Here is a 57,671-nt window from a genome sequence, read left to right as displayed (position 1 = left end):
AGCAAAAACTAAAAAAATGCCCAGATTGGTGAAGTAGCCATCATATAAAACGATTCAAAAAATTGAACATGTCTGGATCACTACCGTCAGATTTTGTTAATTCTATGTTTAATTTCCATACATATCCAATTTATTTACGGGAATAATACTTATATTCTTTGCGGAGTTTTTAAGGAGTTGATACGGATGGAAGTAAACGAAAAAACCTCCATGCTTGAAGAAGTACAAAGCGCATTTCAATCTAGTTCAGATTTTAAATATAAAAAATATTCAATCGAGGAAGTAACTCTACATTTATGTTATTTAAACACTTTGATCGATTCAGAAGTTATTCAAACACATATACTAGAACGGATTTTTTCAAAAAATAATTCAGATCGAATTATAACAACTATTTTAGAAACTGAAGATGCGTATACACTTGATGAATGTATTCAGTTTATTCTTTCTGGAAACGTTATTGTTTTTAATGATAATAATAAAAGTATAGCGAAGTCATATTCTGCACTTTCTGATAATAGCGATCGTTCAATATCAGAATCAATTTCTGAAACAGTAATATTAGGTCCCCATGACAGTTTTGTTGAGAGTCTTCAAACCAACTCAACTTTAATTCGAAAAAGATTACGTACGAAAGAATTAATCATCAAAAATATAACAATTGGTAAAAAATATCCTGTGACGCTTTCCATTTTTTATTTAAACGATATAACGCCAAAATCAATGATTGAAACAATTGAACAGAAAATAAAAAAGCTAGAGACAAGTGGAAAAGTTGAACCTGTACGAATGATCGAAGCTGTACATATTCAAAATATGATAGAAGAGTATCCCTCTTCTCCATTTCCACAAGTGATGTTCACTGAAAGACCTGATCGTACAGTTCGTCATTTATTAACAGGAAGACCTGCAATTATGCTCGATAACGACCCAAGTGCCATATTATTTCCTTATGATATTTATGGTTATTTTCGTAGTGCAGACGATTTTAATTTCCGATGGCTATTCGGGATATTTTTTTATCTTTTAAGAATATTCGCATTTTGGATCGCAGTAACAGTACCTTCAATTTATATTGCAGTTATAACTTATCATTCGAATATTTTACCTAGTTCTATTTTTTATACTTTAAAACTATCAATTGAAAATGTACCACTTCCACCTATCGTCGAAGCTTTTTCAATGATTATCATTTTAGAGTTATTAAAGGAAGCAGCTATAAGACTTCCGGGTCCTATTGGGGCAACGATCGGTACAGTTGGTGCGATTGTCATAGGGACGTCTATAGTACAAACAAATTTAATTTCAAATTCTATGGTTGTTGTAATTTCAGTTACTGCCGTTGCCTCATTCGCACTACCATCAAAAGAAATGTCTATTGCCTCAAGAGTAATGGGCATACCTCTTTTAATCCTTGCATCAATTTTTGGATTTATTGGTATTAGCCTTGGCTTTTTTATGATGCTTGCTCATCTATCAAAAATTAGAGCATTTAGTTATCGATATGTAGAGAATCCAGGTTTCTCCGAATTTGTTTTACTAAAACAAGGAAGGGAAAAGCAACATGATCAATAATAAACACCTATTTTATTTAATTATATTTACACAATTCGGCGTTGCCATTACTAACCTTCCAAATGCAATTTATAAAAAAGCAGGGCACGATGGCTGGATTTCGGCACTTATTGGTGGGTTAATCGTTCAAATTATACTATTTCTTTATTATAGTTTGTATAAGAAATTTCCAAATAAAAGTTTTACAGACTATACAAAAATAATAACGAATCCATTCATTGGAACTTGTATTAATATTAGCTATTTCATCTATTTTTTGTATGTTGTGATCGTAGTATCTCTTAAATTTTCTGATATTATCAACATTTGGATTTTTCCAAAAAGCCCTGCTTGGCTTATTCTCATTTTATTTTTATTTACAGCCTATATTGTCGCGAAAAATGACATCTTAACAATCGCTAGAACGTATGTACTTTGCACATTTATCTTTCTGATATTTATTTTATTTCTACTAGTTTCTTATACAAATACTCATATAGGTAGAATATTACCAATTGGTCAAGCTCCAATTACAAAGATCAGCTCCGGTGCATATTCATCCTTTACTGAAATGTTAGGCTTTGAAATCTTTTTATTTTTACCGCCATTTTTTCAAGATACAAAAAAGAAATTATTCACTTTATCTTTAGCAAATTTTTTTACGACAATAATGTATACCTTTATTATTTTCACGTCCTATATCAGATTAAGCAATAAAGAAAATAGTTACATCATTGACCCCATACTTTATATATTTAAAACTTATCAGTCAAAAATGATCGAAGCTCTAGATACTTTGTTTTTAAGCTTATGGATCATTGTAATTTGTGCAACAGTAATTAGCTATATTTTTATCATTAGTGAAGATGTACATAAGCGTCTATCTTTAATCGTAAAAAATAGAAAAAGCATATTATTTTTCATCATATTAATCATATTTGCTTTTTATCCATTAGTTTCTTCACTAGTAATCAGAAGAGAAACAATTGCGAATTTAGCCAGTTATTTAGATCCCATTTTTATTATCATCATTCCATTTCTACTATTCTTAATTAATAAAGTTAGGGGGCTAATAAACTGATGAGTAAATTTTTTAAAGTTATTTGTTTATGTTCCATTCTTTTATTAGCTACAGGTTGTTGGGATAGTAGAACAATTACTGATAAGACATTAGTTAATGGAATTAGTTTTGATTTAGATCAAGATAAAAAAATTGAGGTCAATGCACTAATACTTGATATTATCGGCAAGGGGGCTGGCGTATTCGATTTCCAGAGTGAAACTGTTGATTCTAAAGGCTTCTCAGTGTCTGATGCTTCAATGCATTTACAATCATTTTTACCAGGAGATATAACGACATCAAAAACTAAAATTATCTTATTAGGTGAAGAGTTCTCGAAAACAAAAATTTCTCATATTTTAAGTACTTTTAGACGGAGACCGTTTTCAAATCTAAATGTAGCTGTCGTAATAACAAATAAACAGGCTGCAAAAAACGTTTTAAAATTAAAAACGGTCGGAACTAAACCGTTATCGGTTATATTGAATCAAACTATAAAGAATGCCGAATTCACTTCAATCGCTCAACAAATACAGCTTTTTAATATTTTTACATATACTTCTGAAGAAGGTATAGACTTTACTTTACCAGTAGTAGATGTAACACCAACCGAACGCGTAGAAGTTACTGGCGCAGGTTTAATGCATAATGGTAGCTATACCGGACATTTCATTTCTTCTGAACAGTCACCGCTTCTTCTAATGATGATGGGGCAATACGGCTCTACCGGTAATTTTATTACAAAGCTTCCTAAAAAATATGAACCGCCTTACAATATACTTGGTTATAATATTATTCGACCTAAAAATACATTAACAGTTTCGACATCCAAAGATAAAATAGAAGTCAATTTAAAAGTTAAAGTTAATGTATCTATAGATGGATTATCTTCAATTAAATTATTAGGCGAGGATGAAATGTGGTCAATTCTTCGTAAAGATCTAAATAAAAGGGCTCAAGAAGTGATTAAAGAAATTCAACTTGCTAATAGTGATGTACTAGGGATTGGTCGATATTTAAAAGAACATCACCCAGAAAAATGGCGAAAACTTAATTGGGAAAAAGAATATCCAACAATTAAAATCAAACCTAAAGTGTTCGTAACTATATTAAATACAGGTTCAGTTGGTAAAGAAACTCAGTTTGAAGAGTAATAAAATAAAAGAAAACTCGCCGATTGGCGAGCCTTTAGGCGAAGACAGAGGTGTAGTTGCATTTATACTTAATTCCTAAAATTGGCAACTATTCGATTTTACTTCTCCGCTGCCAATTTATACACTCTTAATGTGTAAAAAAGATCGTGTAGTCAGTTCCAAATCCTGCCTACACGATCTTTTTTATATACTATTTTTAAACTGTTTTTTTAATTTCTCATAAAATTCTCTTGCTAATGGTGACAAACTTTTCGATTGTAAATGAATCAGCCAAAAGTCAAGGTCGAAAGTAGCCTCTTCCTTTAGCGGAATTATTTTAATGTCTCCATTTAAAACCATCGGTCGATTTCGGATTGAAAATTCATGTAAATACAAAATCGCTTGGCTCTCTTTTACTAACTCATAAAGCAAACTACTTCTATTTGTTTGAAGAACAATATTTTTTGAATTCATTTTTGAAATTTTTTGTAGTGATTTATAGTCTGAGGTTTTATACATAACTATTTTGGTATTTTTCAATTTACTTGGAGATACAGAATCATAAGTATAAAATGGTGATTTCTTTCCGACTGCAATACAAATATGTCCTCTATGTAAATGCTCATATTCAATAAATCTTTCTTTTTTTAACTCTTCTTTTGTAGCAGGAATAAGTGCAAAATCATAATCTTGATTACTGAAATTTTGAATAATACTGGCAGGATTTTCTTCAACAACTTCAAATGTAACTTCATATGGTTCTTCATTAAACATTACCATTGTTTCTTGAAGCAAATATGTAAAAGTAGGAGCAGTTATTATTTTCAAATGCGTTTCACTTCTATTTTTAATATCAAAAATTTCTTTATTAAGCTCTTTAATTGTGCTCAATAAAGTAATTGCCTTTGAAATAACGATTCTCCCTTCAAAAGTTGGCGTAACCCCTTGTTTTGATCGGTTAAAAATTTTAATTCCTAGCTCATTTTCTAACTGAGTAATGGATTGGCTCATGCCAGAAGGTGAGATAAATAATTTTTCAGCAGCCTTCGTAATTGACTTTTCCTTTGCTGCATAAACGATATGTTCCATTTGTTCGAAATTCATGATTCACCACTCTCTTTTGTATGACCAGATATCATTATTATGACTCCGATTGCGCCTCTCGTTTTTGCATTTTTAATTTTATCAATTAATGCATTCGTTCCACGCTTAATGAATGCAATATTTCCATTTAGGTCTTTGCCGTTAAAATCAGCTGTTGTTAACAACGTCGAGCTTTCTCCTCCGCTGCCGATTTATACTTTCTTAATATGTAAAAAAGATCGTGTAGTCAGTTCCAAATCCTGCCTCCACGATCATTTTTATATACTATTATTAAACTGTTTTTTTAATTTCTCAATAAACTCTTTTGCCAATGATGATAAACTTTTCGATTGTAAATGAATCAGCCAAAAGTCAAGGTCGAAAGTAGCTTCTTCCTTTAGCGGAATTATTTTAATGTCTCCATTTAAAACCATCGGTCGATTTCGGATCGAAAATTCATGTAAATACAAAATCGCTTGGCTCTCTTTTACTAACTCATAAAGCAAACTACTTCTATTTGTTTGAAGAACAACATTTTTTGAATTCATTTTTGAAATTTTTTGTAGTGATTTATAGTCTGAGGTTTTATACATAACTATTTTTGCATCTACTAATTCACTAGGTGTTACCGATTCATTCGAATAAAAAGGTGATTTCTTACCGACTGCTATACATATATGCCCTGTATGTAAATGTTCATATTCTATGAACTTTTCTTTTTTTAATTCTTCCTTTGTAGCTGGCATTAGTGCGAAATCATAATCTTGCTTAATAAAAGTTTGAATAATATTAACAGGATTTTCCTCAACCACTTCAAATGTAACTTCATTTTCCTCATTTAACCTCACCATTGTTTCTTGTAGCATATATGTAAAAGTTGGCGCAGTTAGAATTTTCAAATGTGTATTACTTCTATTTTTTATATCATCAATTTCTCGATTAAGTTCTTTAATCGTACTTAATAATGTCATTGCCTTTGCTATAACGATTTTCCCTTCAAAAGTTGGTGATACCCCTTGTTTTGATCGATTAAAAATTTTTATTCCAAGCTCATTTTCTAATTGAGTAATGGATTGACTCATTCCAGAAGGAGAGATAAATAATTTTTCTGCAGCTTTCGTGATTGACATTTCCTTTGCTGCATAAACTATATGTTCCATTTGATCGAAATTCATTTTACAACTTCTCCTTAAGAAAACTAAATCTACTACTTTTTTATGTTTTTAATTTTATATTAACGATATAAAAAAAATCAATTATTTCTTATTATTAACTTATTTAGCATCTACATGCGTATTAATAAATTTGTAGTAATAGTAACTCTAAATTTTAAAATTTTTAACAATTTTATTAAAATTAAAAAATAAGACAAGAATAGATTAAATCATATCCTTGTCTTTAACTATTTTTAAGGGAAAGTTTTTAATTTAAAAAAAGATGATCTAATCATTTACTTTCAAAAAGGGTGTTAAATCAATCTTCTTAATTTCAAAAACACCCTTTTTGACTCTGTTACTTAAGAGTAAGTTGTACTGCTTGTTATTTCATATTTTATAGCTTAATAGACATGATACTTGTCCATTCACCATAGATTTTTTGTGATCCAACCATTTTGTAAGAACGGATTTTGTAATAGTAAGTTTTACCTTTACTTAATCCTTTGTTCGTGTAATTAGTTGTTGTCACGCTAGTTAGGTGAGAATATGATCCTGTTTTTGAAGTTGATTTAACAATTTCATATCCTGTTGTACCTGATACTTTTGACCAAGTTAGTTTAACAGAATCTTTTCCAGCTTTCGTTAATTTCGCATTTGATGGTTTTGCAGGAATTGCTACCCATTTCGCGTAAATTGTTGTGTTTGCTGTAACGCGATCCTTCGCAAAGTTCCAAGCTACATTACCTGCAGCATCTTTGTACCATCCAATGAATGCATAGCCTTTTCTTGTCGGTGATTTCGGTTGGCTAATTGTTGCATTGTAAATTGCTGTTTTAGAAGTAACTGAACTTCCTCCGTTACTGTTAAATTTAACTGTATACGTGTTAATGTTCCATTTTGCATAAAGTGTGATGTTGCTAGTTAATGTTACAGAGTTTCCTACTGGCGTTTTTAATGTAGCATCTTTATACCATCCAGCAAATGTGTAGCCTGTTTTTGTTGGTTTTGGTAAATTAACGACGCTATTGTAATTCGCAGTTTGAGCAGGAACTGTAGAACCACCGTTGCTTACATAACTTAGTTTATAAGAATTGATTTTCCACTTCGCAAATAACGTAGTGTCGTTTGTCACTTTATCTTTTGCAAAGTTCCAAGCTACATTACCTGCAGCATCCTCGTACCATCCAACGAATGTGTAACCCGTTCTAGTTGTTGTCGGTGCAGTGATACCAGTGTTATAATTTGCAGCTTTGTCAGCTACTTGACTGCCACCATTACTATTAAAGTGAACCGTATAAGTGTTAACATTCCACTTAGCATATAGAACCGTGTCACCAGATACTTTGTCTGTTGCAAAGTTCCAAGGTGTTTTACCTTCAGCATCTTTATACCAGCCAACAAATGTGTAGCCTGTTCTTGTTGGTTGTTTTGTTTCATCAAGTAATGAATTGTATTCAGCTTTTACTGAAACAACAAGTCCAGCATCTTGCGTGTCATAGATGACAGTGTATTTTGCTGGTTTCCATGTTCCGTAAAGTGTTTTTGCAGAGTAAATTGAATTTGTGAAATCCCAAGGGATTGTACGATCTGCATCAGCATACCAAGTCAACTCATAACCATGAACAGTTGGTGCTGTTATTCTGCGTGCTACAATTTGATCTTTTGTTCCATCTTTTACTTCAGTTGGTGCATCACCTGTAAGGACGAAATGCACATTATATCCATTTCCTACTTTTTGAACTACTGTCACATCCGCATAGTCAGTAGCATTAATCGTAATCGTATAATCTCTCGTTCTTGTGAACAAGCTCTTATCTAGGGTAATCGTACGATTAACTTTGTCCACACTGTATTTTGATCCATCTACCGCACTACTGTTAAGTTTAATGCTTGTAATCGCAGTTGCCCATTCACTATCACTGAACTCTAATACGATATCGTTCCCTAATACATTATCCGTTGTATCTGCTGTTACAACAGAACCAGCTAACGCATATTTCGCATAAAGTGTGATTGGTTTTGTTATAATCGTATCAAAATCATATGGCATTGTTAGATTTTGATCTGTATACCAACCATAGAATTTGTAGCCAACTTTTGTTGGATCAACTGGTTTTGTCGCATTTCTATCTACGATTTGAGCTGGAACTGGATCTCCACCATTTGATGCAAAAGTTACCGTATAACCAACGACTTGATCAGTTACTATTACATCCTTATAACCTTCTGATACAATCGTTACATTGAACTTTTGTCCAACTGCGAACAGATTGCCTTTAAGCGTAATATTATTATTTGAGATTGTGTAATCTTTATTTAGTTCTAATGTTTTAGCGCCGATTTGTACAGCCTTAATATTGTTTTTCCATGTGCCGTCATCAGTAAATGTTAATGTGATATCACTTCCTACAGTGTTTCCAGCAACATCTTTATTTACCGTTGGTGGTACTTTTATCCAGCATAGATAGAAAGTAGTATTATCTGTTAGTACTTTACCGACTGTTGTTGAAATATCTGACTTCTTATCACTTGAGTTAGCTGCATCTAAATATAGGTCTGGACTAATTGTTAAAGTTCCATTTGTTACATGTGTTGCACCACTACTCAAATTAGGCGCATTAATTTTTGTAGTGACTAATGAATCAGCGAAGAATGTATCATTTGCATTCTTTAACGTACCGCCGTTTAAATCAATATGACGTCTATACCCAAGTTGAATACCTGGAATTGTGAAAATTTCGCCTGTTGTCGATGTGATCGTTAAATCATATCCTGTCGGTGACATTTCACTGAATGCGAACTTTTCTCCTAACTTGGTTTGACCTGCTTTTACAGCTTGATCATGTGTAGCTGTTGTGAAGGATAGAACTCCGTTACTTCCGTTAGACGACAAGCTATAAGTGCTTGGGTCTAATGTATACGGATCAGCTGCTACTGTTGAACCATCACTTTTCACTTGATAGAATTTCGCATCAATTTTTGCAATTTTGTCTTTACTTGTTAACCAAGAAACATTCGTTAAATAATCTGGGATGTTGATTTTTAAATCGCCTTCACCAAGCACCCATCCTTTTCCACTTACAGCGCCGTTACTTCCGTCAAATTTTACTCCATCCGGGTTCGCTTTATCAACTGGTGAATAATTTTGAGTTGTATTCATTTGCCATTTTGCATAAACTGTTTTGTCCTGGGTTAAAGCAGCTGATGAGTCCCACGACGTTATTCCTTCTGGCTCATTATACCAACCTAGGAATTTATAACCTGGTTTCGTTGGTGCAGGATCTCTAGGTGAAATTAAATTACTATCTGGACCATTTGATCTACTTGCATTCGCTCTGTATCCCACTGCCATCGGCTTTATCGCTGATCCACCTTGGCTGTTAAAATTAATCGTATATCCAACTGGCTGTTGACCTGTGTAAACAGGGTCATAACCTCCAATGACATCTGGATAAACAGTTCCATCTGCACCTACTGAGCCGATTGTAAATTTGTATAGTTCTGGCAGATAGCTTTTTCCACCAGGGTTGACAGTAGCTGCACCGTAGGTATCAGGTTTGTTCGGATCAAGAGTCGAATCTGTCATAAATGTTTTCGCATTGAACGTAATTTGACCTGGTTTACTAATATCATAATATTTTTGATTCGTATCTGGATTAATTAAATTACTAATATCCATGCTCTTACCATAGGCAGTTGTTACAATCACCTTATTGATTCCATTACGCCATTTCGCATCTTCTGAGAAGTTTAATGTTAAGTCCTTTCCAATATGCACATTCGTTGGGTCTGTGATAATTGGAATTGCAGGCGTCGGAATTGGTACTGCTGATACTGTAAGAGATTTAGTAACATCTTGGTATCCTGTCGCCTTCACTGTAATTGTGTAATTCGTTGCCGTCGGGAATAAAGAGCCCGGGAACGTAATTTTTGAAGGCATTGTTTGTGCTGCACCATTTGCGTCATAATAAATATATGCTGGGTTAATCGTTACTAAATTCGTTACATCAGTTGAACCTAGCATAATTTTTGTAATTGATTTTCTCCATACTACATCATCAACAAACACCGCGCTTGTAGGAGAAAGAGAGATTGATGCCCCATTTTGCAAGTCTTGTAACTTTGGTGTTGATGAAATTGTTTGTGCTGGAGCTGTAAAATTAAGCTTTTGCATGATTTGCTGTACCGTATCACCTGCATTTAACGTGATTGAGCCTGCATAGTCTGTTGTAAAAGTTGTATCTTTATCTACTGTTAATTGTGCAGTTGGAACAGTTAATCCAGCATCAATTGCACTTTGATTTTGCTTACCAAAGTTTTTAAAGATGAAATAGAAGTCATTATAATCAATTCCATAACCAAATCCCGTTGGCTTAATCCAATAAATATCTTCATCACGGTTTGTGTTTAAGAATGCCGTTTTGTTTGCTACATTATTTAATGGATTATTAAAATTATTTAGGTTTTTATATTGATAATAAACATCTATTTCCTTCATCAAATCTTTCATGTCGATTACGTTGTCACCGTTAACATCTCCACCTAAAAGGATTGGGAATAAACCTCGAATATCCTTTACAGTACCTGATTGATAACCGAATTTGTTTTCACCAATTACAGGTGTTTTTTCATATCCTTTAAAGTGTCCAGGTACACTTGCTTCGACAGAATACGGCTTGTCACTAACACCCATTGTCAGAGCATAATATGGGTTGATAAACGTATATGCCATTGTATTATTAAATGATGTTGGTTGGTCCGTTGTAAATTTATTCCCTTTATCATCAGTTGCAGTTACCTTCGCACCAGAATCAACCGTGAATTGAGGATATTGGTTATTTACAGTATTTCTTTGGAAAGATTCTGCTGCTATTTGCCCTCTAAGTACAGAGATATTCTGTCTTACATAAGGTACATTCGTAGGAAACCATGGGACTCTTGTATCTTCACCTGACAAAGTTAAATTTGCTTGTAGTAATTGATATCCAAATTGCCCTGTTATTGGATCAGGACTTTTATAGGTCACATCTGCTTCTATAATCGGCATATCATGATCAAGTGCACCCGCTGGACCTATATTTGAAATCGTTACATCTGTTGTTAAGCCAATTCCATAAACTGGATGTTTATACGGTTGACCTACCGTAAGAACTTTAGTCGGATCAATCCCTTTACTAACTAAGTAATTTTTATACTCATCCGTAAGGCGAATATTACTGAATTCATAGACATTATTAGTATTCAGCAAAAATTTACCGCCAGTCATTCCTACTCCGTACTTAGTTGTCATTGTCATTTTGAATGGTTTATTGTTATCAACAACTACTTTATCTTTGTTACCTGGTCCTGCATCTACTCCATTAGATGAAGTTAATGTGACATACGGATTTCCCTTTTTAATGAAAAAATAGGTCTGTCCGTATACATCTCCATCACTTTCACCTGAATAATCAGAAGGTTCAATATAAAATTCACTACCCATTTTATTTGCTACATCCTCAGCTGACACCCCAAAATGGAAGCGACCTTTCGCATCTGTATCAAAGTAAACTGTTGGGAACTGACTGTCTTGATAACCTGTAACTCTGTTCAATGCTTGATCAACAGGAACTGGCGTTACGCCATCCTTAGGGCTTGGCACTGACGTTTCTCCATTGTTTTTCATCACGTCTACGTTTGAGTCATAAACTGTACCACGGAATCCTTTGATTTCTTGTCCTGGTAGGTATCCTGTCGGATCAATTTCATAAATTCCACCCTTAGAGTCTTGATCCATCGTCATAGTTGGTGGTGTACCGTCAACATAAACCGTATCTTCCGCTGTGTAACGTTTTCCATCTTTACCAGTTGCGATCATCTCCAGTGAGTAAGCACCTTCTTTTAGCACTTCTACTTTGTTTGAGATGCCAGAGCTGTCATACGTTCCATCGTATGCCTTTGTAAATGGAAGATAGAATCCACTAAAAAGAGTGATAAGTGGGCCATATTGAACACCTGGGATCAAATTACTACCGTTTGATAACGTGTTAGCTATACCGATATATTTTCCATCCTTGTCTTTTATGGCAACATATAAGTTTTCCATTTCGTTATTTACGGATAAATAATAAGCTGAAAGATTTCCTTCTGACGCCGCTTTTATCGCTACTTGGAATTTATTAATTCCTTTTTCCGCAACTGTAATCGTAAACGGAACACGATAAGTTTCTGATGAGTCCTTTGAGTTTACAAGGTTAATATAACCTTCGTAAGTGCCATCTAATGAATTTGACGGAACTGTAATTTTTGCCGTTGCTTTAACAGTACTTCCTCCGCCCACATTAATAGAATTCACGTTTTTCCCATCTACAGAAAAATCGATTTTCACGTCATTTCCTGTGCCAGGACCTACTTTATTCGATCCAGCAAATTTTGATGTAATAAATGCACTACTTACATTAAATGTTTTACTGCCAGTTCCTAGATTGGAAACATTAAAATCTTTTGAAGAAACCACATCATCAGAACCGTTCGTTGCACCTTCTCCTCTTCCTTTAAAACCAAAGAACATGCTTCCAGTCAAGTTATCTACTTCATGAGCTGTTGATCCATCTGAAGGATCATCTAAAGTAACTGTTTTATCTAAAACTTGGATTTTAACATCAGCAGCGATTGCACGAGCTGGATCAACACGTCCAGCACCTACTTGATATACGCTATAAGTCTTTGAATCTGTGTCAATACTCTTTGCTGTATTCATTAATGCAGTTTTAACATCTGCAGGTGTATAATCTGGATGCGCCGCTAAAACTAATGCCGAGATACCAGCAACATGTGGTGTCGCCATCGAAGTACCAGACATAATCTGATACGCAAGTTTATAATCATGAGTTTTATCATTTTGTGGCTCCCAAATATCGTATGGAGCTGTTGAAGAAATATCAACACCAGGAGCTACAACGTCAGGCTTAATTGTCCAATCTTTAACTGGACCTGTTGAGCTAAAACTTGCCAATTCATCTCCACTCTTACTAATCGGTGTATCGAGTGTAGAAGGGAACGTAATGTTAGCTGATTTCGGATCTTTTTTAATCGCATCAGACAGAGCTTGTCCTTGTGATTGTGTCAATGAAACTGAATAAACATTATCCATGCTGACACCTAAGAAGTTAGGTATATAGCCTTGGCTATCTGGATCATCCGTATTATCCCAGATAATCATACCCGCTGCTCCAGCATTTTTAGCATTTGCCATTTTTGTCTGTAAGTAGTCCACTCCACGCTTAACTAGAACAAGTTTACCTTTCACATCAATTCCACTATAATCTGCTACACTTCCTAAACCAACATCGACGATTGGTAGTGTTTGCCCTTTATAAGCATCGTCTGATTGTGAAAAGTCTTTACCGAATAAACGTGTTTTATAAGAAACTGAACCATTCTTAATTGTCATTGTTGCAATTTGTTCAGGGATCGTACTTGCGCCAACAGTAATTGCTAATGCTGAAGTCCCTGGTGAACCAACTGTTGCTTGCCCAGGACCAGCATTTCCTGCTGCAACATCACACACAACACCTGCTAAAGTAGCATTATTAATGGCGATACTAGTTGGATAATATGGGTCATTAATATTTGCACCAAGAGAAAGATTAATCACATCCATGTGATCTTTTACTGCTTGGTCAATACCATTTAATACAGAATCTGACGTACCATGTCCACCCGGTCCTAGTACACGGTAGCTATAAAGGTCTACATCTGGAGCTACCCCATTTGCCGAATAAACATCATTATTATTCGTTGTGTTTGCTGCGATCGTCCCAGCAACGTGAGTTCCGTGTGATGTAATATATGGCTTATAATCTGCAGGAGGTGGCCCAGAAATTACATCAGGACTCTCCTTCGCAGCTAACCAATCATCATAGGTTGTTTCCATTGGATCATGGTCATCTACGTATTTAACGTTTCCATTTGCATCTAATCCTTCATTATTAACTAAGTCATGTCCGCCTTTATAAACACCCTTCAAATCTGGGTGATGATAATCAATACCAGTATCTAATATACCAACCTTAACCTTTTGTCCTGCACGTGGACCTGATTTAATGATACCTGTATTACCTTCAGCTTGAAGTTTATCAATCCCTAAATAAGAAAGCCCACCTGTTGGCTTCCCAGCAGCTCTACTTGTCGCTACAGCTTGAGAAGCGCTATCTTCCGGAGCAGAGTATTCTACTTGAGACCAAATAGAAGCAACATCTGGATTTTCCGCAAGTTTTTCTACTTGATTTGCAGGTAACGATAATGCTACACCATTAAATGCATCTGTGTATTCACGAGTAATCCCCATAGAAGTATTGACAGATTTTCCGCCAACTATTTGCGTCTTAGGCTGTCCATTCACAAAGCTTTTAAATTTAGCATGAGAATCCGTAACCTTTTTTTGTGCATCAGAGTATTCGCTTGCAAACGTTTGACTATTTGCAGTTGCTCTTCCTTTAGCTAGAGATTGCTTTATGATTTGAATCTTTGCTGGGTCTTCTTTAAATTGAACAATTACATTAATCTTTTTTGAACCAGTTAAATTCTTTTTGTCCACATGAATTTTTTGGGCGTTATCTGCCCCAGTAAGCTTATTAATATTTGCCTTTTGTTCAGCAGTAAGGCCGTCAAGAATACGATTTACTTCTTTTGCATCAAAAGTATTGCTAGTTGAATCTTGCTGATTCGGTTTAGTCTCAGCATTTACACTTGCAAAACTTTGAGGAATCGCAACGTTTAAAAACATCGAACTCAACGCAAAGACTGAGATCATCTTTTTAGTTGGCTTCATACTCTTTCTAGACAATTTTCTCTTTTTCATGTTTTCCCCCCCATTAGATACATAAATCCATTCACAATCAATTGCCAGATGATTTTACAGAAAATTCACGAATAAAAAACTATTCTTAACAATTGAATAATTAAATATTACTCCAAGATTCACTTGTCTTGTATTGGGGGAATTTAGCGTTTTTTGATTTAATTTTGAATAAGAAAATGTAAAAAAATAAGATTATTTGGTGGAAAAAGGAGGTTTTCAGGCAGATAGGACTAAAAAAACCTTAATTTTTAAATATAAACAAAGTTAAATCATAAAAATTTTAAATTGGTTATATTTGGGGGAATTTTGAAGAATTCTAGGATTTTAATTGAAAAATTTTAAAAATTAAAAAATTCAAATTTATACAAAAAAAATACTATCAATCTTTAAGTTAAAAAAGAATGATAGTATTTAATAATTGTATAATTTTCTAATCATTTTATAACATTTTCAAAATTGTTCTCTTATTTTAAACCTAATTGAGTTAACACGTCGTCAAGCGTTACACCTTTATATGAAGTCTTAGCTTTAGGCGGGTTTGGTACAAAATTATTTTGTAAACCAAAGTTTTTAACAACGTAATCCATATCCTTTTTGTCTACTACACCATCGAAGTTTAAATCCGCTCCTGAATGGTTCGTACCCCAATAAGTTTGTAAATTTAATGCATCTAAAATATCGATAACATTATCTTTATTTGTGTCTCCAGCTTTTGCTTGAAGTAAGTTAAATCCTAATCTTCTACCTAGTAGTTCTCCTCGAACTTCATCAAACATCACTAATTGCTGATACATTGTAAAATGACCTGGTACATCTACTTTTAGTGTATAAGGTTTTGGATCAGCTTTCAATGGCTCTACAACATAATTTCCATTTTTAGTTGTAAAGAAAGCATCCTTAACATCTTTTCCATCATATGAAGTAACGGTTACTTTAGCACCAATATTTTGCTGATCTAATTTGAAATTTGTCGAACCAGTTGCAGGATCAATCGTACCTTCTAATTTCATTTGACCCTCTAATCGAGAATAAGTTTGTTTTAAATCAAATGCTTCCATATAACTGTATACTTTATTTGTTACTACACCTGATTGATCAGTCATTGATCCCGTATATTCCATACCATACCAAAAAACTGGGAAATCTCTCCAATATTGTTTAGCTGTTTCTACGTCGAAATTGAACAACTGCATATCTTCTGGTAAAGGGGTATTACCTAAATAGTTAAACGTAATTGTGTAATCTGTCTCGTATTGGGAAGTTACTACCGATGTTACAGATACTTGTGCATCACCATATTGCTTTACAGCATCATTTACAACGACATTTTTAATCGTTGCTAAGTCTTTATTATCTTGCTTAATGATCGGAACTGTAATCTTCGCCGTTTTTAAATTTTTCATATTATTTGATCGAAATGAATAATTAATTGTATCTCCCATCGAAGCTGTTTTTTTATTTGCTTTTAAGTAATAATACGGATAATTTTCCGGAACCATCATTACCCTTAAAAACGCAGTTGCATTTGACGTGAAGTTTCTTGCAGCATCGTTTGCATAAAAAGATGTTTTATAAGGATACTTACCCTTTAATACTAGTATTTGATCTTTGTAGTCTCCATTTTTATCTGTGTTTACTGGAGGATATGGATTTCCATTATAGTTATATACACGAACTTGATTGCTAGACTGATCAATTGGAATTCCTGCTTTATTTGCATCTGCTACTTCTGGATCATTAACATGGATATTAAAGTCATACAAAAATTGTCCGTTTGCATCAAATTGACTGTCTTTATACTCAATAACTTTTTGATCTAATGAATCAAAGCTTGAAGTCATCGTTGGCAGCCCTTTTTCATAAATAAAATCAGCTGACTTAGAGAATGTTTTACCTTGATCATTTGTACCAATCATTCTTAATTTATAATGTCCTGGTTTAGCTACAACAACTGAATTTGCTATTGGATTTTTTGAATCACCAGTGAATGGATAATAAAATCCTCTAAATCCATCTGGAGCTCCGTATACGATGTTTTCATTTACTGTACGTGTATCATATGACGCAAGATAACCTACGTCTTCACCAGTGTCTGCATCTTGGACTACGAAATCGATCGTTCTCATGTGTGATTTTAATGAAAATTTAAATTGCATTACCGGTATTGATTTATCTGGTACAGTCGTATCACCTGAATACATAGGATTCAATATTGTTAGGGTATCAATCCCTTCATTCACTACTCGTCCACCAAATGGAATTTGATAAGTTTCAGTCGGATCAGTAGCATTTGTAAAAACGATATATCCTTCATACGTTCCTTTTTCTGCTGTTTTAGGAATAGTTAAATTAAACTTAATATTCTTTGAGCTAATGCCATTTAATTTAACTGAAGTTGGTCCAGTTAATGTTACATTATTTTTAGCAGCATCTAATGATCCTCTTAAACCCGTTTGGAATTTAACATTTACATTAAATGTTTTTGCTTTTTCACTTCTATTTTTCAATGTAACAGTACGGTCATCAGTAATATCTTGGTCATTAAATCCAAATGAACCGAAGCTAATGCCACCTGTTAATTCTTTTATCGTTTTTAATTTACCTTTTTCATTTATTGTCGGAGTTTGATCATTAACTTCTAGTTCCACATTTGAATGGATAGCTTCATAAGCATCAACTCGTCCGCTTCCAATTTCAAACACACTGTAATTTTTTGATAATGGATCAGCTGTGTTCATTAAGATTGATTTTACATCTGCTGGTTGCAAATCTTTGTTCGACTGTAATAACAATGCAGATACCCCAGCAACATAAGGTGTTGCCATTGAAGTTCCAGATAAACGTTCATATGCATATTTATAATCTTCTGGTTTTGAACCATCTACTGTTTTATTGTTTACATAAAACGGAACAGTAGACATAATCGAAACACCAGGTGCTGTTACTTCTGGTTTAATATCATAGTTTACACGAGAAGGACCCCTTGAGCTGAATCCAGCTAATTCGTCGCTAGTTGAATGGATGATTGAATAGTCCCCAAACGAGAATTTTGCATTACCTGATTGAAGCGCTGCTAAAATTTGTTTTCCATCACTGTTTGATACTGTAAATGATGGAATTGCATCGACTGATTCACCTAAAAATGCATTAATTGGCCCTTCAGCTTGGTTTAGTTCATCGTTATACATAATGACTCCGACTGCGCCTCTTGTTTTTGCATTTTTAATTTTATCAATTAATGCATTCGTTCCACGCTTAATGAATGCAATATTTCCATTTAGATTCTTGCCAGTAAAATCAGCTGGTGTTCTTGCTAGACCTACATCTACTAATGTGAATGTTTTTCCTTTTAATTGAGTTAAATCATCCGAGTAATTTCTTGCTAACTGTCTTAACGTGTAATTTATACCATTTTGCACACCTGCATATTGATAAGCATTAAGTGAAATGGATGAAGCACCAACTGTTAACGCTAATGCAGCAGCACCTGGTGATCCTAATGTATACATTTGATCTCCGGAATTACCCGCAGCAACAACTGCCGTCACTCCACTTAAAACAGCATTGTTTAAAGCAATTGATGTCGCATAAAGTGGATCATTTAACGAGTTACCTAATGACAGATTAAGAACATCCATACCATCCTTCACTGCTCGATCTATCCCAGCCATGATCGCATCAGTTGTTCCGCTTCCATATGGACCTAAAACACGGTAAGAGTAAAGATCTGCTTCTGGTGCTGCACCAAGCATTTTGTATTCACTATCAGCTTTACCACGTCCACCGATAATACCAGCAACATGTGTACCATGTTCTGTATAATAAGTAGTTCCACTACTAGCATTAGTTTCTGGTTGTCCTGATTTCTTCCAATCAGCATAGGTAGTTTCCATTGGATTATTATCATTGTCGACGAAATCATATCCGCCTTTATAAGCATCCTTTAAATCTGGATGATTATAATCCATACCCGTATCCAAAATACCTACTTTAATGCCTTTACCTGTGAATCCTTCTGAATGTAAGCGATCTAAACCATCATAAGGCGTGTAGTTTCCAACTTTTGCTTCATCAGCTTTTAATTGGTCATTATCATCTGCAGTTGGTGGTTCAATTGAGAATGTTTCATTGCTCCAAACCGTTTTAACGGCCTTAGATTTTAATAGATTTTTTATTTGATTAGCTGGTAGGTTCATAGAAACACCATTAAAAGCATTTTTATATGAACGAGTAATCTTATAATCTACCTTCTTATTATTGTCATCAATTAATAGTTGATCTACATCTTGATTAAACGTTTGATGATCTTGATCAATTAATTTTGTAGATTCATCTGTCGTTAACGTTTGCCCTTCAAGACTTGCTTGAAGCTGAGCAACTTTTGTAGGCTGATTTGCAAATTGTACGATGACTGATGTTTGTTCAGTAGACGTTTGATCAATATCAGCCGGAATTTGTAGACCTATTTCTTCATTAACTGAAAGCTGGTTAAGTGCATCTCTTTGTTGTGGAGTTAAGTTTGCAAGAATATCTTCAGTCTTTGAATAGCCTGCAGCTTTTGTAAGATCCAAATGTCCAATAGATCCCAAAATAAAACTAGATGATAGAGCAACTACAGATAAGCTTTTAACAATTTTACGATTGTAAGACTTTTTCCCCATTTTCATCCTCCATGTCACTGTACTTATTACATATGCGAGTGTTCAATGTATAACGATACGTTAATTTAATGGTGAAAAACTGCTATTGCTCTCATTAAATTTTGTACTGTTTCATTACAAGCACATATTTTAATACTATTATTGAAAAATAAGCGTTTGGAGTAAATTGGGGAAATTTGGAGTTAGCTCCTTATTACAATAGACTTAATTACAATCCATCCTTTAATAAAAAATTGTCGTTAATAAACATTTTTTGTAGAAAAATTATCTTTTTTTTACACAGTTCCAACTTTTTCTTAATGAGATTTGTAGATTTTTGTAATTGTTCTAAAATCGAATTTGGGGGAAATCACCAATTTTCATTAAAATTATTGGAGAATCATAAAAAATCAAAATATTAAAACTATTCAAAATATGATATTTGTCCTATCTTTTCTCTTTAAATCTAGTGAAGAAAATTCTTGTCTAACATTAATGTTCAAAATGATTAATTTACAAAAAAACAGCTCAAACCCTTGATTGATATCGATTTGAGTTGTTTTTAAAGATTATTTATTTTTTTCAATACAATTACCTTCGTATGGTACACAAATTTTACTATTCGGGCAAAAATTAGGATTATTTGAACATAATGCAGTTGAATATTCTGGATTCAAGCTACTAATGTTGTTAAAGTAACAGCCAATATAATGATTACGAGCTATACTATTTAATTGAAAATTAACAGGATACATATTATTTACATGCCGATAATATAACCCTGTAGATGTAAATGGTGGAGGATATGCTTCTGCTGGTAGAGTAGGAATGATGTCATGGACATTGAAAATACGTACACTGTTCCATACAATTTGATTAAATCGATAAGCAAACTCAGGGTCTGCCACACGAGGGCTGCCAAATGTATAAACATAAGGATTTTCAAACTCAGTGTTCACAGCAATATCAAAAGAGGATAAGACGGCTAATGCTCCTCCTAAACTATAACCTGTTATTAATAGTTTTTTATCAGGTGAAAGTTTCATTAATTCTCTAATCATTTCATTTCTAGAAGATTGATAGATACATGTAAATCCTCGATGTGTTTTTCCAACATTTTCAACAAAAGGGTATTCTACTTGATACAAGTCTTGGTCTGATTCATTATCTTTAAATGAGTCTGTACCTCTAAAAGCGATAACGATTTCGTTTTTTGATTCTGCGATAAATCCAAATGCCTCAGCCTCTGGCTCTTCAACTCCTGCATTTGCATAAATAATACTGCGAAGTTCAAATCCTTTCGGTAAGATAATTTCTCCTTTTTCATTTTCTATAAGCTGATTTGACTGATGGCACATTGCAGCAAGTAATATTGCGTCTTTACTATTAAAAACATTCTCCACTCGTGAGTTATTCATCATTAACCACCACCTTTTTTAATACAAGGCTTTGGACAGTTACAAGTTCGTTGAAATGGAAAACACATTTCTGAATTTGGACAAAAACCTGGGTTTCTTATGCATAATTCTTTAGAGAAATTAGGATTTAATTGACTTAAGTTTTTAAAATAACACCCAATTCCATCATTTCGAGGTGTGTCATTCAACTGGAAAGAAAGTGGATACTTTGTATTTACGTGTTGATAATATAATCCTTCCTCTGTAAATGGAGGGGGATAAAATTTTTCTGGGAATGTTGCAAATGAATCATGAATATTTACGATTCTTTTACTATTTTTCACCTCATGATTGAATCGATAAACAAAGTCAGGATCACCTACACGCGGACTACCAAAAGTAAATACTGAAGCATTCTTAAATTTTGAATTCATGATAATATCTAATGTTGCTAATATTGCCAACGCACCACCATAGTTATGACCAGTGATAAATAGCTTTTTGTTCTTTGAAAGTTTGTTTAATTCTTTAAATAATTTGTTTCTTGTAGATTGATAAATACATGTAAAGCCCCGAGAAGTTTTACCACTATTTTCAAGAAATGGATAATCAACTTGAAGAATGTCATACGCTGCAATAAGGTCGGCAGGATAAGAAGCGTACCCTCTAAAAGCGATTATGATTTTTTCTTTTGATTCAGCAATAAACCCAAATACCTCATTTGTAGGATTCTCTATGTTTACATCAGCATGAATAATATATTTTAGCTCGTAGCCTTTTGGTAAAGTAATTGTTCCATTAAAGAATAGTAAATACGTTTGATAGCTAAATGCAGCGAGTAATATAGCCTCTTCACTATTCAAACTATTCCTTTTGTCCGAGAGTCTCAAATTTTCACGTCCTCTCTACCTCATATATTGTATGTTTCATATCCCTATTTAAGATTAGTTTTTGTTTTCACATATACATTTTACTTTTAGAATAATGATAAAAATTCGCAAAAAAAAGAGTCTTTCGCAGACTCTTTTTTACAAATTGTTTTGTTTTCTACTAATAAAAACACTATTTTCTCAAATGATAAGGAACCGTCGTAACAACTACATCCTTTTGACTTATTAACCAAAGTCGAAGCAAAAGTGCCGTTTGATTATGAAGAAGATTATGCCACCATCTCTTAGGAATAAATTGAGGTATTACAATTTGAACATGACTATCTTCCTCATTTGCTTCAATTAACTTTATGAATCTTGAAAGTGGTGCAAGTACTGAACGGTAAGGGCTTTTTAGAACGACTAAGCGACAAGGATTACCCCATTCTTCCCATTTTTCTTCCATTCTCTCAATCGATTCATCATCAAATCCAACATAAACAGCTATCGGTTCAGTCGCTATACCTTTTGCAAATGATAATGTATTATGCACAACTCGATGAGTTCCTGAAACTAATACAACTGTTATGACTTTATTTGCTTCCGGTTTAAACGAACTTAAATCGATACGTAATTCATTTGCCACATTTTGATAGTGTCTATAAATCGCAAGTGAAAAAAAGATGATTGTCGGAATTACAACTAAAACAACCCAAGCACCATCTACAAATTTTGTAACTGCAAATATAACAGTAACAACAGATGTTACGATTAAACCTATAATATTGATTGCTAATTTGACTTGCCATTTCGGTCCTTTTACTCTCTTCCACCTTCTTGTTAAACCTAATTGAGCAATTGTAAAAGATAAAAATACACCAATAGCGTACAGTGGAATCAGTGCATTTGTATGAGCTTGGAATGCAATGATTAATATACTGGCCGCTGCAGCAAGTGCAATAATTCCATTTGAGTAACCTAAACGATCGCCTCGATTTGTAAATCCTCTCGGTAAAAATCCATCAGCAGCAACGATCGCTGCTAACTGAGAAAATCCTGTAAAAGTTGAATTTGCTGCTAAAATTAAAATGATAAATGTAAACCAAATAATGACTTGATAAAGTATCCCGTGGCCAAAATACACCTTTATTAATTGCGATAACATCGTATCGTTTGGATTTGGTGAAATTCCGTTCACATATAAATGATAAGCAAAGCCTAAAAGTGTAATTGAAGTGATAATTCCTAGTGCTATATATGTTTTAATTGCATTTTTTTGACGAGGTTCTCTAAAAACTGGTACTGCATTTGAAATGGTTTCAATACCTGTTAACGCTGAACATGCAGAACTAAATGCTTTCAATACAAGTAAGATACTTAAACCTTGTGGAACTGTACCAAACGTAGGTGTATGATGCTGTACAAATCCATTTTGAAATTCGTCAAAAAATCCGGTAAAAATTAAAAGTAACATACAAATCATAAAGCCAAATGTTGGCCACGCAAATATTTTAGCTGATTCAGCAACCCCACGAAGATTTACAACTAATAATAAAAATACACAAAAAATAGCTAAAACTGTTTCATAAGGAGCAACAGCTGGATATGCAGATGACACTGCTTCAAGAGCAGCAGATACTGAAACTGCAACAGTTAAAATATAATCAACTAATAATGAGCTTGAAGCGATCAGTGAAACCCATCGTGGTTTGAAATTGTCTTTTGCAATTGCATATGCCCCACCACCACTAGGATAAGCTAATATCCCCATAATATAAGAAAGAATTAGAAGCCCCAGTAAAAGAACGGTTGCTATTGTAATCGGTATGATATACCAGTGGGCTTTTGCCCCTAGACCAATCAACTCTGTCATTCCTGCCTCTGGTCCATAAGATACAGATGAATACAAATCGGCTGCAAGAATCGGCAAGGCAATAAACCAAATCAACTTATTATGTTGTGCATGTATTTCTGCAGTTCTCATAGGTCTACCAATAAATACTCGTTTTACACTGTTAAAATTTGCAACTGAGTAAAAAATCCCAAAAATCGCTAAAATAAATAGTCCTAGTTCTATATAATCGGACGGATGATGCATAAATTTCTCCCCTTTTCTAAAAAAAAGCATACAAAAAAACACTAAGCTTTACTTAGTGTTTGCAACAAGACTAAATAAACCCCCTTCTTTAAATGCTTACGAGGTTAGCTGTCGGATTCGGGATTAAAGAATACCCCTACCTTTACAAAAAAGGATTCACCCCAATAAAGAAATGGTTCCCCCGCTCTTTTTAAGATTAAGCAACTATGGTTATGAATTAGAAAAATATAGAATTTAAATGTAAATATATAACTTCAGGATAAATTTGTAAAGAGACTTTTTCTAAAATTTACAATAAAAAAATTTAAATCTCAAAATAAAAGAATTAAAGAATCAAAAGTATGTTAGAAGTTATAAAATCCCAATCTTACACTTATTAGCGTACTTGATTCCAAACGATTTGATATGACTTATCCGTAGCTAAAGAGTTCGTTAATACGTTTTGTACTTCCGTTTGATTAAACGTTGAGATCTTTTTATTAGCTTCTGACATATTTGTTTCGTAACCCGTCAATAAAATAGAAAATCCACATCCAACTACTATAGATAAAATGACTTTTTTCATTTTTGTATTCTCCTCTCAATTATTTTCAAATAAAAAAACCATGACCAATGGTCGTGGTTTGACGTTAGTTTTTTAACGTAAGACCAACTTCGGAAATTTCGCGACTAATTATCGCACTTGATTCCAAACGATCTCTTGTGCTTTATCAACTGCTAAAGTATTTGTTAACACGTTTTGTACCTCAGTTTGATTAAACGTTGAGATCTTTTTATTAACTTCAGACTTATTCGTTTCGTACCCTGTCAGTAAAATAGAAAATCCACATCCAACTACTAAAGATAAAATAATTTTTTTCATTTTTGTTTCTCCTTTCGTGATTTTTTCATATAAAAAAACCATGACCAATGGTCGTGGTTTGACGTTAGTTTTTTAACGTAAGACCAACTTCGGAAATTTCGCGACTAATTATCGCGCTTGATTCCAAACGATCTCTTGTGCTTTATCAACTGCTAAAGTATTTGTTAACACGTCTTGTACCTCAGTTTGATTAAACATAGAGATCTTTTTATTAACTTCTGACTTATTCGTTTCGTACCCTGTCAGTAAAATAGAAAATCCACATCCAACTACTAAAGATAAAATTACTTTTTTCATTTTGATTGCTCCTTTCGCTTAATTTCATATAAATAACCATGACCAAATGGCCGTGTTTTGACGTTCGTTTTTAAACGTAAGACCAACTTTATCATGTTAAAAATCAGTCGTCAAATGGTTCTTTTTGGAAATATGAATGTAAACGATTACTTAAAATGAACGATTTTTGATGGTTAATTTTTGGTAATCGTTTACATATTTATAGTCTTTTTCGATAGTTGTTTAAATATAAAAAAAGACAACTAAAAATAGTCGTCTTAAGGTGAAAGAATTGTACTTAATGCAAAAGTTTTTCAGTGTAATTTTAGGCTAATATATAAACCTAATAAAGTAATAAATAGCACTGGAATCGTTAGTATTATTCCGATTTTTAAATAAGTTCGATAAGAAATTTTTATCCCTTTTTGAGACAGTACATGTAACCATAATAAAGTAGCTAGCGATCCGATTGGTGTCATCTTTGGTCCTAAGTCTGAACCAATTACATTCGCATAAATCAGCCCTTCTTTTATAATTCCTGTCGCATTTGTATGTTCAATTGCAAGTGATGCAATCATTACTGTAGGAAGATTATTCATAATAGCAGAAAGAACTGCAGAGATAAAACCCATTCCTAGAGTTGCAATTAGTATTCCTTTATTAGCAACATAATGAATTAAATGGGCTAATACATCAGTTAAACCAACATTCTTCAAAGTATAAACAATTATATACATTCCAATTGAAAACACTACAATAGTCCATGGTGCCTCTTTTAATACTTTTTTCGTATTAACAACGCTACTTCTTCTTCCCATAAATAAAAAGATAATAGCCGCTATACCAGCAATAAATGAAACCGGAACTTGAAGTAATTCACCAATAAAATAACCCGCCAATAACAAGATAAGTACTAACCAAGAAATATAAAACATCTTTTTATCTTTTATAGCAGTCTTTGGAACCTTCAACTGGCTAAGATCATAGCTTTTTGGAATAACTTTTCTAAAATAAAAGTATAGCACCAAAATACTGGCAACTAGTGAGAAGATATTTGGGATTATCATTTTACTCGTATATTCTAAAAAACCTATTTTAAAATAATCAGCAGTGATAATATTCACTAAATTACTTACAACAAATGGAATTGACGTTGTATCTGATATAAAACCACTAGCAATAATAAAAGGAAATATCATCCTTTCATCCAATTTCAAGCTACGTACCATCGCTAATATAATTGGGGTAAGAATTAATGCTCCACCATCATTCGTAAAAAAAGCAGTCACGAATGCTCCGAGAACATTTATATAAACGAACATCTTTATCCCGTTTCCATTTGCAGCACTGACCATATGTAAAGCAGCCCACTCAAAAAAGCCAATTTCATCTAATATCAATGAAATAATAATGACAGCTATTAAAGCAAATGTTGCATTCCAAACAATACTAGTTACTACGATGACATCATGGAAATCGACTAGCCCTAAAATGAAAGACAAGGCCGCTCCTCCAAATGCGATCCATCCAATAGAAATATTTTTCGGTTGCCAAATTACTAAAACAAGTGTAGTTATAAAAATTAATGATGCAAGAATGATTGAAACCAATTAACAATACAGCCTTTCTAGTTTTTTGTTTAGACTGAATAATTATATTACAGTCTTTTTGTTAAAGATACATAGAAATAATTTTTATTATTCACGAAACAAACTGTCACTTTATAAAAAAATCTATTTAGAAAAAATGGGCTGTTTCATATGTTGGGATAAATAAATATGAACTCCTTAATTTTTAATTGGAAAACACTCCTTGCAGTTTATCAATTCTTGTTTACTATAAAAAAAACGAGGGTCCCCACTTTAAGGATACCTTCGTTTTACAATCATTTTTTTATTTACTTTCATTTATTTCAGTTTCATATTTCAAAATTTTCCGCTGAATTTTCTTTAAATTTTCTTCCATTTCTTTGATTTGATCTAAAACATTTTTTTCTTGTTGGATCATCAGGTCTAAACGTTGATGTAAAGTTTCTTCTCCGTTCATAGACCAGTCAACAAATTGCTTTATTTTCTTAATTGGCATACCTGTGTTTTTTAGACACAAAATCATATCGATAAATTTAAGTGCGTCCTCATCAAAAAGTCTGTCTCCACTCTCAGTTCTTTTTAGAAAAGGTAACAAGCCTTGTTTATCATAATATCTTAATTGAGAAATTGTTAAGCTATTCAACTTTGCTACTTGCCCAATTGTATAATTCACGAACTCTCATCCATAATTCCTTTTGCATTTAGAATTTTACCATTGTAGTTTATATTACTTAATGCATAGTTTGTGATAATTTTAGCACCTTCAGCTGTTGTTTTTCCTCCAGGTGTATTTCCATTTAGGTCAGTCGTTGTAAATCCAGGTGTAACACCAAAAATTTCTGGACCATCACTACCAAATTCTTTACCAAATGTAAGTGTTAATGAATTGTTAGCAGTTTTTGAGGAATTATAACCAAGTATATTGATTGATGCAGTTTCTCCACGATCAAATAATGTCTGTGATGCCATATCTGTCGTAACATTAATAATTTTTCCACGTTCAGAGTTTTTAACCAAAGGCAAAAATGCTTGTATCATTTGGAACGTTTCAAAGAAATTCACTTCAAATACTTGACGTAAAGTTTCAAGTTTGATTTCACTTGGTAAAATATGAAAATCTGGTGCAATCCCAGCATTATTTATTAATAGATCTATGTGGTAAGTCACTTCCGAAATTTTATATAAAGAATCCTGAATAGATTGTGTGTTAGTCACATCCACTTGAATAAACGTTAAATTTGAAAAATCTAAATTCTGCTCTGCTTCCATCCCTAGTTCTTCATTTCAAGTGCCTAAGAAAACATGATAATTTTTTTCAGCTAACTGACGAACTACTTCTAATCCAATCCCTTTATTAGCACCTGTTACAAAAGCAAATTTTGTCATATTCATTTCCTCCGATTTATTAATTTTGTTGATTACAAATCAGAGATTACAGCCTAAACCTTAGTTTAGGTCAAAGGTTTTAATTATATTTTTATTAAATTTAATAATAATAAATGAATATGGAAGTAATCGTTTAAAAACATATTTTATTTATGTTCTTATCAAACCACAATGATAATGAGATACCACTACTTAATAAACGGAACTGTATTTATTTTAATGAAACAAAATTCAAACACCTATAGAATTATCTATCGTTAAATCTAAAAAAGTAAGGAGTATGAAAAATGAATATCGCGTTTTTCTTTACCCCAAAAAATGAACTAGTTTATATGAATATCAATTCTACAATGCGTCAAGCCCTTGAAAAAATGGAGCACCATCGTTTTACAGCAATTCCTTTAGTTGATGATAAAGGCAAATATGTTGGTACACTTACTGAAGGTGATTTATTATGGAAATTAAAAAATACAGAAAGTTTATCTTTTTCTAATACAGGAAAAATAAATCTAAATGAAATTTCCTTGCATAATTTTTATTCACCAGTCTCAATCAATTCACAAATTGAAGATTTATTTACAAGAGCAATTAATCAAAATTTCATTCCTGTTATTGATGATCATGAAGTTTTTATTGGGATGGTTAAGAGGAAAGAAATTATTGAGTATTGTAGAAGGCAATTATTAAATGATAAAAATAGAGCAACTACATAGAATTTGTAGTTGCTCTATCATTCATTAAACAGCTTGAACCTTTGTATGATTCTCCACTTGTTTCGTGAGTTTATTAAATCGATATACAAAATAAATAAGCGATATGATAAATCCAATACATAGGAAAGTAAGTAAAGATGTAACACTATTCATAAATACATCTTGATCTTTAATACTGATTACCGATTTAAATCCAAGCATTGAATATGTCATTGGTATATACGAATGTACATGGTTAAAGAATTTTGGTAACATCTCAATCGGGAATGTTCCTCCAGAAGATGTTAATTGAAGAATTAAGAAAAACATACAAATGAATCTTCCATAATGACCAAATGCCGTTTGGATAAATATAAATAGTGCCCCAAAAGTGCAACTTGTTAAAATTGAAAGTAAGAAGAACTTTGTCATCTGTTCAACATGGACCCCAATTAATAACATTAATAAATCCACAATCACTGCTTGTAATATACCTACACAAAAAACGATGGTTAACTTACCTAAAAACCAGCTTACCCCTGACCTTGATGTTCCCATTTCTGTTAAAGGGAAAACCGATGTGAATAAAAATAATCCTACATACAACCCTAAAGTTAGTCCATATGGAGCAAAACCGTCTCCATATGTTTTCACATGATTAATTGACATATTTTCAAGACTAACTGGATTTGAAATAGCACTAGCTGCTTTATCAACAGAGATTTGATGTTCATTTAGCTTTTTATCTACTGTTGTTAATCCATTAGAAAGCTGCCCTGCTCCATTATTTAGTAGCCCTAGACCATTAGCTAATTTAGCTGTTCCATCATTAAGTTTTACAGCGCCTTCAGAAATTTTTGAAGAGGCAGTACTTAAATTATTACTACCAATTGCTAATTGATTCAATCCGTTAGAAAGCGATCGGTATCCTGCCAATAACTGCCCAGAACCAGTTTGTCCAGCTAATATGCCATCATTCAATGATTTCATGCCATTCTCTAACTGAGCTTGGCCTGTTGTAAGTGCATTTGCACCCTCTAATAATTGGACTTGTTTTGATTTTAATTGACCAATTTCTTTCGTTAAAGATTTCTGCTCATCATTAATCACTTGTAATTGATTAATGAAGGATTCTTTTTTGTTTATTAAATCTTGTGTTGATAGCGTTTGATTTTCACTATTTAACTGAGTTTCAAATGAATTTAATAAATCGATAACTTCCTGTTTATTATAGTCATTTTTTTGTATTGTATTTTTTAAATCCTCAATGCTTTGATTTAATTTAGATTGATTAGCTCCAATTTGTTGATTTAACTGATCAATTTGATTTGCATAGTTTGTTGCATCTTGACTTAGTATGCTACTTTTTTCTTGTAATGATTGATTCTCTTGTGACATCTTATTATATAGGTTACTTGTACCATTTAATGATTGTTCAATTCCGTTTTTTAATTCAGTCGATTTATCACTCAAAGTCTGTGATCCGTTTACTAATTCACTACTACCACTCGCAATTTTCCCAAGGCCTTTATTAAATTTTTCAGATCCTTGTAGTAACTTGGTAGAACCGTTAGCGGCAGAACTTGAGCCAGCTGCAAATTTACTCATCCCCTGATTAAATTGAATAGTTCCATTAGCAAATTTAGTAAGGCCAGTTGATAATTTTTTTGAGCCGTCTTCTGCTCCATTTAAACCATCTTTTATTTTCACACTACCATCAGCTAACTTAGTCATTCCATTACTTAATTCTTTTTGGGCATTTAATAAAGATTTTGTATATGCTTTTGTAACATTATCCCCTAGTTTTTCTTTTACTTTTTCTAAAACTGACGAACCAAGTGTTGCAGCAGTAAAGTTATACCCTTCATTTGCTATATAAACTAATTGAGCTTTTTCTGGACTTGAATCTAATGCACTCATCGCATTTTTCGAAAAATTGCTAGGTATTTCAATTTCAATATAATATTTGTTGTCTTTTAATGCTTGTTTTACTTGATTACTGTTCACTTCTGTTATATTTAAATCTTTGCTTTTCTTTAATTCTTTTGCTAAATCATCCCCAACTTTGATTTCTTTTCCGTTAGTTCTTGTTCCCAGATCATTATTCACTAGCGCTAAAGGGACATTTTTAATTCTTCCATAAGGATCAAAATAGCTATAAACTAAAAAACCAGCATATAAACAAGGAATTAAAAGTATAATTGACGACATAATCAGTAAGGTTTTGTTCGTTAAAAACAGCTTAAATTCTTTTTTTAAAGAATGAATATAATTCATAAAATCCCCCTAGAATGTTAACCCTACTGAAAAATCCTATTCTTCTTTTTTGTAGGTAACAATTTATATTTCATAGTATTTATACAATTCTTCTTTATTAGCGAAGTGCCGATAAAATGTCGCTCTGTTGATGTTCGCTCGATTTGTTATGTCTTTAACATAAATATGATCTAAATCCTTTTCACTTATAAGTTCAGTAAATGCATCGATAATTAGATTTCTCGTCCTAATAATACGAGGGTCTTCATATTTTTGAATCATGTTTCCCATCTCCAAATGAATGAATTCTTTTAATAATAGAAGCTATTCACCCATCTAAGACTGCTACCTTCATCCTCATCATCTCCAATCTATTTATTTGCAACTTTATTATAAAATCCGTAATTCATAATGTATAATACATATTAAACTATGGAAACATTCCTCTTGGTCTATGTTAACTAGATAGAAAGGTGACAAATAGAATGGAATTGCTTCAACTTAAATATTTTCAAACAGTTGCAAAACTTGAGCATATTACAAAAGCAGCTGAAGTCCTTCAAATAGCTCAACCATCACTAAGCAAAACAATTACTAGATTAGAGAACGATTTAGGTGTCCCTCTTTTCGATCGGCAAAACAGACAAATCAAGCTGAATCATTTTGGAAAAATGTTTTTACAAAGAGTTGATAAAGCTTTAATGGAATTAGAAGAAGGTCAGCGAGAAGTTCAAGAACTAGCTGGGCTAAAAAAAGGGAGTATTACTTTAGCGTCATCGATTTCAAGAATTTTACCAGAGTTAATGAGTGGATTTATGAAAGTTTATCCAGATGTACATTTCAAACAAGTCATTAAACCAATTTCAAAAATGAAAAAACAACTAATTAATGGTGAAATTGATTTATGTATTTCTTCCCTTCCAATTGAAGATGAAGACATAGAATGGGTACCGTTAATTAAAGAAGATATTTTTTTAATTATTCCTCCGGGTCATCATCTATCTGGTAGAGATTCAATCGATTTAATTGAATTAAAAAACGAAACATTTATCTCTTTAAACGAGGGATTTGGTTATAGGGATTTTACTGATAAATTTTGTGTGAATGCAGGATTTATCCAAAACGTATCATTTGAGGTGGACGAACCATATGGGATTGTAAGGTTTGTAAATCAAGGGCTTGGTGTAGCCTTCATGCCTGTTTTAGATTGGACTACTGTGACAGAAAATATACCGGAACGTATCCGGATAAATGATGACTCATGTCAGTTAACGATTGGACTTGGTTGGTCAAAAAATAGATATATATCACTTGCCGCTCAAGATTTTAAAAAATACGTTATTGAATATTTTGAAAAAATTTCATTGAGATTAAATGATATGTAAATTTTTTTTCTAAACAATAAAAAGAAAACCGATTATTCATTTTTGAATCATTTATTACTGGTCCAGATAAGGTACCATTTCTATTTACATTAAAAACACTGAGATGATTTGTTGTAAGTTCAGATACTAGGAGTTTACTGCCATCGGGTGTAAATAAAACTTGAGCTGGCTGAGCATTTGCAGTACTTAAAGTATGGGTAGACCCAGGAATTTGAGAAAGACGTCCATTGGCATCTATGCCAAAACCAGTTATATTGGATGCAAAATTATTATCTGGGCTACCTACATTAGAAACATAAAGTAGGTTACCAGATACCCCTATGCTATTGGGCTGATTACCTCCAGATGGCCTCACATCCACTAGCGTGAGACTTCCATTCTCATTTACTATGAAACTACTAATGGTATTGCTGCCTGCATTAACGGCGAATAGAAGATGTCCATCTTTTGATAAAGTCAATGCACCTTGTGACGCAAGAGGATCTACACCATCATTTGCAGTTGCTCCAGTAACTTCCTTAATACCAGTTCCTTTCCCGTTTGTTGCATATGCTTCCATAAAAGTAAGCATTCCATTCAAATTTCTACTAAAAGCAATGACTTGATTCATATTATCCATATTAGTCATAATGTAAACCATACTTGGGCGTTGATTTCTGTAATACATTTATCTCACACCTTCCTCAATTTTTTATATGAGACTTTGGCCTATTCAATTACAATTTTAAATTTCCATTTAGATTTCCAACTATTTCAGAACCAAAAGTTTTTTCTACCAAATGCGTCTTTTCATTTCAAAATTTATTACGTTTCTAGTAATTTGTCTAATCGTAATAGGATAATATAGTCCATTCAGTAATATTAATTAATAAAGATGTAAAATTAAAATTTTAATAAATGAAGGTTGGTGACAAAATAGTGAATGATAAAACTGTAAAAGCTACTCATTCAACTACCCTATCTAAGGAAGAGCTTCTTGAATTAGACCAAAAATATGTATGGCATCATATGTCCCCTCATAATCCAAATCCAATGGTTCTTGTATCAGGTAAAAATAGTACAGTCACTGACATTGATGGTAAAAGTTATTTAGACGGTATGTCAGGATTATGGTGTGTGAATGTAGGTTACGGTCGCGAAGAAATAGCCAAAGCAGCTGCCGAACAAATTCAAGCAATTCCCTATGTCCCAATGTCCCAAGGTAATGTACCTTCCATTTTATTAGCTGAAAAGTTAAATGAATGGCTAGGTGGAGACTATCGTATTTTTTATTCGAATTCTGGATCTGACGCAAATGAAGTAGCTTTTAAGATTGCTAGACAATATCATCAACAAAACGGAGAACCTTTACGATATAAATTTATATCAAGATACCGTGCGTATCATGGTAATTCGATGGGTGCATTAAGCGCTACTGGTCAAGCTAACCGTAAAGTAAAATATGAACCTCTTTCTTCAGGTTTCCAGCATGTAGCTCCACCTTATTGCTATCGATGCCCTTTCGGTAAAACATATGGAGATTGCGGTATCCAATGTGCAAATGCAATAGAAGATGTTATTAATTACGAAGGTGCAGAAACGATTGCAGGGATTATAATGGAGCCAGTTATTACAGGTGGAGGAGTTATTGTCCCACCTGCCGAATACTTAACAAAAGTTCGAAAAATTTGTGATAAATTTGGTATTTTATTAATTGTTGATGAAGTAATATGTGGTTTTGGCCGCTCTGGAAAACAGTTTGGACATCAAAACTTCGGTATAAAACCAGATATCGTCACAATGGCCAAAGGAATGACAAGTGCCTATTCACCACTTTCAGCAACTGCAGTAAGTAGCGATCTATATGAAGTATTTAAACAACCAGGGACAGATCATCATTTTCGTCATGTTAACACTTTCGGAGGAAATCCAGCTTCATGTGCAGTTGCACTTAAAAACTTGGAAATTATTGAAAGAGAAAATTTAATAGGGCGTGCTGCCTATTTAGGTGAAGAACTCCGCAAAAAATTGGATAGTTTACTAGCTTATAAAAATGTTGGAGATATCCGAAGTTTTGGTTTTATTGCAGGAATTGAGCTTGTTGAAGATAAAAAAAGTAAAAAACCTGCTAGTCCAGAGATGGTGTTAAAAATAATAACTGAATGTAAGGCACAAGGATTAATAATCGGTCGAAACGGAGATACGGTTCCAGGCTATAATAACATCCTTACACTTTCTCCTCCATTTACAACAACTGATGAAGAGCTTGATTTTATCATTAATACTTTAAACAAAGCATTCTCAAAACTATAATCGTACGGGGTGATATTCTTGTCTACACAAACTAATATAAAGGTTTTAAAGAATTTTATAAATGGTGAATGGATTGAAGCTTCACCAAATGCCAAAACAATTCCAGTTCCAAATCCTGCTACTGAAGAAATATTAGCATTTGTACCTCTCTCAACTAAATCAGATTTAGAATCCGCTGTAAAAGCAGCTAAAAAAGCTTTTATTACATGGAGTAAAACCCCAGTTCCTAGAAGAGCAAGAATACTATTTTCATATCAACAATTACTAATAAAGCATTGGGAAGAACTTGCTAATTTAATAACAATTGAGAATGGCAAAAACTATAATGAGGCATACGGAGAAGTTCAACGTGGAATTGAATGCGTAGAATTTGCTGCCGGTGCGCCAACATTAATGATGGGTAAACAATTACCTGATATTGCGACAAATATTGAATCGGCGATGTATCGATACCCTGTTGGAGTTGTTGGGGGAATAACGCCTTTTAATTTTCCAATGATGGTCCCTTGCTGGATGTTCCCATTAGCGATTGCATGTGGAAACACGTTTATCTTAAAGCCCTCTGAACGTACACCACTACTTGCAAATCGTTTAGCAGAACTCTTTACCGAAGCAGGTCTTCCAAAGGGTGTATTCAATATTGTTCATGGGGCACATGAAATTGTAAACGAGTTGCTTCAAAACAAAGATGTTCCTGCCATTTCATTTGTAGGCTCTCAGCCTGTGGCGGAATATGTTTATAAAACTGCATCTGCAAATGGGAAGCGCGTTCAAGCTTTAGCTGGTGCTAAAAACCATAGTATCGTTTTACAGGATGCAAACTTAGATGAATCGGTCAAGCAAATTATTACAGCAGCATACGGTTCAGCAGGTGAGCGATGTATGGCATGCTCAGTAGTCGTAGCAGTTGGCGATATTGCCGATCCTTTAATCGAAAAATTAAAAATAGAAGCAGGTAACATTACGATTGGAAATGGACTAGATGATGATGTATTTCTAGGTCCAGTTATTCGCAGGGAACATCGCGAAAGAACGGAAAAATATATTGAATGTGGGATTCAAGAAGGTGCAACCTTATTGCGTGATGGACGCAATGATTTAATTCGAAAAGAAAAAGGTTACTTTATTGGACCAACAATCTTTGATAACGTGAACCCATCAATGAAAATTTGGAAGGAAGAAATTTTTGCACCAGTGCTTTCGATCGTTAGAGTTGCATCATTAGAGGATGCAATTGAACTTACTAACAAATCGGACTTTGGAAATGGGGCTTGTATCTTTACAGACAGTGCATCAAGTATTCGATATTTCAGAGAGAACATTGAAGTCGGAATGCTTGGAGTAAATATCGGCGTGCCAGCACCAATGGCTTTCTTCCCATTCTCTGGTTGGAAAAACTCTTTCTATGGTGACCTACATGCAAATGGAGCAGATGGAGTCGAGTTCTATACAAGGAAAAAAATGATTACGAGTAGATTTGAGTAAATATAATTGGGCTTTTCCATTAGTTTGTGCAACTGAACAATGGGAAAGCCTTTTTAAATAGAAAAAATCGCATATTCCGTTAGTCGTTTCGGATGCAATGCGATTTCAAATTAATTAATTTTTTTAAAATGGAAGCACCTTTTTGTTCTGTCTCGCTCTTTCATTGTAAATCCGTTTAAAAACGTAGTAAAACCATCGAAAATAAAATCATTTTTTTAAATATACGTAAAATTCATCTAGTTTCTTAATGATCTATCCTTTAAGAACACTCAATTTCAAAGTTTATTTGCGATTTCATCATTTTTATTTGTGATTCGGTCAATTTAATTGCGATTCACCCTTTTTATTTAAGTTTAACCGATTTTAATTGCGACTCTCCCTTTTTATTTACGATTCAGCGATTTTAATCGCGATTCCACCTTTTTATTTGCGACTCACTGATTTTCACAAATGGGTCCCAAACTGCTTAATAATCAACGAACCAAAATATTTCCGAGTATCAGCATTCATTATATGAAGAGTAACAAACTTCTCCTCTTCTTCATCTTTATTTTCAAAGTCAACATAAGCACCGTCTAGCGTTTCTCTAACGTTTTTAATCTTGTAACCTTTCTTTATAAGGGAATCAATCTGATTTCTTTCGATTAAAAATTCCTTATAAGTTGACATTGCTTTACTCCTTCCCTTCACTACTAAACTCTTCTATTAAACTAGTTTCACCATACTTCTTCCTCTTTAAGTACTGTCCACTACCTGCATTACCAACAAATTGCTTCTCTTTTATGACAAAATCTCCACGAACTAGGACACTCACTGGTTCTCCCGTTACTTCCATTCCTTCGAATGCGTTATAGTCTACTGCCATATGGTGCGTTTCAGAGGAGATTGTTCGTTTACTATTCGGATTAAAAATGACCAAATCGGCATCTGAACCAACTGCAATTGTTCCTTTCCCGGGATATAAACCAAACAGCTTTGCACTTCTGGTAGAGGCAATGTCAACGAATTGATTTAATGATATTCTGCCTTTTTTAACGCCTTCAGAGAACAAGATGCTTACGCGGTCTTCAATCATTGGTCCCCCGTTTGGAATTTTTGAAAAATCGTCACGGCCTAGATCCTTTTGACCTTTAAAATCAAAAGAACATTGATCGGATCCTAAAGTTTGAAGATTTCCATTTTTTAATGCATTCCATAACACATCTTGGTTCCATTTTTCGCGAAGTGGTGGAGACCAAACGTATTTTGCCCCTTCAAATTCAGGCTTTTCTAGCATAGACTGATCAAGCACTAAGTATTGTGGGCATGTTTCTCCCCATATATCGATTCCATTATTTCGGGCTTCGGTTATTTTCCCAACGGCATCTGCACAAGTAACATGAACGACATATAATTGTGAATTTGCAAGTCCAGTTAATGTAGCAGCTCTTCCTGTCGCTTCACCCTCTACTTCTGGAGGGCGTGTTAATGCATGATAAATAGGTTCTACTTTCCCTTCAGCTAAAGCTTGATTGATTAAATAATCTACAACATCTCCATTTTCCGCATGCACCATTACTAATGCCCCATATTCTTTTGCTGCTAATAGCGTACGGTACAATGTCGCATCATCAGCTTGAAATACATTTTTATAAGCCATAAATACTTTAAATGATGTAATTCCCTCTTTTTCTATTACTCTAGGTAACTCTTGTAATACCTCATCATTTATTTCTCCAATCATAAGATGAAAACTATAATCGATTACTGCTTTATTTTTCGATTTTTCATGCCATATTTCGATGGCTTTTTGAAGTGGTTCTCCTTTATTCGTTAAACAAAAATCAATAATTGTTGTTGTCCCACCAAATGCAGCGGCAATCGTTCCTGATTCAAAATCATCTTTTGTGACAGTCCCACCGAATGGCATATCTAAATGTGTATGTGGATCTACTCCACCTGGAAAAATATAATGATCTGTTGCATCAATCATCTCAGCGTCTGTACAATCTAAATTTATTCCAATAGCAGTAATTTTATTTTCCTCTATTAAAATATCAGCCTTATAAGTATCCGTTGCGGTAACGATCGTTCCATTTCGAATGATTTTCTTCATTTTCTTTTCCTTCCCCCCTTTAAAATTGAATATTGATTAGATCGTGCTAATACTTTTAAAGCTTGTTGGCGATCATTCCAAGTCATCGAAGGCTGTTTATTTGGAATCTCTACCATGTTGATTGCATCTTCTACCGGACAGACGATTTTGCATAAATTACATCCTACGCAGTCTTCCTCCCGAACCTTTAAATATGACTTTCCATTTTCATCTACGGACATATCAATACATTGGTGAGATGTATCTTCACAAGCAATATGACATTTATTGCAGTTAATGCACGTCTCAGTATTAATCCTAGCAACTACTTGATAATTTAAATCTAAATTTCCCCAATCTGAATATTTATGAACTGCTTTCCCTACTAGCTCCGTAACTGAGGACAGACCTTTTTCGTCTAAATAATTATTTAAACCATCAATCATGTCTTCAACAATGCGGAAACCATGGTGCATTGCTGCAGTACATATTTGAACTCCAGTCGCTCCCATTAATAAAAATTCTACTGCATTTTGCCAATTCGAAATGCCACCAATTCCTGAAATTGGAACTGATATATGGGGATTACGTGCACATTCTGCCACCATATTTAATGCAATTGGTTTTACTGCAGGTCCACAATATCCACCATGTGCTCCCTTCCCGGCAACATGAGGAACCGTATTCCAAGAATCTAAATCAACTCCCATTAAACTGTTAATTGTATTAATCATACTGACTGCGTCAGCTCCACCTCGAACTGCCGCTTCCGCTGTTACAGTAATATCAGTAATGTTTGGAGTTAGCTTTACAATCACAGGTGTCTTTGCAACTTCTTTTACCCAAAATGTTTGTTGCTCAACTAATTCTGGAACTTGACCGGATGCAGATCCCATCCCTCTTTCTGCCATACCGTGTGGGCAACCAAAGTTTAGTTCTAATCCATCAACACCAACATCCTCTACCCTTTTCACGATTTCGTGCCATTTGTATTGTTGTGGTTCAACCATAAGAGATGCGATAATCGCTCGGTCAGGAAATCTTTTTTTCGTTTCATAAATTTCTTTTAAATTTACTTCAAGAGGTCGATCAGAGATCAATTCAATATTATTAAATCCTGCAACTCTTTGTCCGTTAAAGTTAATTGCTGCAAATCGTGAGGAGGTATTAATTATTGGTTCCCCTAATGTTTTCCAAACTGCCCCACCCCAACCAGCTTCAAACGCACGTTGGACCTGATAACCCGAATTTGTCGGAGGCGCAGAAGCAAGCCAAAATGGGTTAGGTGATTGTATGCCCGCAAGATTGATTCGTAGATCTGCCATGAAAGAAAACCTCCTTTTAAGTGTTTAACTGTTTATGAATCGCATAAGCTACTTCTTTACCTTGTTGAGCTGCAGTCACTACCATTGCTTCACCTTGGCCTTTTCCAAAAATGACATCACCACAAGCAAATACTTTAGGATTAGACGTCTGAAAAGATTCTTGGTTAATTTTTACAACTCCATCTCTGTGTTCTAACCCAAATTGTTCGATTAAGTCTGTATAGCGAGTTTGCCCGATCGCTTTTACGACTCCATCTACCGGTATCGTGAAATTGGAATCGGGAATAAGTACAGGTCTGCGGCGACCGTCTTTTCCAACTTCACCTAATTCCAACCGGACACACTCAAGTGCAATTACTTTTCCGTTTTTACCAATTATTCGTATTGGTAATGTTAGCCATCGAAATTCCACTCCATCTTGTTTGGCAAAATCATATTCAAATTGATAAGCACTCATTTCCGATTGCGTCCTACGATATAAAATTTTGACATTGCCTGCTCCTAAACGAATAGAACATGTCGCAGCATCAATTGCAGTATTTCCTGCACCTATTACAGCTATGTTTTTACCTATAAATCGATTTGATAACTCTCCTTTTTTTGTCTCTTTTACAAAATCAATCGCATCGTATACTCCGTCCAAATCCTCTCCCGCAATATCTAGCATCGGAACTTTCCCCATACCTATAGCCAGAACGACCATGTCATAGTTTGCTAATAATTCATCGGAAGAAATATCCGAACCGACTCTAGTATTCGTATGAATTTTTACTTCCAAGTTTTCAATTTGTTGAACTTCCCAGCTTGATATACTTTTTGGTAACCTGAAAGAAACGATTCCATAACGATTCAATCCTCCAGCATGATTTTCCGCTTCAAAAATCGTTACATCGTAGCCTAATAGGGCAAGTTCACGAGCAGCTGCTAAACCGGAAGGACCACTACCAATGATTGCAACTGTTTTTCCGTTCTTTTTTCCGGCCTTAAATAATGATTGATTATTTTTTATCGCCCAATCAGTTGCATAACGTTGTAAATTCCCAATCATGATTGGTTTAGTAGAGTGATTGAGTACGCATGCACCTTCGCACAATTCTTCTGTAGGACAAACCCTCGCACAGCTTGCTCCAATAGGATTAGATGACATAATTGTTTTAGCTGATCCTTTTAAATTGCCTGAACCAATTTTCTTTATAAATGTAGGAATGTCAATCCCAGTTGGACATGCTTTAATACATGGGGCATCATAGCAATAAAGACATCGATGTGCTTCTTCAAATGCTTCTCGTTCTGATAACCCAGGATGTACTTCTTCAAAGTTCTTCGATAAATTCTCTAACGAAACTCTATTCACTAACAACACCCTCCTATTAGGCTACAAAGTTACTTTTTAAGAAAGCGGATTATACAGTTCATTTTCATATTCATCAATAGTGCCTTAAATAAAACATATTTGATTAAAGCCGTTTTCAAGTAAGAACAATTACTTCCTTTCTTTCTTAAAAAGGTAAAGCTTTTTCTAAAATTGAGGTATTTCAATATATGATTTAAAAAATTAATTTAGACATGTTTATAAAAGGGGTTGTCAGTGTTTAATGAATGAAAATTAAAGCTTTGGATTTAGAAGATAAAAATAAAGCTCAAACCTTATATTAGGTTTGAGCTTTATTACATTTTTCTTAAATTTTATTCTTCACAAAAACATTAAATCGTTTTCTATAAAAATAGATCAGCAAGACGATAATTAACAGTCCTAAAATGACTTTACCGAATAAAGTGAACTCTAAAACTTGATTAACAGAATACGATTCAAATAATATGACGGGTAGTTTACCAATCAAACTTGCTAACATAAAACTTGACCATGTGATTTTTCCAAAGGCTGCAAACAAAGTAATCAAGCTAGATGGAATAAAAGGAATAAAACGCAGAACTAACACCCCGTAAAAAGCTTCTTTTCCTTCTAGTCTTAATAGCCTATTTAAACCTTTAAATTTAGTTGAATTACTAATAAATCTTTTTTGTAAACCCTTTCTATACAATATGAAAGATACGAATGTACCTAATAATTCACCTATGAAAGAGATTAAAAATCCACCAGTAAAACCGAATAATTTAATATTGATTGCTGTCAAAAACCAAGCTGGTATAATACCAACAATACTAATTAGAACATTAATTAAAATACTAAGTATCGCAGCATAGTCTTTGTATGTATTTAAAAAATGTTCAATTGCAGAAAGTGTCATAATTTTCCCCCATTTTTTTTAACCACTTAATTGTACAACATTTAGTATGATAAAAAAGCTAAGGTTCCAAAAATACATAAATCTTCCATAAATTAAAACCTATTTACTATTTTAGACATTGAAATTTTAAACATACTAACCAATTTAAATTTAATTTTTAAAACAAAAAAAGATGACTTCGAATGCACTCGAAATCATCTCTTTGATTATTTTTTATTCTTCTTCAGTTTGTCCTTGGAAGAATATAAATAAATATTTTACTAATTCTAAAACTGAAATTAAGGTTGCCGCTAAATAAGTAAGAGCAGCAGCTCCTAATACTTTATTTACACCTTTTCTGTCTGTATCATGGATGATACCACTTGCTAACATTAATTTCTTTGCTCGTGAACTAGCATTATACTCAACTGGTAAAGTGATCAGTTGAAATGCTACTGCTATAGAAAATAGTAAGATCCCTACTCCAATTAGAGAAAATGCTTGAAGTAAAAATCCTGCTAGTAGTAGTAATGGTGCTGCACCCGATGCAATGTTAACGATTGGGAAGATTCGATGACGAAGTGTTAAAAATCCATATGAAGTATCATGTTGTATAGCATGACCTACTTCGTGTGCTGCAACTGATACAGATGCAATTGATCTACCATAGTATACTTCCTCAGATAAGCGAACTGTTCTTGCCATCGGATCATAATGATCAGATAATCTCCCAGGCACTACTTCCACCAATACGTTAGGTAAATTATTATTGTTTAATATATGTCTTGCTACTTCAGCTCCGGTTAATCCTCCTGATGCTGGCACTTCAGCCCAGTGATTAAAACTAGATTTCACTTTAAATTGAGCCCAAATCGATAAACCGAAGGCAATAATAATAAGGAAATCCATAGGGTGAAAAAACATTTACATTCTCTCCTTTTAAAGAATAAATGACAATAACGTCTGAATTAATTCTGATGTTTGAGACGTTAATTGACGGATAATATTTAGTTTTTGTTCTTCTGTTAAATTTTCTAGTAAATATTTTAATTGTGACAATTCTGTCTTCAGCTGACTCATATGAATCGTTACTTCTTCAGTTAGTGGCAGGATACTCTGGTGATCCACCAAAGTTTTTTTCTTATCTAAAATCTCTTTTATATCTTGGAGTGGTAAGTGCATTGATTTGCATTGCTCAATAAATTTTAAAGTTTCTAAAGAAGCTTCATTATAAAAACGATGACCAGACTCTGAACGTTGTGGTTCAAGCAATCCAAGGTTTGTATAATAATCAATTGTTCGCTTAGACACTCCGACTTCTTTTGCTAGTTCTCCAATTTTATAGACAATCCCAATGTTTTCACCCTCCTTCTATTTGTATTATATTAGAATGCGATTAAAACGTACAGTAAAACGTTACGTTGTTCAAATTTGAATGTTAAAAAATAATAATATAACTTCATTTTAAGTACAGAATAGGAACATAATTTATGGGAAAAATAGGATAAAATTACCACGAGGAAAAGAGGAGCATTAAATGCTAGCTGACCGAAATTTGGATAAAAATGAAAAATCGCTTCGGGAATTGTTATTTAATAGTTCTGACTTTAAATCAAGTGATTTCGGAAACGGTGACCGACGTTATCGGTTATTTTATTTGGATACAATGATCGATGATAAATCGGTGCAAGAATTTATTATTCGACCTTTACTTAACAATACAAATGTCCGTGTACGTGAAGCCGTTAACATTTTAGATTACAGCGAAACCGAACTTCTTTCTGTTGCTTCGAATGCGCTCGTTGAAGGAAAAACAATCATCCAAATTGATGGCGAATCAAAACTTTATTTACTTCGAACCGAGCTAGTTAAAGAACGCTCAATAAACATTCCAATAAATGAACGGGCTTTACGTGGATCACATAAAGCATTCAATGAAAATCTGAATACGAATCTCAATATTATACGAAACCTTGTCGCTACTCCAGATCTTGTCGTTAAGTATTTTCAAGTTGGGCGTAGGTCGAACACAAAGGTTGCTATACTTTATTTGCAATCCCTTGCTAATGATGTTGTTATACAGGAATTCGAACGTAGAATTGCTAATATTGATATAGATTACATTGAAGCGCCAGGATTTTTCCAAGAACTAATTCAAGATAAAAAATTTTCCCTATTTCCAAAAATGCTCGTAACTGAAAGATCAGACCGAGTAAAATCTTACTTGATGGATGGAAAAATTGGTTTTTTAACCGATGGTGCTCCAGAATGTGCATTCGTTCCAATTTCGTTTTGGGCATTTTTTCAAAGTCCAGATGATTACCAAGTTAGCTGGTTATTCGGAAGTGTATTAAGATTTCTGCGAATTTTCTGTTTTATTATCACTATTAGTTTGCCTGGGATTTATGTTGCACTTGTGACTTTTGACCCAAGAATTCTCCCTTTGGAAATTGCACTAACCTTGCAAAGTTCTATGCAATATGTAGCTATGCCACCTGTATTAGAAGCAATCACAATGCTAACCATACTCGAGGTCTTAAAAGAGGCAACTGTTCGTTTACCAAGTCCAATTGGACAAACTATTGGTGTCGTCGGTGGTATCGTAATTGGAACTGTCGTTGTTCAATCCAATCTAATTTCGAATATGATGGTAATCATTGCAGCACTTACCGGTATGGCTTCATTTATTATTCCATCTTATGAAATGAGTAACATAGCTCGCTTATTAACTTTTCCTTTTATCATCATGTCATCACTTTTTGGTTTAATTGGTTTGGAAATTTCATATCTGTTGGTTTTAACACATTTAGCTCGGATGAATACATTTGGCATTCCGTATTTTTACAATTGGTTTAATAGCGACACGATTAAAGATACTATTTTCAGAGGACCAATCAGGAGTATGAAAAAACGTCCAATGGAAAGCTTAGCAAAAGATGAAATAAAAATAAGTAATCCAAAGGGGGAGAATGAGTGATTCAATTAAAGAAAATTTCTATTAATCAACTTATTTGCCTTGTTATTTTGAATCAAATCGGAGTCAGTATTTTATCTATCCCTCATGTAGAATCATTAATAGCGGGTTATGACTCATGGATGTCCGTCATTATTGGCGGTCTAATTGCTCAATTCGCTATCCTGATTGTCTACTTACTTGGAAAAACTTATCCTGATCGCTCGTTTCAACAGTATATACCCTCAATAATTGGAAAACCGTTAGGAACAATCATCAACTTACTATTTGCAGTATACAGTGCCGAGTCATGTTTAATGCTTATAGTTTCCTATACCGATGTCATAAATCGCTGGTTGTTATTTGAAACACCATGGTTTGTCCTTATTGGATTAATGGTCATTGTAACTGGCTACATTGCTTCCTCATCACTTCGGTCAATCGCAACCATTACACAGTCGTTAATGAGCATGTTTCTAATCGGTGTTATTATTATATTTGTTAGTGGTTTCGGTAAAGGGGATTTACGTCATTTTTTACCAATTGGTACACATGGCATTGGTCCTATAATTAAAGGAGCCATTCCTGCATTTTGGACGTATGCTGGATATGAGCTCCTTTTGATCGTATTTCCTTTTGTAAAATGTAAAAAAAAGAAGGATATTTTAATCGCTATGTCAGTAGCAAACGGTATAACGACTATCTTTTACACATTTATCTGTTTTATTGCAACATACAATTTTAGCGAAAATCAATTAAATCTAATTCCCGAACCGCTGGTCTTTATTCTTCGTAAATTCAGATGGCCAGTCGTTCAAAGCCTAGATATTTTATTTATCACAGTCTGGTTGTCTGTGACCTTAGTGACAGCATACATTTACTTATTTCTGTCTGCGCGTTATTTTGCTTTTCTTGGTAAAAAAGAAATCCAAAACCATCCACTTTTAGTATGGATGATAGCAATTGTTTGCTTTGTGGCAGGAGTTTCCTTCTCAAATCGACATTTCCTTTCAGGTTTTGCCCAGTATCACAATATTGCAACGGCACTTATGATTATTGGATTACCGACACTGTTTCTACTCATATCTTTTGTAAAAGAAAAGGTGGCAAGCAAATGAAAAAAGCCTTAATTTTACTACTTTTTTTGCCATTATTGACCGGTTGCTGGGATCGACTGGATTTGAAAAAGCTACAATTAGTAGATGTAAATGGTTTTGATTTGAATGAAAAAACCGGTGAAGTAGGAGCTTTTTTTCTCATTACGAAGCTTAAAAGCACTGGACAAGGTACTGGGGAGTCTGTTTCGGTTGTTAATGAGCTTAAAGGACCGTCATTAGCTGAAGCAATTGGTCAATGGGAATATACTAATAAGTCTCCTTTTATAGGAATTAGTACAAGAGTTTATTTAATCAGTAAAACTTTCGCTTTAGATGATTCTGTTTCAGAACTTGATTTCTTACTTGATGCGCCCTATTCATCTATAAACACTCCTTTGGTTATAATAGATGGAAATCTCTCAAAAGTATTTGAAACTGCTACAGATCCAAAAAAAGAGTTCTCGAAAGATCTGAATGACTTTATTCTCTCGATGGAGAAGAACAGAACAATTCCAACAGTCTCCATGATGAATTTTATTCAATCAAGGGATGATCCGTTATGTGATATAGCGCTACCTATGTTAAGTCCAAAAAATTCAGCGTTGGAATTAAGTGGTGCCTTATTATACCGTAATGGTGCGCCTACTGGAAAAACACTTGATCGAGATCAAGTAAAACTGATGATGTTATTGGAAGGTGGAAATACCGGAAGACAAAGATTTACTGGTAATTTGCATAGGTTTACCGGAAATTTATCAGCCAAAAATGGTGAAAAAACAGATCTCGAAACTGCGAATAAAAATAATTTTGGATTTACAGTCAAAAGAAACTTTTCAAAAATTATTGTTACAAATGAGAAAAATAAACTACCAAAAATCGAGGTAAATGTAAAGTTACTAGTTAGTGCTTTTGAACTTGGTAAAGAAACTCATAAGGAAAAGGCTGATTACGTTCATATGGAAAAAGTTCTCAGTAAACATTTTGAAAAAAACGCATTGGAAATAATTAAAACTATGCAATCCGCAAATTCAGATGTTCTAGGTATTGGTAATGAATTAAAAACATTTCATCCAAAAGTTTGGAAGTCTTTAAACTGGAGAAAAGATTATCCAAAAATGATGATTAAACCAAAGATTGATATTGATATACTTAATACTAATTCGTAGTTTTAAGCAAATTTCGCTGCAAAAATACTCCCCGCCATCTTTTGCGGGGCTCTTTATTTATTAGAAAGTAGAGACTTCACATAGACTATTCTTTATGTAATTCAGTCCCCTTCTTGGGTATCTGCTTTATTTATAATGTTGAAAACAAAACATACGTCTTATCGATAGAAGCAACAAATAATAAAATGAAAAAAGCCATGAACAAGTGCAATTGTTCATGGTTTTTCCACGTTTCTATATCAATAAAAAACTATTAATTAGTTATTCCTCCCAATAACGACGAGCACCAGAAAATTCTTCAATATAGCCAGGAGTGTTTAATGGGATGATTTCAACACTTCTAGCTGCATTAGGAGCCTGAATCATTAAACCATCACCGATATACATTGCAACGTGATGAACTGATCCAGTTCCATTGTTACTCGCAAAGAATAAAAGGTCACCAGGTTGAATCTCATCCTTTTTAACTTCTATACCGTTCTTAGATTGAGGGCCTGAATCACGTGGAATTGTTATACCATATGACTTAAATAAGCTATATGTAAATCCTGAGCAATCAAAACCAAATCCAGATACACCAGCCCATAAGTAGCGTAAACCTAAGAACTTCTTCGCCGTTTTAATTAAATTTTCTGGAGTTGCCTTAGGGAACTGATTTTCATTTTGATAGACTGCCACATCTTCTTTTTTAATAAATTTATTTCCATCATCTGGTGTTGCAACCATTACGACATCTCCAAAGTCTTTAATAACAGGTAATCGTGTATTAAAGCTAATCTCCATAAACTTATGATTTAAGGCTTTTCCATCATACAACCAAGCTGTTTGACTTGATACCATAATAAACGGTGTATCCTTATAATTCTCTAAACGATCGTCCGTTGTTAATTGTCTTTTCGGCATCCAACCAGGATAACCTAATGTATTACGTGGTGTAGGCTGACCATCTACAGCAACCTTCACCCAGTCTCCTGATTCCTCTAAAATGGTTACTTTTGTACCGTATACTGCTTGTGTTTCAAGATAACTTGTTAACCAGCGTCGAACTTCCGTATCTTCCATATTGGCTGACCATTGTCGCGGATCAACTGGATTGCTTAAAGATGGCGCATCAATATCTCTAACTTGGAATCTACCATTTGTTGTCCATTGAGTAGAAACGGACACATCGACGTAGGCTGTCTCACCTGGAGTAAGTACTTCATTTGTTTTTGCTAAAGATTGGCTTGCCATCGTAGAAAGTAAAGTACCTGCAACACATAAACTCAATATTAAATTTTTTGTCTTTTTCATCATAAAACTCCTCTCCCTATTTTAACGAAGACTTTTGGATAATCTTCGGTGAAGCCCTAAACCAGGTAAGGATGATAATTGAACTTCATCCCCAATAAACTCGATTCCATCAAAATTTTGATTCTTCAACCAAAGTGGTGCATCTAAATCTATTTTTTGTATATTTGGATGGGCGGTAGCTATATGTGCTGCCGCAAGTACTGAGACCGAAGTTTCCATCATACTTCCAATCATGCAAGGAATATTCGCTCTTTCAGCCATATCTGCAATTTGCAATGCTCTTCTAATTCCACCTGTCTTCATTAATTTAATATTTAGAAGATCAACTGCATCCTCTTTAATTAGTCGTAATGCGTCTTGCGGAGAAAAAAGACTTTCATCGGCCATGATTGGTGTATTGACATTTTGTTTAACATATTTCAGTCCATCAATATCACCTGCAGGGACTGGTTGCTCAATTAGCTCTATTTTCGCATTCAACTGCTCTAATTCTTTGATAATCGCAACGGCTTGTCTTGGAGTCCATCCTTGGTTGGCATCTACTCGGATCGTGACATCAATACCGACTTTTTCACGGATTGCCATAATTCGTTCAATATCCCTTGTCCAGTCTTTTCCGACTTTGATTTTCAAAATAGAAAAGCCGTCCTTGATTATTTGCACCGCATCATGACACATTTCATCCAATGTACCTACACTAACGGTCATATCGTTTTTTAATTGATTTGTCTTACCCCCAAGATATTGATAGAGTGGAAGATTAAGATGTTGGCATAATGCATCATACAGTGCAATTTCCATAGCTGCCTTCGCACTTGTATTTGCCACGCAAGAGCGTTCAATCAATAAAGAGAGTTCGTTAATATTTCGAATATCTCTTCCTAAGAGTAATGGTGTAAGGACCGACTTTAAAATCGCTTCAATACTTTCTTTTGATTCACCTGTAATAGCCAATGTAGGTGCTGCAGCACCTACTCCGACAATCCCATCCTCTAGCTGGACATATACAAAAATGTTCTCTATTTCGGTAGCTGTCCTAAGAGCTGTTTTAAATGGCTTTTTTAAAGGGAAAACTTCTGTTTGCACTTGTATCGATTGAATAATCATCGTTTTTGTCCTTTCCTATTAAATTGAAGTTAGTTCCAAGACCTCTAATTGACTAAAAAATCTTGTAATAAATAAAAAATCCAGCTATTAGAAAGGAACTTTCCCTACTAATAGCTGGATTTCATCTACGAAAATAGATAAAGCAGCGTTTAAGATTCAATTATTTGTGTGTATTTTATATGCGCATTTTTAAAGGCTACTGCCAGAGCTTTCTGAGAAGAACCAAAATAACGTGTATTAATTTCTTGTATTACCCCATCCACGTCTGACATTGATTGTCCAACGAATAAGTGCTTTACAAAGGATGAAGTTAAAGAAATTGTAGCTGAACAATCTGCGTCAATAATTAAATGACTTGTCCGATCGACTACCAAACCAATAAAAAATGCATTATATTTCTGCATAATCGGATTATTGGATGAAGTCTTTGCATCCCCAATAATGTAAATAGTGTCTTTATTGTACAATTTATTTCCTCCCGCAAAACAGGTATTCCGTGCAAAACTCCAACCGATGAGGAAAGAATTGGCAACGGCATATATATTCGCTTACAGTTAATATTAATATACGAAACTATTTTTGACAATATATTATGAATATTCAGTTTTAAGAAAAGTACTTGTGAACTATATTGAGACCCTTACTTTTTTACTAGAAATAGGTTTTCATTTGGCTTTTTCTTAAATTATGTTAAGGGTAGTAACGACTATCCCAAAATTATTGAATACCCAAAGCACTTTTCACACTATCTAAAGTAGCTGATTTAAGTTACTTTAAAGGTTTCGGGGCATTCTCTACATCTTTATTCTGTTTTAAATAATCTAAAAAAATCTCATTCTAATAGATCAGAATGAGATTTTTTAATTCGTCGCTTGATATGTTAATTTACTTTTTGAATTCTTCCTTCCACTTCATAAACGAAAGGTCTTGGAAGTGATTTAACGTAGTCTACAGTCGCTTGTAAATCTTCTGGTCCTACTTCTAAATCAGTAGAACGTTCGCCAATACCATATTTTATATTTCCGTACATATAGTTGTTTACTACAACTGAATATTCTTTGTTCGGATCAATTTTACTACCGTTTGGTAAAAAGATGTCTACTACCTTTTTAGTCGATGAATCCCAAGTATATTTAAATCCAGCGATGTGGAAATCTAAGCCCTTATCGGTAATTTGATTATTTAATACTGTTTCAATATCTTGACCGCTAAGCATTACTTTATTTAATACATTTCCAAAAGGTTGGATTGCGAATAAATCACCAAACGTAACTTGACCAGCGTTAAGTTGTGCTCTAACTCCTCCACCGTTCATCATTGCGAAGTCAGCATTCATTGATGCTTTCATCCCATCTGCAATTAAGTTACCTAGTGCAAAATCGCCATAAGTATCAGAAGATGGATATCCTTTTGGTAAATTTTGCATTGAGTCACCAACAATCTCTGCTTTAATTGGCATAATTAAATCTTCATATTTTTTCATGATCGCTGAAACTGTCGGGTCTGGTGTATAGTCCTTTTGATAAACTGTTACTACTTCTGCTTGCTTCTTAACAATATCACCTGTTACTGCATCTAATTCTAAATCTACATCAGAAAATGCAGAACCATATGAATAAGCTTGGACGATTAATTTATTATCAACTACTTTATTATTAAATACATGATTATGAGCAGCAAAAATAACATCTACTTCATCATCAACTTTTTCTGCAATATCAGTTGCATCATATAAGTCTGCTTTACCTGTTTGAAATGTAGGATTATGTGCTAGTACGACAATAGCTTTGATGCCTTGTTTTTTTAGAATTTCCGTATAATGGTTAATTGCTTCAATTTCATCACGAATTTCAAGCGTTTCATTTCCTTTTCGAACAATCATATTAGGAGTTTCTTGTGTTACTACTCCGATGAAACCAATCTTTTTACCGCCCACTTCTTTAATTGTGTATGGTTGAGTAATTAATTCTCCTGTTGCAGAATCATATGCATTGGCAGCAATAACTGGAAAGTTCATTCCGTCATACCCTTTTGTACCTTTAGGATGTTCTCCACCATTAATCATACGCTTTAATTCAGCTATACCTTCATCAAACTCGTGATTTCCTACTGTTCCTACATCAAAACCCATTGCTTCCATCACTTCAACTGTTGGTTCATCTTGGAATAATGCTGAGATTAGTGGACTACCGCCAATCATGTCCCCCGCATGAACAAGTAATGTATTTGGATTTTCTGCTTCACGTTGTTTCATTGCTGCAGCTGTGTATTCCATACTTCCAGCTAATAATTCTTGGCCATTAACAGTAACTTTTGTATCCGTATCAAGCTGACCATGTAGATCATTTAAGCCTAATAATTGAACTTTAATATTCTCTTTAGGAGCAGTACCTAAATCTAATTTAAAAATTCCAAAGCCTGCATTATCCGTTTTATTTGTAAACGCAATATTACTATTAGGCTTTATAAATTCTTCCGCTCTTGGTGAAGACGTAAATGTTACATTTACTTTCCCACTAATTGGTGCAATCGACCAGTTATGATCTGCAGTTGGTGTAATTGTTTTCGATTCAGAAATGTAATCCATTAAGATTTGGCGATTTTCATCGGCAGAATCTACAACAAGCTCGCTTCCTTTAACACCTGGGAAATTACCACCGCCACCAGCACGATAGTTATTTGTTACAACGATGAATTCTTGATTTAGATCAATTGGTTGTCCATTATAAGTTAAATTTAATACTCGACTTGAATTACTATTTACAAGATTACCGTTTATATCATATTTTGCTGGTTTTGTTACGTCAATTTGATAGTTAACACCATCAATTACATCAAAGTTATACACAGGAAAAGCTGGATTTAATAAAGCTTGTTCTTCTTTTTTATTAGGATCAATTTGATTGTATTTACCTGCCGTCATTTCAATCCATTCTTTAACAACAGAACCTTTTACTTTAATTGCTTTTAACGTATTATCATAAAGATAAAGATCGCCTGCACTTCTTATAGTAAGATCGCCTTTTTTAATCTCAGTATATTCAGCTACACCATTACGACCAGCTTTGAATGGAGCTCCTACTGATAAAATTGGTAATTCTTTATATTCTGGTTTCTTTTCAGCAATATATTTTTCTACAAACCATTTTTGTGCATTTGTAACAACTTGAATCGATGGATCATCTTGTATTAATGAAAAATAACTATGAATATCATCAGTAGTTGTTCCAATTGGTGTATTTACATATTTAACAGTTTCGTCATGATTTGGTTTGACAGCATTTACGATATCTTGATCCGGAACTACAGTACTTTCTGTAACTGTTTTACCAGTAGTTGGATCCTTCACATCAGCCCAAATTTCTCTAGTTGAAGACTTGGAATTTACTACTGACCATTTTCCTTTTTCTTTTTTAAGTGTTAGATCAATTAATCCTAATGAACCACCACCATATCCCGCTTGAACTGCAGGTACACCATTAATTGTTCCTTTCGAATTATCAACACCTGGTAATGGCTTTTTATCTACCCCTAAAAATAATGCATCAAGTGTAGCTTCTGATTTTGCTGGAAATACCTTATGTGTATGTGAAAACGTAATTGCATCAATACCAGCTACTTCACTTAATGAATAAATTACATCTTCTGTATTTTCTTTATTCGAGTTAAATCCTGAATGAGTCATTGCAACAATTACATCTGCACCGTTTTTTCTCATTTCAGGAATGAATTTTTTAGCTGTTTCTACTATATTTTTAGTGATAACTTTTCCTTCAAGATTTGCCTTGTCCCACTCATTAATTTGCGGAGGTACAAACCCAATAAAGCCGATATTAATTTCTTGCTTCTTCCCTTGTACATCAATCACTTTTTTCTTAATAATTTTATATGGATTAAATTTGTTCTTATCATTATTAGGATTTTTATCGTGATCATCTACGTAAACGTTTGCATTAATGTACGGAAAATCAGCATCATTATATGCTTCGTTTAAAAAGTCTAACCCATAGTTAAATTCATGATTACCTAAAGTTGCAATATCATAACCCATTATGTTCATTGCTTTAAATACAGGATGAACTTCTCCTTTTTTTAATGGGTCAATTTTTGCTTCATAAGTTCCGAGTGGTGTACCTTGTATTAAATCTCCATTATCGACTAAAACATTATTTTGAACTTCTTTTCGAGCTTCCTTTACTAAAGTAGCAGTCTTAGCTAATCCAACTTTTTCATATGCTGCATCCTTGTAGTAATCATAGTTTAGTAAATTTGTATGGATATCTGTCGTTTCCATAATTCGGAAATTTACTAAATCCTTCTCATCTTTATTCTTATTCGACGCAAGTACGTTTACAGGCACATTCTCTTTTGGTGCTGCATAGGCCTGCGTACTCACAACTGACATACCTATTAAAGATAATGCCAATGAAAATGACAACGCTTTCGAAATTGTACGATTCTTTCTCCCCATTAAAATTCCCCTTATATCTTTTATTAGGATATGATTAAAAATCAGACCCAAAGACTATTATAAAATTAAAATAGGTTAAAATATATTTAATTATACTTAAACTAAGTTAACTATTTCTTAATGAACATATAAATGAATTTAGATCATTTAGCCTATATTGTTGATGTTTAGAAAACTAAATCACTATCAATGACGGCGAAGAATTTACATATTTCTGTTTCGGCAATCTCACAGGACATCAATAAATATGTGATCAATCACAAATAGACAATTAGAAATGAACTTCCGCTTGCATCTTGGTAAAAATTACAATTAGAATGAAATTTAAAAATGCTAATCTATAAGGTAGCAGTTACCTTTTAGATTAGCTTTTTTTATAGAATCTATTAATTTTTCCACTTTAATCTTAAAATTATACAAATTACACATTTCAAATCTTAATGGTGATCACAAGCCACTCCACAAGAGCAACGGTTTTTCCAAAATAACAGATGAAATTAACTTACTCTTAACAGGTTCATGAGTAAGAAAAATAGCAAGATGTTAAAATAACTTACTCATAACAGGCTTTTGGTAGAAAACATCCACAGCTATCTTTACTTAAGAGACTAATTGACACTCATTTTTCTACAGACAAAAAAAGAACCTAATCTTTTTTTATTAGGTTCTTTTTTAATCTATGTCAGCTATACATGAACTTCAGAAGAAGCAATTCCTATTTCAAGAGCAGATGTTAATCCTTCATAAGTAGCTTCTTCAATTGTACGAGGTGCCAAACAATCCCCGATTTGTCGAACAACTGGTGCCATGCCTTTCACTTGTTCATAAAGCTCAAAATTAGGTACTCGTCCCATCGCAAGTACAATTGTATCCCAGTCGTTAATCAATTCAGTCTCATGAGTAAAAAGATTTCTCAATTTGACCTGATTATTATCAATACCACCAAAATCAAAATGCGGGCGAACATCCACCTTTAATTGATAGAGTCTTTTTAGATATTCATTTACTAGATATGAATGTAGTTCTTTTCCAATATGAACCTTCGCGGAAAACAAGGAAACATCGTGATTTTTCTCCTTCAAATGTATAGCTGCCTCTATTCCTGGCCAATCGCCAATTAAATCAAATACCAATACACGCTTTCCAATTTGGATAGAGTTTACGCCAAAAAGGTCATCAACTGTTATGATTCTCGGATCACCGATGCCCTCTACATGTGGAAAGTATGGTCTGGATCCAACTGCACAAATAATGACATCCGGTTTTATTTCTGCTATTTTCTCAAGAGTAATTTTCTTTCCAAGTTGGACATTTATCTTACTTTTTGATAGCTTTCTTGTATAATTGTCTAACATCGTTTCAGCTACTTCATGTCGCATAGGAGCCTTTCTCATTTTTCTTAACAATCCGCCAATCTCATCACTTTGTTCAGCTAAAATTACTTCATGTCCTTCACTATCAGCAGTTAATGCAGCATGTAATCCAGCTGGACCTGCACCAATGACAAGTACTTTTTGTTTTACTTTTACACTTTGGACAAGCGGTAATAATTCTTTTTCTTTACCAGCCATCGGATTTTGAACACATCCAATTGGAAGTCCTTTAGAGTAGTGACCTATACAGGCTTGTATACATCCTAAACATGCATCAATTGATTGTAGGTCCCCTCTCATTGCTTTATTCGGTAATTCAGGATCAACGATTAAAGCTCGTGTCATACCAACAACATCCGCTTTTCCAGAACCAACGATTCGATCTGCTTCCATTGGGTCTATGATCCGCGAGCCAACAAAAACTGGAACTGCACCTGCCATCCGAATTTTAAATGAATGTGGAGAATTATAGGAATGTTTAATTGGAGAAGGTGGAACTATATGAGTCGATCCTGCATATGTACTTGAATCACCGGATGTTACATTTATAAAATCTACTCTAACATTTTCAACTAAATGCTCGACGATTTTTACCGCATCTGTTACATTCGTTCCATCCATTGTCATTTCATCTGCACTCATTCGAATTCCTACGGTAAAATCTTCCCCCACTTTTCCCCAGATTCGTTGTACTATTTCTACTATAAAACGCATTCGGTTCTCAAAGGTACCACCGTATTCATCTGTGCGATGGTTCGTATGGCTAGACCAAAATTGAGCTGGTAAATAACCATGGGAGCAGCAAACTTCTACTCCGTCGAGTCCAGCATTTTTAGCTAATAAAGCTGAATAAGCATATCCCTCTATGACATCTTTAATTTCATCAATGTTCATCGGTCTAGGCATTATTCCGAATCGAAAACTTGGTTCAGAAGAAGGTGCCCAAGCAGCATTACGATAATCGCTAGATACGACCTCTCTACCCCCGTGAAATAATTGACTAAAAACTTTCGTGCCATATTGATGAAGTTTTTTTGCAATTTCTGCATATGCTGGTACCACTTTTTCATCAAACCCTGCGATCGTATGTGAGGTTAGCATACCAGATGAGTGAACTGCAGCCGCTTCAAGAATAATAAGTCCAGCGCCACCCTTCGCACGTGCAACATGATAGGCAGTCATTTCAGGAGTAGGAATGCCATTTTCTACATAATTTGTTTGATGTGCTGTCGATAAAATTCTATTTTTAAGTTCAGTATTTCCAATCGTCACTTTTGAGAATAGGTGTTTAAAGTCAGTCATAATTGAACCACTTCCTTTCTCCTAAAATAAATAATTTGTTTTTCACTTTTATACATTTTCTCGGAAGTTAGTAAGCATCCGATCGTTCTTTTCTATAATAATATTAGGTTTTCTTGTAACTCTACTTACTACTAGCGTTACAGTAAAATTAATAACCATTACAACTAAACCAACATCAATATCTTGGATGACATGAGGAAACGATGGAAATAGAGTTGCTAACGTTGTACCAGTGGTTGTGGAATAAGTAACAGCTGCAACACCAATGATGATTCCGGCAGACGCTCCTTGAACTGTTACTGGATTCTTTTTCCAAAGACTAAAAAACAGTGCTGGGAACAATTGTGCCATAAAGCTGTACGCCATAATATACAGTGTCATAATTGTATCGCCACCATTTAAAGTAAAATAAAGTGTCACTAGTGCAATGATCGGAACTAGAACCCGGGTTAGTTTTATAAGCTGATCATCTGTGGTATTTGGCTTCATAACCTTGTAAACATTCTTAGTTAAGATTGTAGTTGCAGATGTTAAAACCAATGAACTTGGTATAAGTGCAGCTAAAGCACCCGCGGCACCAATGATTCCTACAAACCATGGATCAAATGAAATTTTTGCGAGTTTAAATAAAGCTAAATCCACATCTCCACCTTTTAAAGTAGGAGCTTTTAAAATAGCAGCGAATCCTACAAATAAAGAAAAGACTATAATAATTTGATAGATTGGCATAAATGCAGCATTTTGGCGAAGAGCTTTTGCACTCTTTGAAGAGAAAACCCCCATAAGCATATGAGGAAACATATAGAAGGAGAGTGCTAACATGATACTAGTTGTAATAAACCAAGAAACACTTAAACCTTTATCTGGAAACATCAATAAATCAGGTTTAGCAGTTTGGATTGCCTCAAACATCGGCTGAAAACCACCATAATAATGTACAGGAAAATAGATTCCTAAGAAGATTACAACAAATAAAATCAAAAAGTCTTTAATAACAGCCGTCCAAGCAGAACCATGAATGCCTGAAATCGTTACATAAATTGTTATCGTAAAAACGGCAATCGTAATAGCAATACTCTGAGGGATTTTCCCATAAGAAGCCTCAGAAACAATAATACCTAAACCTTTTAACTGCATCGTTAAATATGGAATAATTGAAATGATGCTAATAGCTGAAACAAGTACGCCAAGTGCTGTGCTATTATACTTTTTCGTATAAAAATCAG

General features: G+C 33.9%; 39 protein-coding genes, 1 pseudogene and 1 riboswitch (1 of these 41 running past the window's edge). Of the genes and pseudogenes, 10 read left to right on the top strand and 30 right to left on the bottom strand.

Features of this window, described 5'->3' with window-relative positions:
- Positions 1-186: 186 nt before the first annotated feature.
- Genes ACFVR2_RS09400 through ACFVR2_RS09390 form a run of 3 tightly spaced genes read left to right on the top strand, consistent with a single transcriptional unit; the run spans position 187 to position 3,768 of the window.
- The gene (locus ACFVR2_RS09400; protein ID WP_387361065.1) at positions 187-1,575 is read left to right on the top strand and encodes a spore germination protein; all 1,389 of its coding nucleotides are present in this window, start codon (positions 187-189) and stop codon (positions 1,573-1,575) included.
- Positions 1,565-2,635 carry a GerAB/ArcD/ProY family transporter gene (locus tag ACFVR2_RS09395; protein WP_387361063.1) on the top strand — a complete coding sequence of 357 codons (1,071 nt, stop codon included), beginning with the start codon at positions 1,565-1,567 and terminating at the stop codon, positions 2,633-2,635. Before ACFVR2_RS09400 ends, ACFVR2_RS09395 begins: the two co-directional genes overlap by 11 nt.
- Entirely contained in the window at positions 2,635-3,768 is a 1,134-nt protein-coding gene (locus tag ACFVR2_RS09390; RefSeq protein WP_387361061.1) for a Ger(x)C family spore germination protein, read from the top strand. Before ACFVR2_RS09395 ends, ACFVR2_RS09390 begins: the two co-directional genes overlap by 1 nt.
- Positions 3,769-3,951: 183 nt before the next feature.
- Here ACFVR2_RS09390 and ACFVR2_RS09385 read toward each other — a convergent pair whose 3' ends face one another.
- From ACFVR2_RS09385 to ACFVR2_RS09320, 14 genes and pseudogenes are all read right to left on the bottom strand, one after another.
- Positions 3,952-4,851 (bottom strand): LysR family transcriptional regulator, encoded by a 900-nt coding sequence (locus ACFVR2_RS09385; protein WP_387361059.1) that lies wholly within the window; start codon positions 4,849-4,851, stop codon positions 3,952-3,954.
- Positions 4,848-5,015 carry a PA domain-containing protein gene (locus tag ACFVR2_RS09380; protein ID WP_387361057.1) on the bottom strand — a complete coding sequence of 56 codons (168 nt, stop codon included), beginning with the start codon at positions 5,013-5,015 and terminating at the stop codon, positions 4,848-4,850. The genes ACFVR2_RS09385 and ACFVR2_RS09380 overlap by 4 nt, the downstream gene beginning before the upstream one ends.
- Before the next feature lie 93 nt (positions 5,016-5,108).
- Entirely contained in the window at positions 5,109-6,005 is an 897-nt protein-coding gene (locus ACFVR2_RS09375; protein ID WP_387361055.1) for a LysR family transcriptional regulator, read from the bottom strand.
- 376 nt (positions 6,006-6,381) lie between these two features.
- Complete coding sequence (locus ACFVR2_RS09370) at positions 6,382-14,829, bottom strand: InlB B-repeat-containing protein (RefSeq protein ID WP_387361053.1); 8,448 nt, start codon at positions 14,827-14,829, stop codon at positions 6,382-6,384.
- A gap of 464 nt (positions 14,830-15,293) precedes the next feature.
- Positions 15,294-19,490 carry a S8 family serine peptidase gene (locus ACFVR2_RS09365; protein ID WP_387361051.1) on the bottom strand — a complete coding sequence of 1,399 codons (4,197 nt, stop codon included), beginning with the start codon at positions 19,488-19,490 and terminating at the stop codon, positions 15,294-15,296.
- A 548-nt stretch (positions 19,491-20,038) separates the two neighbouring features.
- Positions 20,039-20,887: a lipase family protein gene (locus tag ACFVR2_RS09360; RefSeq protein WP_387361738.1), complete on the bottom strand. Its 849-nt coding sequence runs from the start codon at positions 20,885-20,887 to the stop codon at positions 20,039-20,041.
- A 2-nt stretch (positions 20,888-20,889) separates the two neighbouring features.
- Positions 20,890-21,756, bottom strand: coding sequence for a lipase family protein (locus ACFVR2_RS09355; RefSeq protein WP_387361049.1), 867 nt, complete (start codon positions 21,754-21,756; stop codon positions 20,890-20,892).
- A gap of 172 nt (positions 21,757-21,928) precedes the next feature.
- Complete coding sequence (locus tag ACFVR2_RS09350; RefSeq protein WP_387361047.1) at positions 21,929-23,833, bottom strand: APC family permease; 1,905 nt, start codon at positions 23,831-23,833, stop codon at positions 21,929-21,931.
- A gap of 78 nt (positions 23,834-23,911) precedes the next feature.
- Positions 23,912-24,046: riboswitch (cyclic di-AMP (ydaO/yuaA leader) on the bottom strand.
- A 163-nt stretch (positions 24,047-24,209) separates the two neighbouring features.
- Positions 24,210-24,398, bottom strand: a complete 189-nt coding sequence (locus tag ACFVR2_RS09345) for a hypothetical protein (protein WP_387361045.1) — start codon at positions 24,396-24,398, stop codon at positions 24,210-24,212.
- Between the two features lie 108 nt (positions 24,399-24,506).
- Positions 24,507-24,695 (bottom strand): hypothetical protein, encoded by a 189-nt coding sequence (locus ACFVR2_RS09340; protein ID WP_387361043.1) that lies wholly within the window; start codon positions 24,693-24,695, stop codon positions 24,507-24,509.
- Between the two features lie 108 nt (positions 24,696-24,803).
- Positions 24,804-24,992, bottom strand: a complete 189-nt coding sequence (locus tag ACFVR2_RS09335) for a hypothetical protein (RefSeq protein ID WP_387361041.1) — start codon at positions 24,990-24,992, stop codon at positions 24,804-24,806.
- Positions 24,993-25,285: 293 nt separating this feature from the next.
- Complete coding sequence (locus ACFVR2_RS09330; protein WP_387361040.1) at positions 25,286-26,581, bottom strand: arsenic transporter; 1,296 nt, start codon at positions 26,579-26,581, stop codon at positions 25,286-25,288.
- A 283-nt stretch (positions 26,582-26,864) separates the two neighbouring features.
- Positions 26,865-27,233: a MerR family transcriptional regulator gene (locus ACFVR2_RS09325; RefSeq protein WP_387361038.1), complete on the bottom strand. Its 369-nt coding sequence runs from the start codon at positions 27,231-27,233 to the stop codon at positions 26,865-26,867.
- Positions 27,230-27,946, bottom strand: a pseudogene (locus ACFVR2_RS09320) (SDR family NAD(P)-dependent oxidoreductase). The gene ACFVR2_RS09325 and the pseudogene ACFVR2_RS09320 overlap by 4 nt, the downstream one beginning before the upstream one ends.
- Positions 27,947-28,233: 287 nt before the next feature.
- Between ACFVR2_RS09320 and ACFVR2_RS09315 the strand changes: the two are divergent.
- Positions 28,234-28,659, top strand: a complete 426-nt coding sequence (locus ACFVR2_RS09315) for a CBS domain-containing protein (protein ID WP_387361036.1) — start codon at positions 28,234-28,236, stop codon at positions 28,657-28,659.
- 24 nt (positions 28,660-28,683) lie between these two features.
- Here ACFVR2_RS09315 and ACFVR2_RS09310 read toward each other — a convergent pair whose 3' ends face one another.
- Both ACFVR2_RS09310 and ACFVR2_RS09305 read right to left on the bottom strand, forming a co-directional pair.
- Positions 28,684-30,915 carry a YhgE/Pip family protein gene (locus ACFVR2_RS09310; protein ID WP_387361034.1) on the bottom strand — a complete coding sequence of 744 codons (2,232 nt, stop codon included), beginning with the start codon at positions 30,913-30,915 and terminating at the stop codon, positions 28,684-28,686.
- Positions 30,916-30,978: 63 nt separating this feature from the next.
- Positions 30,979-31,176 carry a TetR/AcrR family transcriptional regulator gene (locus ACFVR2_RS09305; protein ID WP_387361032.1) on the bottom strand — a complete coding sequence of 66 codons (198 nt, stop codon included), beginning with the start codon at positions 31,174-31,176 and terminating at the stop codon, positions 30,979-30,981.
- Positions 31,177-31,379: 203 nt separating this feature from the next.
- On the opposite strand from ACFVR2_RS09305, the gene ACFVR2_RS09300 reads away from it, so the two are divergent.
- Positions 31,380-32,279 (top strand): LysR family transcriptional regulator, encoded by a 900-nt coding sequence (locus ACFVR2_RS09300; RefSeq protein ID WP_387361030.1) that lies wholly within the window; start codon positions 31,380-31,382, stop codon positions 32,277-32,279.
- Here the strand turns inward: ACFVR2_RS09300 and ACFVR2_RS09295 are convergent.
- Entirely contained in the window at positions 32,233-32,946 is a 714-nt protein-coding gene (locus tag ACFVR2_RS09295) for a lactonase family protein (protein ID WP_387361028.1), read from the bottom strand. The genes ACFVR2_RS09300 and ACFVR2_RS09295 overlap by 47 nt on opposite strands.
- A gap of 251 nt (positions 32,947-33,197) precedes the next feature.
- Here ACFVR2_RS09295 and ACFVR2_RS09290 point away from each other — a divergent pair, with 251 nt between their 5' ends.
- Together ACFVR2_RS09290 and ACFVR2_RS09285 are read left to right on the top strand one after the other, a co-directional pair.
- Positions 33,198-34,571, top strand: coding sequence for an aspartate aminotransferase family protein (locus ACFVR2_RS09290; protein WP_387361026.1), 1,374 nt, complete (start codon positions 33,198-33,200; stop codon positions 34,569-34,571).
- 18 nt (positions 34,572-34,589) lie between these two features.
- On the top strand, positions 34,590-36,056 hold the full coding sequence (locus ACFVR2_RS09285) for a CoA-acylating methylmalonate-semialdehyde dehydrogenase (protein ID WP_387361024.1): 1,467 nt from the start codon (positions 34,590-34,592) through the stop codon (positions 36,054-36,056).
- Positions 36,057-36,500: 444 nt separating this feature from the next.
- On the opposite strand, the gene ACFVR2_RS09280 is transcribed toward ACFVR2_RS09285, so the two are convergent.
- From ACFVR2_RS09280 to ACFVR2_RS09250, 7 genes are all read right to left on the bottom strand, one after another.
- Positions 36,501-36,725, bottom strand: coding sequence for a hypothetical protein (locus ACFVR2_RS09280; RefSeq protein WP_387361022.1), 225 nt, complete (start codon positions 36,723-36,725; stop codon positions 36,501-36,503).
- Between the two features lie 4 nt (positions 36,726-36,729).
- The gene (hydA, locus tag ACFVR2_RS09275) at positions 36,730-38,151 is read right to left on the bottom strand and encodes a dihydropyrimidinase (protein WP_387361020.1); all 1,422 of its coding nucleotides are present in this window, start codon (positions 38,149-38,151) and stop codon (positions 36,730-36,732) included.
- Positions 38,148-39,455, bottom strand: a complete 1,308-nt coding sequence (gene preA, locus ACFVR2_RS09270; protein WP_387361018.1) for an NAD-dependent dihydropyrimidine dehydrogenase subunit PreA — start codon at positions 39,453-39,455, stop codon at positions 38,148-38,150. Before preA ends, hydA begins: the two co-directional genes overlap by 4 nt.
- Positions 39,456-39,471: 16 nt before the next feature.
- On the bottom strand, positions 39,472-40,809 hold the full coding sequence (locus ACFVR2_RS09265; RefSeq protein WP_387361016.1) for an NAD(P)-dependent oxidoreductase: 1,338 nt from the start codon (positions 40,807-40,809) through the stop codon (positions 39,472-39,474).
- A 325-nt stretch (positions 40,810-41,134) separates the two neighbouring features.
- The gene (locus tag ACFVR2_RS09260) at positions 41,135-41,704 is read right to left on the bottom strand and encodes a TVP38/TMEM64 family protein (RefSeq protein WP_387361014.1); all 570 of its coding nucleotides are present in this window, start codon (positions 41,702-41,704) and stop codon (positions 41,135-41,137) included.
- Between the two features lie 213 nt (positions 41,705-41,917).
- Positions 41,918-42,607, bottom strand: a complete 690-nt coding sequence (locus ACFVR2_RS09255) for a zinc metallopeptidase (protein ID WP_387361012.1) — start codon at positions 42,605-42,607, stop codon at positions 41,918-41,920.
- A 15-nt stretch (positions 42,608-42,622) separates the two neighbouring features.
- A complete protein-coding gene (locus tag ACFVR2_RS09250) occupies positions 42,623-43,033 on the bottom strand; it encodes a MerR family transcriptional regulator (protein WP_387361736.1) in 411 nt (136 codons plus the stop codon).
- Between the two features lie 187 nt (positions 43,034-43,220).
- Here ACFVR2_RS09250 and ACFVR2_RS09245 point away from each other — a divergent pair, with 187 nt between their 5' ends.
- From ACFVR2_RS09245 to ACFVR2_RS09235, 3 genes are read left to right on the top strand one after another with little or no spacing between them, the layout of a single operon-like run.
- Complete coding sequence (locus ACFVR2_RS09245) at positions 43,221-44,660, top strand: spore germination protein (RefSeq protein ID WP_387361010.1); 1,440 nt, start codon at positions 43,221-43,223, stop codon at positions 44,658-44,660.
- Entirely contained in the window at positions 44,657-45,754 is a 1,098-nt protein-coding gene (locus ACFVR2_RS09240; protein ID WP_387361008.1) for a GerAB/ArcD/ProY family transporter, read from the top strand. The genes ACFVR2_RS09245 and ACFVR2_RS09240 overlap by 4 nt, the downstream gene beginning before the upstream one ends.
- Entirely contained in the window at positions 45,751-46,899 is a 1,149-nt protein-coding gene (locus ACFVR2_RS09235) for a Ger(x)C family spore germination protein (protein ID WP_387361006.1), read from the top strand. The genes ACFVR2_RS09240 and ACFVR2_RS09235 overlap by 4 nt, the downstream gene beginning before the upstream one ends.
- Positions 46,900-47,160: 261 nt before the next feature.
- Here the strand turns inward: ACFVR2_RS09235 and ACFVR2_RS09230 are convergent, their stop codons facing one another.
- The 6 genes from ACFVR2_RS09230 to ACFVR2_RS09205 form a co-directional block, all read right to left on the bottom strand.
- On the bottom strand, positions 47,161-48,192 hold the full coding sequence (locus ACFVR2_RS09230) for a C40 family peptidase (RefSeq protein ID WP_387361004.1): 1,032 nt from the start codon (positions 48,190-48,192) through the stop codon (positions 47,161-47,163).
- 21 nt (positions 48,193-48,213) lie between these two features.
- A complete protein-coding gene (locus ACFVR2_RS09225) occupies positions 48,214-49,299 on the bottom strand; it encodes a dipeptide epimerase (RefSeq protein WP_387361002.1) in 1,086 nt (361 codons plus the stop codon).
- A 149-nt stretch (positions 49,300-49,448) separates the two neighbouring features.
- The gene (locus ACFVR2_RS09220; protein ID WP_335411695.1) at positions 49,449-49,766 is read right to left on the bottom strand and encodes a DUF3870 domain-containing protein; all 318 of its coding nucleotides are present in this window, start codon (positions 49,764-49,766) and stop codon (positions 49,449-49,451) included.
- Between the two features lie 413 nt (positions 49,767-50,179).
- The gene (locus ACFVR2_RS09215) at positions 50,180-53,770 is read right to left on the bottom strand and encodes a bifunctional 2',3'-cyclic-nucleotide 2'-phosphodiesterase/3'-nucleotidase (RefSeq protein WP_387360999.1); all 3,591 of its coding nucleotides are present in this window, start codon (positions 53,768-53,770) and stop codon (positions 50,180-50,182) included.
- 686 nt (positions 53,771-54,456) lie between these two features.
- On the bottom strand, positions 54,457-56,445 hold the full coding sequence (locus tag ACFVR2_RS09210; protein ID WP_387360997.1) for an oxidoreductase: 1,989 nt from the start codon (positions 56,443-56,445) through the stop codon (positions 54,457-54,459).
- A 48-nt stretch (positions 56,446-56,493) separates the two neighbouring features.
- Positions 56,494-57,671: the 3' portion of a sodium:solute symporter family protein gene (locus ACFVR2_RS09205; RefSeq protein WP_387360995.1), read on the bottom strand. The gene runs 313 nt beyond the window's last position; the window shows 1,178 of its 1,491 coding nt (coding positions 314-1,491); the start codon falls outside the window, past its right edge; its stop codon occupies positions 56,494-56,496.

It is taken from the genome of Gottfriedia sp. NPDC057991 (assembly GCF_042886615.1).
Taxonomy (GTDB): domain Bacteria; phylum Bacillota; class Bacilli; order Bacillales; family Bacillaceae_G; genus Gottfriedia.
This window is presented reverse-complemented; position numbering and strand designations above follow the sequence as displayed.

What these genes read in the sequence shown, in the direction of transcription:
- ACFVR2_RS09400 (WP_387361065.1), top strand. Translation starts at nt 187, where the DNA reads ATGGAAGTAAACGAAAAAACCTCCATGCTTGAAGAAGTACAAAGCGCA.
- ACFVR2_RS09395 (WP_387361063.1), top strand. Translation starts at nt 1,565, where the DNA reads ATGATCAATAATAAACACCTATTTTATTTAATTATATTTACACAATTC.
- ACFVR2_RS09390 (WP_387361061.1), top strand. Translation starts at nt 2,635, where the DNA reads ATGAGTAAATTTTTTAAAGTTATTTGTTTATGTTCCATTCTTTTATTA.
- ACFVR2_RS09385 (WP_387361059.1), bottom strand. Translation starts at nt 4,851, where the DNA reads ATGAATTTCGAACAAATGGAACATATCGTTTATGCAGCAAAGGAAAAG.
- ACFVR2_RS09375 (WP_387361055.1), bottom strand. Translation starts at nt 6,005, where the DNA reads ATGAATTTCGATCAAATGGAACATATAGTTTATGCAGCAAAGGAAATG.
- ACFVR2_RS09370 (WP_387361053.1), bottom strand. Translation starts at nt 14,829, where the DNA reads ATGAAAAAGAGAAAATTGTCTAGAAAGAGTATGAAGCCAACTAAAAAG.
- ACFVR2_RS09365 (WP_387361051.1), bottom strand. Translation starts at nt 19,490, where the DNA reads ATGGGGAAAAAGTCTTACAATCGTAAAATTGTTAAAAGCTTATCTGTA.
- ACFVR2_RS09360 (WP_387361738.1), bottom strand. Translation starts at nt 20,887, where the DNA reads ATGAATAACTCACGAGTGGAGAATGTTTTTAATAGTAAAGACGCAATA.
- ACFVR2_RS09350 (WP_387361047.1), bottom strand. Translation starts at nt 23,833, where the DNA reads ATGCATCATCCGTCCGATTATATAGAACTAGGACTATTTATTTTAGCG.
- ACFVR2_RS09345 (WP_387361045.1), bottom strand. Translation starts at nt 24,398, where the DNA reads ATGAAAAAAGTCATTTTATCTATAGTAGTTGGATGTGGATTTTCTATT.
- ACFVR2_RS09340 (WP_387361043.1), bottom strand. Translation starts at nt 24,695, where the DNA reads ATGAAAAAAATTATTTTATCTTTAGTAGTTGGATGTGGATTTTCTATT.
- ACFVR2_RS09335 (WP_387361041.1), bottom strand. Translation starts at nt 24,992, where the DNA reads ATGAAAAAAGTAATTTTATCTTTAGTAGTTGGATGTGGATTTTCTATT.
- ACFVR2_RS09315 (WP_387361036.1), top strand. Translation starts at nt 28,234, where the DNA reads ATGAATATCGCGTTTTTCTTTACCCCAAAAAATGAACTAGTTTATATG.
- ACFVR2_RS09310 (WP_387361034.1), bottom strand. Translation starts at nt 30,915, where the DNA reads ATGAATTATATTCATTCTTTAAAAAAAGAATTTAAGCTGTTTTTAACG.
- ACFVR2_RS09305 (WP_387361032.1), bottom strand. Translation starts at nt 31,176, where the DNA reads ATGATTCAAAAATATGAAGACCCTCGTATTATTAGGACGAGAAATCTA.
- ACFVR2_RS09300 (WP_387361030.1), top strand. Translation starts at nt 31,380, where the DNA reads ATGGAATTGCTTCAACTTAAATATTTTCAAACAGTTGCAAAACTTGAG.
- ACFVR2_RS09295 (WP_387361028.1), bottom strand. Translation starts at nt 32,946, where the DNA reads ATGTATTACAGAAATCAACGCCCAAGTATGGTTTACATTATGACTAAT.
- ACFVR2_RS09280 (WP_387361022.1), bottom strand. Translation starts at nt 36,725, where the DNA reads ATGTCAACTTATAAGGAATTTTTAATCGAAAGAAATCAGATTGATTCC.
- hydA (WP_387361020.1), bottom strand. Translation starts at nt 38,151, where the DNA reads ATGAAGAAAATCATTCGAAATGGAACGATCGTTACCGCAACGGATACT.
- preA (WP_387361018.1), bottom strand. Translation starts at nt 39,455, where the DNA reads ATGGCAGATCTACGAATCAATCTTGCGGGCATACAATCACCTAACCCA.
- ACFVR2_RS09260 (WP_387361014.1), bottom strand. Translation starts at nt 41,704, where the DNA reads ATGACACTTTCTGCAATTGAACATTTTTTAAATACATACAAAGACTAT.
- ACFVR2_RS09255 (WP_387361012.1), bottom strand. Translation starts at nt 42,607, where the DNA reads ATGTTTTTTCACCCTATGGATTTCCTTATTATTATTGCCTTCGGTTTA.
- ACFVR2_RS09245 (WP_387361010.1), top strand. Translation starts at nt 43,221, where the DNA reads ATGCTAGCTGACCGAAATTTGGATAAAAATGAAAAATCGCTTCGGGAA.
- ACFVR2_RS09235 (WP_387361006.1), top strand. Translation starts at nt 45,751, where the DNA reads ATGAAAAAAGCCTTAATTTTACTACTTTTTTTGCCATTATTGACCGGT.
- ACFVR2_RS09230 (WP_387361004.1), bottom strand. Translation starts at nt 48,192, where the DNA reads ATGAAAAAGACAAAAAATTTAATATTGAGTTTATGTGTTGCAGGTACT.
- ACFVR2_RS09225 (WP_387361002.1), bottom strand. Translation starts at nt 49,299, where the DNA reads ATGATTATTCAATCGATACAAGTGCAAACAGAAGTTTTCCCTTTAAAA.
- ACFVR2_RS09215 (WP_387360999.1), bottom strand. Translation starts at nt 53,770, where the DNA reads ATGGGGAGAAAGAATCGTACAATTTCGAAAGCGTTGTCATTTTCATTG.
- ACFVR2_RS09210 (WP_387360997.1), bottom strand. Translation starts at nt 56,445, where the DNA reads ATGACTGACTTTAAACACCTATTCTCAAAAGTGACGATTGGAAATACT.